The 57,671-nt window shown below is 61.3% G+C and carries 49 protein-coding genes, 2 tRNA genes and 1 pseudogene (2 of these 52 only partly in view); 40 read left to right on the forward strand and 12 right to left on the reverse strand.

Annotated features, from left to right (window positions below):
- The 14 genes from tkt to B6S08_RS01640 all read left to right on the forward strand — a co-directional run.
- Positions 1–1,646, forward strand: partial view of a transketolase gene (gene tkt / locus B6S08_RS01575; RefSeq protein ID WP_094199035.1) — the 3' portion only. Its footprint begins 352 nt before the window's first position; only the last 1,646 of its 1,998 coding nucleotides appear in the window; the start codon falls outside the window, past its left edge; its stop codon occupies positions 1,644–1,646.
- Positions 1,647–1,945: 299 nt separating this feature from the next.
- A complete protein-coding gene (locus B6S08_RS01580) occupies positions 1,946–2,956 on the forward strand; it encodes a TRAP transporter substrate-binding protein (RefSeq protein WP_094199036.1) in 1,011 nt (336 codons plus the stop codon).
- Positions 2,953–3,510, forward strand: a complete 558-nt coding sequence (locus B6S08_RS01585) for a TRAP transporter small permease (RefSeq protein WP_094199037.1) — start codon at positions 2,953–2,955, stop codon at positions 3,508–3,510. The genes B6S08_RS01580 and B6S08_RS01585 overlap by 4 nt, the downstream gene beginning before the upstream one ends.
- Entirely contained in the window at positions 3,507–4,787 is a 1,281-nt protein-coding gene (locus B6S08_RS01590) for a TRAP transporter large permease (protein WP_094199038.1), read from the forward strand. Before B6S08_RS01585 ends, B6S08_RS01590 begins: the two co-directional genes overlap by 4 nt.
- A gap of 38 nt (positions 4,788–4,825) precedes the next feature.
- Positions 4,826–5,557, forward strand: coding sequence for a maleate cis-trans isomerase family protein (locus B6S08_RS01595; RefSeq protein ID WP_094199039.1), 732 nt, complete (start codon positions 4,826–4,828; stop codon positions 5,555–5,557).
- Positions 5,558–5,744: 187 nt separating this feature from the next.
- Positions 5,745–6,440, forward strand: a complete 696-nt coding sequence (locus tag B6S08_RS01600; protein ID WP_094199040.1) for a GntR family transcriptional regulator — start codon at positions 5,745–5,747, stop codon at positions 6,438–6,440.
- 378 nt (positions 6,441–6,818) lie between these two features.
- Complete coding sequence (gene hydA, locus B6S08_RS01605; protein WP_094199041.1) at positions 6,819–8,240, forward strand: dihydropyrimidinase; 1,422 nt, start codon at positions 6,819–6,821, stop codon at positions 8,238–8,240.
- Between the two features lie 77 nt (positions 8,241–8,317).
- Positions 8,318–9,484 (forward strand): pyridoxal-phosphate-dependent aminotransferase family protein, encoded by a 1,167-nt coding sequence (locus tag B6S08_RS01610; protein WP_094199042.1) that lies wholly within the window; start codon positions 8,318–8,320, stop codon positions 9,482–9,484.
- A gap of 74 nt (positions 9,485–9,558) precedes the next feature.
- Positions 9,559–10,593: a TRAP transporter substrate-binding protein gene (locus B6S08_RS01615; protein ID WP_094199043.1), complete on the forward strand. Its 1,035-nt coding sequence runs from the start codon at positions 9,559–9,561 to the stop codon at positions 10,591–10,593.
- A gap of 140 nt (positions 10,594–10,733) precedes the next feature.
- Complete coding sequence (locus B6S08_RS01620) at positions 10,734–11,342, forward strand: TRAP transporter small permease subunit (RefSeq protein WP_094199044.1); 609 nt, start codon at positions 10,734–10,736, stop codon at positions 11,340–11,342.
- Positions 11,342–12,631, forward strand: a complete 1,290-nt coding sequence (locus B6S08_RS01625) for a TRAP transporter large permease (RefSeq protein ID WP_094199045.1) — start codon at positions 11,342–11,344, stop codon at positions 12,629–12,631. Before B6S08_RS01620 ends, B6S08_RS01625 begins: the two co-directional genes overlap by 1 nt.
- Positions 12,610–14,025, forward strand: coding sequence for an amidase (locus tag B6S08_RS01630; RefSeq protein ID WP_094199046.1), 1,416 nt, complete (start codon positions 12,610–12,612; stop codon positions 14,023–14,025). Before B6S08_RS01625 ends, B6S08_RS01630 begins: the two co-directional genes overlap by 22 nt.
- Positions 14,026–14,038: 13 nt before the next feature.
- A complete protein-coding gene (locus B6S08_RS01635; RefSeq protein ID WP_169716354.1) occupies positions 14,039–14,812 on the forward strand; it encodes a 2-keto-4-pentenoate hydratase in 774 nt (257 codons plus the stop codon).
- Between the two features lie 18 nt (positions 14,813–14,830).
- Positions 14,831–15,787: a bile acid:sodium symporter gene (locus B6S08_RS01640; RefSeq protein ID WP_245849789.1), complete on the forward strand. Its 957-nt coding sequence runs from the start codon at positions 14,831–14,833 to the stop codon at positions 15,785–15,787.
- On the opposite strand, the gene B6S08_RS01645 is transcribed toward B6S08_RS01640, so the two are convergent.
- Positions 15,784–17,115: a sensor histidine kinase gene (locus B6S08_RS01645; RefSeq protein WP_094199048.1), complete on the reverse strand. Its 1,332-nt coding sequence runs from the start codon at positions 17,113–17,115 to the stop codon at positions 15,784–15,786. The genes B6S08_RS01640 and B6S08_RS01645 overlap by 4 nt on opposite strands.
- Complete coding sequence (locus B6S08_RS01650; RefSeq protein WP_240919735.1) at positions 17,096–17,830, reverse strand: response regulator transcription factor; 735 nt, start codon at positions 17,828–17,830, stop codon at positions 17,096–17,098. Before B6S08_RS01650 ends, B6S08_RS01645 begins: the two co-directional genes overlap by 20 nt.
- 86 nt (positions 17,831–17,916) lie before the next feature.
- Between B6S08_RS01650 and B6S08_RS01655 the strand changes: the two genes are divergently transcribed.
- Positions 17,917–18,387: a GlcG/HbpS family heme-binding protein gene (locus tag B6S08_RS01655; RefSeq protein WP_094199050.1), complete on the forward strand. Its 471-nt coding sequence runs from the start codon at positions 17,917–17,919 to the stop codon at positions 18,385–18,387.
- A gap of 15 nt (positions 18,388–18,402) precedes the next feature.
- Here B6S08_RS01655 and B6S08_RS01660 read toward each other — a convergent pair whose 3' ends face one another.
- Positions 18,403–21,414 (reverse strand): putative bifunctional diguanylate cyclase/phosphodiesterase, encoded by a 3,012-nt coding sequence (locus B6S08_RS01660; protein WP_245849790.1) that lies wholly within the window; start codon positions 21,412–21,414, stop codon positions 18,403–18,405.
- Positions 21,415–21,511: 97 nt separating this feature from the next.
- On the opposite strand from B6S08_RS01660, the pseudogene B6S08_RS01665 reads away from it, so the two are divergent.
- Positions 21,512–21,925, forward strand: a pseudogene (locus tag B6S08_RS01665) (YeeE/YedE family protein).
- Between the two features lie 2 nt (positions 21,926–21,927).
- Positions 21,928–22,344 (forward strand): DUF6691 family protein, encoded by a 417-nt coding sequence (locus B6S08_RS01670; protein WP_094199051.1) that lies wholly within the window; start codon positions 21,928–21,930, stop codon positions 22,342–22,344.
- Between the two features lie 196 nt (positions 22,345–22,540).
- Here B6S08_RS01670 and bcp read toward each other — a convergent pair whose 3' ends face one another.
- Complete coding sequence (gene bcp / locus B6S08_RS01675) at positions 22,541–23,008, reverse strand: thioredoxin-dependent thiol peroxidase (RefSeq protein WP_094199052.1); 468 nt, start codon at positions 23,006–23,008, stop codon at positions 22,541–22,543.
- On the reverse strand, positions 23,005–23,553 hold the full coding sequence (locus tag B6S08_RS01680; protein ID WP_094199053.1) for a glycine cleavage system transcriptional repressor: 549 nt from the start codon (positions 23,551–23,553) through the stop codon (positions 23,005–23,007). Before B6S08_RS01680 ends, bcp begins: the two co-directional genes overlap by 4 nt.
- Positions 23,554–23,685: 132 nt before the next feature.
- On the opposite strand from B6S08_RS01680, the gene dapA reads away from it, so the two are divergent.
- The 3 genes from dapA to B6S08_RS01695 all read left to right on the forward strand — a co-directional run bounded on the left by dapA (position 23,686) and on the right by B6S08_RS01695 (position 27,970).
- On the forward strand, positions 23,686–24,579 hold the full coding sequence (dapA, locus tag B6S08_RS01685; RefSeq protein WP_094199054.1) for a 4-hydroxy-tetrahydrodipicolinate synthase: 894 nt from the start codon (positions 23,686–23,688) through the stop codon (positions 24,577–24,579).
- Positions 24,576–25,562, forward strand: coding sequence for an outer membrane protein assembly factor BamC (gene bamC / locus B6S08_RS01690; RefSeq protein ID WP_245849791.1), 987 nt, complete (start codon positions 24,576–24,578; stop codon positions 25,560–25,562). The genes dapA and bamC overlap by 4 nt, the downstream gene beginning before the upstream one ends.
- A gap of 65 nt (positions 25,563–25,627) precedes the next feature.
- The gene (locus tag B6S08_RS01695) at positions 25,628–27,970 is read left to right on the forward strand and encodes a DNA polymerase II (RefSeq protein ID WP_094199055.1); all 2,343 of its coding nucleotides are present in this window, start codon (positions 25,628–25,630) and stop codon (positions 27,968–27,970) included.
- Between the two features lie 89 nt (positions 27,971–28,059).
- Here B6S08_RS01695 and B6S08_RS01700 read toward each other — a convergent pair whose 3' ends face one another.
- Genes B6S08_RS01700 through B6S08_RS01715 form a run of 4 tightly spaced genes read right to left on the reverse strand, consistent with a single transcriptional unit; the run spans position 28,060 to position 30,450 of the window.
- Positions 28,060–28,284, reverse strand: a complete 225-nt coding sequence (locus B6S08_RS01700) for a hypothetical protein (protein ID WP_094199056.1) — start codon at positions 28,282–28,284, stop codon at positions 28,060–28,062.
- Between the two features lie 10 nt (positions 28,285–28,294).
- Entirely contained in the window at positions 28,295–28,954 is a 660-nt protein-coding gene (locus B6S08_RS01705) for a M15 family metallopeptidase (protein WP_094199057.1), read from the reverse strand.
- On the reverse strand, positions 28,951–30,084 hold the full coding sequence (dapE, locus tag B6S08_RS01710) for a succinyl-diaminopimelate desuccinylase (RefSeq protein WP_094199058.1): 1,134 nt from the start codon (positions 30,082–30,084) through the stop codon (positions 28,951–28,953). Before dapE ends, B6S08_RS01705 begins: the two co-directional genes overlap by 4 nt.
- A 15-nt stretch (positions 30,085–30,099) precedes the next feature.
- Complete coding sequence (locus tag B6S08_RS01715) at positions 30,100–30,450, reverse strand: ArsC family reductase (RefSeq protein ID WP_094199059.1); 351 nt, start codon at positions 30,448–30,450, stop codon at positions 30,100–30,102.
- 225 nt (positions 30,451–30,675) lie between these two features.
- Here B6S08_RS01715 and B6S08_RS01720 point away from each other — a divergent pair, with 225 nt between their 5' ends.
- The 18 genes from B6S08_RS01720 (at position 30,676) to B6S08_RS01805 (ending at position 51,505) form a co-directional block, all read left to right on the forward strand.
- A complete protein-coding gene (locus B6S08_RS01720; RefSeq protein WP_094199060.1) occupies positions 30,676–31,758 on the forward strand; it encodes a GGDEF domain-containing protein in 1,083 nt (360 codons plus the stop codon).
- Positions 31,759–31,878: 120 nt separating this feature from the next.
- The gene (locus B6S08_RS01725; RefSeq protein ID WP_094199061.1) at positions 31,879–33,576 is read left to right on the forward strand and encodes an NAD-dependent malic enzyme; all 1,698 of its coding nucleotides are present in this window, start codon (positions 31,879–31,881) and stop codon (positions 33,574–33,576) included.
- A 214-nt stretch (positions 33,577–33,790) separates the two neighbouring features.
- Positions 33,791–35,401: an ABC transporter substrate-binding protein gene (locus tag B6S08_RS01730; protein ID WP_094200507.1), complete on the forward strand. Its 1,611-nt coding sequence runs from the start codon at positions 33,791–33,793 to the stop codon at positions 35,399–35,401.
- A 100-nt stretch (positions 35,402–35,501) separates the two neighbouring features.
- Positions 35,502–36,422, forward strand: a complete 921-nt coding sequence (oppB, locus tag B6S08_RS01735) for an oligopeptide ABC transporter permease OppB (protein WP_094199062.1) — start codon at positions 35,502–35,504, stop codon at positions 36,420–36,422.
- Between the two features lie 7 nt (positions 36,423–36,429).
- Positions 36,430–37,338, forward strand: coding sequence for an oligopeptide ABC transporter permease OppC (gene oppC, locus B6S08_RS01740; RefSeq protein ID WP_094199063.1), 909 nt, complete (start codon positions 36,430–36,432; stop codon positions 37,336–37,338).
- Between the two features lie 11 nt (positions 37,339–37,349).
- A complete protein-coding gene (locus B6S08_RS01745) occupies positions 37,350–38,315 on the forward strand; it encodes an oligopeptide/dipeptide ABC transporter ATP-binding protein (protein ID WP_094199064.1) in 966 nt (321 codons plus the stop codon).
- Positions 38,308–39,288 carry a murein tripeptide/oligopeptide ABC transporter ATP binding protein OppF gene (gene oppF / locus B6S08_RS01750; protein WP_094199065.1) on the forward strand — a complete coding sequence of 327 codons (981 nt, stop codon included), beginning with the start codon at positions 38,308–38,310 and terminating at the stop codon, positions 39,286–39,288. The genes B6S08_RS01745 and oppF overlap by 8 nt, the downstream gene beginning before the upstream one ends.
- A 220-nt stretch (positions 39,289–39,508) precedes the next feature.
- Positions 39,509–40,819, forward strand: coding sequence for a trigger factor (tig, locus tag B6S08_RS01755; RefSeq protein ID WP_094199066.1), 1,311 nt, complete (start codon positions 39,509–39,511; stop codon positions 40,817–40,819).
- A gap of 88 nt (positions 40,820–40,907) precedes the next feature.
- A complete protein-coding gene (gene clpP, locus B6S08_RS01760; RefSeq protein ID WP_094199067.1) occupies positions 40,908–41,531 on the forward strand; it encodes an ATP-dependent Clp endopeptidase proteolytic subunit ClpP in 624 nt (207 codons plus the stop codon).
- Between the two features lie 82 nt (positions 41,532–41,613).
- Entirely contained in the window at positions 41,614–42,894 is a 1,281-nt protein-coding gene (clpX, locus tag B6S08_RS01765) for an ATP-dependent protease ATP-binding subunit ClpX (protein WP_094199068.1), read from the forward strand.
- Positions 42,895–43,032: 138 nt separating this feature from the next.
- A complete protein-coding gene (gene lon / locus B6S08_RS01770; RefSeq protein ID WP_094199069.1) occupies positions 43,033–45,384 on the forward strand; it encodes an endopeptidase La in 2,352 nt (783 codons plus the stop codon).
- Between the two features lie 175 nt (positions 45,385–45,559).
- Positions 45,560–45,850, forward strand: a complete 291-nt coding sequence (locus B6S08_RS01775) for an HU family DNA-binding protein (RefSeq protein WP_165662602.1) — start codon at positions 45,560–45,562, stop codon at positions 45,848–45,850.
- 118 nt (positions 45,851–45,968) lie between these two features.
- Positions 45,969–47,867, forward strand: a complete 1,899-nt coding sequence (locus tag B6S08_RS01780) for a SurA N-terminal domain-containing protein (protein ID WP_094199070.1) — start codon at positions 45,969–45,971, stop codon at positions 47,865–47,867.
- A gap of 244 nt (positions 47,868–48,111) precedes the next feature.
- On the forward strand, positions 48,112–48,753 hold the full coding sequence (gene uvrY, locus B6S08_RS01785) for a UvrY/SirA/GacA family response regulator transcription factor (protein ID WP_094199071.1): 642 nt from the start codon (positions 48,112–48,114) through the stop codon (positions 48,751–48,753).
- A 20-nt stretch (positions 48,754–48,773) separates the two neighbouring features.
- Positions 48,774–50,603, forward strand: a complete 1,830-nt coding sequence (uvrC, locus tag B6S08_RS01790; RefSeq protein ID WP_094199072.1) for an excinuclease ABC subunit UvrC — start codon at positions 48,774–48,776, stop codon at positions 50,601–50,603.
- Between the two features lie 48 nt (positions 50,604–50,651).
- A complete protein-coding gene (gene pgsA, locus B6S08_RS01795; protein ID WP_094199073.1) occupies positions 50,652–51,206 on the forward strand; it encodes a CDP-diacylglycerol--glycerol-3-phosphate 3-phosphatidyltransferase in 555 nt (184 codons plus the stop codon).
- A 116-nt stretch (positions 51,207–51,322) separates the two neighbouring features.
- Positions 51,323–51,396, forward strand: a tRNA-Cys gene (locus B6S08_RS01800).
- 22 nt (positions 51,397–51,418) lie between these two features.
- Positions 51,419–51,505, forward strand: a tRNA-Leu gene (locus B6S08_RS01805).
- 639 nt (positions 51,506–52,144) lie between these two features.
- Here B6S08_RS01805 and B6S08_RS01815 read toward each other — a convergent pair.
- Complete coding sequence (locus tag B6S08_RS01815; RefSeq protein ID WP_094199074.1) at positions 52,145–52,672, reverse strand: DNA methyltransferase; 528 nt, start codon at positions 52,670–52,672, stop codon at positions 52,145–52,147.
- Positions 52,673–52,832: 160 nt separating this feature from the next.
- On the reverse strand, positions 52,833–53,417 hold the full coding sequence (locus tag B6S08_RS01820) for a hypothetical protein (protein WP_094199075.1): 585 nt from the start codon (positions 53,415–53,417) through the stop codon (positions 52,833–52,835).
- Positions 53,418–53,642: 225 nt separating this feature from the next.
- On the opposite strand from B6S08_RS01820, the gene B6S08_RS01825 reads away from it, so the two are divergent.
- Positions 53,643–54,293, forward strand: coding sequence for a L,D-transpeptidase family protein (locus B6S08_RS01825; RefSeq protein ID WP_094199076.1), 651 nt, complete (start codon positions 53,643–53,645; stop codon positions 54,291–54,293).
- Between the two features lie 18 nt (positions 54,294–54,311).
- On the opposite strand, the gene B6S08_RS01830 is transcribed toward B6S08_RS01825, so the two are convergent.
- Positions 54,312–56,006, reverse strand: a complete 1,695-nt coding sequence (locus B6S08_RS01830; protein WP_094200510.1) for a sigma-54-dependent Fis family transcriptional regulator — start codon at positions 56,004–56,006, stop codon at positions 54,312–54,314.
- Between the two features lie 221 nt (positions 56,007–56,227).
- Between B6S08_RS01830 and B6S08_RS01835 the strand changes: the two genes are divergently transcribed.
- Positions 56,228–57,671: the 5' portion of an aldehyde dehydrogenase family protein gene (locus B6S08_RS01835; RefSeq protein WP_094199077.1), read on the forward strand. The gene runs 74 nt beyond the window's last position; 1,444 of the gene's 1,518 nt are visible here — the first part of the coding sequence; the start codon lies at positions 56,228–56,230; its stop codon lies off the right edge, out of view.

The raw sequence follows: 57,671 nt of genomic DNA on the forward strand, positions 1-57,671 counted from the left end.
AGGGCATCACCAATGCCGTGGGCATGGCCATTGCCGAAAAGGCGCTGGCCGCCCAGTTCAACAAGCCCGGCCACGAGGTGGTGGATCACTTCACCTACACCTTCCTGGGTGACGGCTGCCTGATGGAAGGCATCTCCCACGAGGCCTGCTCCCTGGCCGGCACGCTGGGCCTGGGCAAGCTGATTGCCTTCTGGGATGACAACGGCATCTCCATCGATGGTCATGTTGAAGGCTGGTTCAGCGACGACACCCCCAAGCGCTTTGAAGCCTACGGCTGGCACGTGATCCCCGCCGTGGACGGTCATGACAGCGCCGCCGTGGCCGCCGCCATCGACGCCGCCCGTGCTGAGACCGGTCGCCCGACCCTGATCTGCTGCAAAACCGTGATCGGTTTTGGCTCCCCCAACAAGGGCGGCAGCCACGATTGCCACGGCGCCCCCCTGGGCGAGGCGGAAATTGCCGCCACCCGCGAGCAACTGGGCTGGAGCCATGCTCCGTTCGACATTCCCGCCGACGTGTACGGCGAGTGGGATGCCAAGGCCAAGGGTGCCGAGCAGGAAGCGGGCTGGAACGCCAAATTCGACGCCTACGCCGCCGAATATCCGGCACTGGCCGCCGAGCTCAAGCGTCGCCTGAACGGCGAGCTGCCCACCGACTGGGAACAGCAGAGCGCCGACTTTATCAAGGGCCTGCAGGCCGCCCCGGCCAAGATTGCTACCCGCAAAGCCTCTCAGAACGCCCTTGACGCCTTTGGTAACCTGCTGCCCGAGCTGCTGGGCGGCAGTGCCGATCTGGCCCCTTCCAACCTGACCATGCACAAGGGTTCCAAGGCCATCAGCGCCGAGGATGCCGCCGGCAACTACCTGCACTACGGTGTGCGTGAGTTCGGCATGAGCGCCATCATGAACGGCATCGCCCTGCACGGTGGTTTCGTGCCCTACGGTGGCACCTTCCTGATGTTTGTGGAATACGCCCGTAACGCCGTGCGTATGGCCGCCCTGATGAAGCAGCGCTCCATCTTTGTATACACTCACGACTCCATTGGTCTGGGTGAAGACGGCCCCACCCACCAGCCGGTGGAGCAGATTGCTTCCCTGCGCCTGACCCCCAACATGAGCACTTGGCGCCCCTGTGACCAGGTAGAGTCCGCCGTGGCCTGGAAACACGCCATTGAGCGCAAGGACGGCCCCACCTCACTGATCTTCTCCCGCCAGAATCTGGGACAGATGGAGCGCACCGAGGCCCAGCTGGCCGACGTGGCCAAGGGTGGCTATGTGCTGCGTGACTGCGCCGGTACCCCTGAGCTGATCCTCATTGCCACCGGCTCCGAGGTAGAGCTGGCTGTGGCCGCGGCCGAGCAGCTGACTGCCAAGGGCCGCGCCGTGCGCGTGGTGTCCATGCCGTCCACCGACGTGTTTGACGCCCAGTCTGCCTCCTACCGTGAAAGCGTGCTGCCCGCCGCCGTGACCAAGCGGGTGGCGGTGGAAGCCGGTATTCGCGACTTCTGGTTTAAGTATGTGGGCTTTGGTGGCGACATCATCGGTATGAGCAGCTTTGGCGAGTCGGCCCCGGCCGGTGAGCTGTTCAAGCTGTTCGGCTTCACCACCGAAAACGTGGTGGAGAAGGCCGAGGCCCTGCTGGCCTGAGCCTGAGCACTGACTGAATAAAAAAACCGGCGTTAGCCGGTTTTTTTGTGCCCGTCATCCAGGCAGGCCATGAAACTGTGGTGCCCTCAGGATGCGTGAATGATCCTGATCACAATTTTTTAACCGGCGAAAATTTGTTCTTAAAGGAAAAGTTGTTTCTACTCAATGTGTTGGGCTTATTTTCGAACATGGGGTCAGGCTTTTCCGCCGTGATTGGCATTGTCCGAGCTGTTAATGGAATATATATATAATTATGAATTCATAATGACGCAGACGACGTCCTAACCAAGGAGAAGGTAATGGGAAACAATCTACACGCTTTCGGCGGTTTCTTTAAAAAGAGTTTGTTAACAATTTCGCTGGGGGCCACCCTGGCCACCGCCCAGGTGAATGCCGAGACCCTGCGGGTGGCCGGCAACTTTGCCGTGGACCACTCCAGCACCCTGGCCATGGAAGTGTTTAAAAAGGAAGTCGAGACGGCCACCGACGGCGATATTGAAGTCAATCTGTTCCCGGCCATGCAGCTGGGCGGTGCCTCCGAGAACGTGGATCAGGTGCGTTCCGGTGTGCTCAACATGACCTGGATTGGTGCCTCTTTTCTGTCGCGCACCGTGCCCGAGCTGGAAGCGGTGAGCCTGCCGTTTCTGTTCAAGGACCGGGACACCGCCTTTAAGGTCATCGACGGCCGGGTAGGGGACCTGCTTAACGAAAAACTGGCTGACAAGGGCTTTGTGGCCCTGGGCTTTATGGAGCTGGGTCCGCGTCACATCACCAACAGTGTGCGTCCTATCGAGTCCATTGATGACTTTGACGGCCTCAAGATTCGGCTGCAGCCCAACGAAACCCACCTCAAAACCTTCCGCGCCCTGGGTGCCAGCCCAACCTCCATGGGCATCAACGAGGTGTATTCCGCCCTGCAGCAGAAGGTGATCGACGGTCAGGAAAACCCCTTCAGCATCATTCGCAAAAACAACTACCAGGAAGTGCAGCAGTACCTGACCGATACCGGCCATTTCTTTGACTTTATTGTGGTGGTGGCCAACAAACGTCGCTTCGACAAGCTGTCCGATGCCGAGCAGCAGGCGGTGCGCCAGGCCATGGCCAAGGCGGTGGAGTGGCAGCGTGAAAAGGCCGCCGAGGAAGATTTGGAGTCCCGTGATCAGCTGGTGGCTGCCGGCATGAAATTCAACAGCGTCAGCCCCGAACTGCACCAGCGAATGCAGGAGAAGACCGCGGGCATTATCGACGAGCTGAAAGAGCGCCTCGGTGATGAACTGGTGAACGCCGTACTGGAGGACGCCAAGTCATGACAACCGGTCATTCCGAGCAGCCGCACATGCTGAACGGAGCCGGGCCTCTGCCTACACCGGCGGCGCTTGTCCGCCGGTACCTGCTGAGGCTGGATGCAGCCTCCCGCTATACCATCTGCGTCTGTATGGCGGTGATGGTATTGCTGGTCTCGGCTCAGGTGTTCTGTCGTTATCTGCTGGCCGAATCCATCGACTGGGCCGACGAAATGTCGCGTCTGGCCTTTGTCTGGGCGGTGTTTCTGGCCATTCCCCATGGCCTCAAGCATGGCGTTCATGTGGGCATCGATGTGCTGACCAACAAGCTGTCTCCCCGTCTGCAGGAAGGCCTTAGCCGGCTGATGATGCTGGTTAGCGGACTCTTGATGGTGGTGGTGTGTTACCAGGCGGTACTGGTGGCCATCGACGGTTGGGGTGAGCTGATGCCCACCATTCCGGTCAGTGCCTCGGTGTTCTACATCCCGGTGATGCTGAGCTGTGGCCATGGCCTGCTGCATCTGTTGTTCATGGCCTGGCAAGGCGCCCATGTCTGGGCTGACAAGGAGGAAGCCGCATGACCACACTGGCGATTATCCTGTTCCTGGTGCTGGCCCTGCTGGGCATGCCCCTGGCCTTTTCTCTGGGCCTGGCGGCCCTGGGGGGACTGGCCTGGAGCGGCATTGAACTGTCGGTGCTGCCCCAGCGCATGATGCACGCGGTCAACTCCTTTCCGCTGATGGCGATTCCGCTGTTCATGCTGGCGGGTGAGCTGATGGTGGGCGGTCAGGTGATGCAACGCACCATCGACTTTGCCAATGCTTTCGTCGGCCGGGTCAAGGGCGGTCTGGCCCACGTCACCCTGCTGTCCGGTCTGGGCCTGGCCTCGGTTACCGGTGCTGCCGTGGCGGGCGCCAGTGCCCTGGGCACCACCATGATGCCGGCGATGAAAAAGCACTACGACGCGGGCTTTGGCTCGGCGGTGGTGGCCTCGGCGTCCAACCTGGGACCCATCATTCCGCCCAGCGCGGCCATGATTGTCTACGCCCTGATGGCCGGCTCCTCGGTCTCCGTGGGTGGCCTGTTCATGGCGGGTGTGGTGCCCGGTGTGCTGCTGGTGGTGGGCATGATGGTGCTGTCGACCTGGATTGCGCACCGCAAGGGCTATCCGCCCACGGGTGAACCCTTCAGCCTGAAGAACCTGCTGGTGCAGACCAAACGGGCCGGGGCCATCATGCTGATGCCGGTGATCGTTATCGGCGGCATTGTTGGTGGTGTGTTTACCGCCACCGAAGGGGCGGCCATCGCCGTGGTTTACGCCTTTGTCATCGGCAAGTGGATTACCCGCAAGCTGGAATGGGTGGACTTGCCCGGCTGCATGTTCCGTGCCGCCCTGACCTCGGCGGTGGTGGGAGCGCTGATCGCCTTTGCGACGCCGCTGACCTTCCTGTTCACCATCGATCTCATTCCGATGCGCCTGTCGGAGCTCATTCAGAGCATCACCGACAACCCACAGGTGTTCCTGGCGTTGGTGATGGCGATGTTGCTGGTGGTGGGCATGTTCCTGGAATCAAACGCGGCCTACATCATGCTGGTGCCGCTGTTTGCGCCCATCGCGCTGGCCTACGGTATCGACCCGCTGTATTTCGGCTTTCTGTTCGTGTTCAACCTGGTGATCGGCATGATGACGCCGCCGGTCGGGGTGTTGCTGTTCGTGATATGCGGCATCGCCAAAATACCCATGTCTCAACTATTGCGTTACGTCTGGCCCTTTATTGCCCTGCAATACCTGGTGCTGGCGCTGTGCTGGATTTTCCCCGAGGTAGTGACGGCCCTGCCGCACGCCCTGGGTTACTGATAACTGAATGAAACATAATGACAAGCAAGGAGCTAACCATGACCAATCGTACTCTGCTGGGCGTACTGACCCCTTCTTCTAACACCACTCTGGAGCCGGTAACCGGCGATATTCTGCATGGCGTTAACGGTGTCAGCGCCCACTTTGGCCGCCTCAAGGTGACCGAGATCTCCCTGACCGACCAGGCCCTGAGCCAGTTCGACAACGAGCCTTTCCTGCAGGCATCCCGGCTGCTGGCCGATGCCAAGGTGCAGTCCATCACCTGGAGTGGCACCTCTTCCGGCTGGCGTGGCTTTCAGGATGACGAGATCCTGTGTAAGGCCATTACCGACGCCACCGGCATTCCGGCCACCACCTCGGTGCTGGCGCTGAACGAGCTGTTTGCACTGACCGGTGTCAAGCGCTTTGGCCTGGTGACCCCTTATCTGCACGAGGTGCAGAAAAAGGTGGTGGCCACCTATGCCGATGCCGGCTTTGGCTGTGTCGCCGAGCGTCACCTCAATGACAAGGGCAACTTTTCCTTCTCCGAGGTGAGCGAGGACACCATCGAGCAAATGGTGCGCGAAGTGGCGGCCGAAGGCCAGTGTGACGCCATCACCATTTTCTGTACCAACCTGCGCGGTGCCCGCGTGGCGGCGCGGCTGGAACAGGAACTGGGACTGCCCATCTACGACACCGTCTCTACCGGGGTGTGGAAGGGCATGCTGCTGGCCGATGCAGATCCGAGCCAGATCCAGGGCTGGGGTTCTTTATTTTCGGTTAAACCGTAATTATATATTATATAATTCATAAATAAGGCGGCCCGCCCGGATTGGGTAACACCTCTTAGCGGGCTGCCACAGTGATTTCTTATTCATAATTCGATCGGGATCACCCTTGTCCGCCTCGGTCATACCGTTTTAGCCGGCAAGGGATTAAGGTACTCGATCACTAACATTCATATAACAGGAGCACGATATGGCAAGCAGTGGTAACACTCTGGGCCAAAGTTCCCTGCGGCGACGCTCATTGCATGAGGAAGTGGCCGACTGCGTGCGCACCATGATCATCGAAGGTGAGCTGAAGGAAGGGGAGCGCATCAACGAGCCGGCGCTGTGCAAGCAGCTGGATATCTCCCGAACCCCGTTGCGGGAAGCCCTCAAGGTATTGAACTCCGAAGGTATTGTGACCATTGAGCCCAACCGGGGCGCCCGGGTGGCGGTGATCACGCCGGAGGAAATTCGTGAACACTTTGAAATTATCTGCTCCCTGGAGCGTCGTGCCGCCGAGCTCACCGCCGAGCGTGCCACGGCCGCCGATCTGGAACAGCTGACCCGGCTGCAGCAGCAGCTGGAAGGCTACCATCAGGCTCAGGACAAGCAGCATTACTTTGAAATCAATCAGCATATTCATCGCCTGATCATCGAGCTGGCCGGCAACGACACCCTGATCCAGCTGCATCACCAGTTGATGAACAAGGTTAGCCGCGGCCGCTATCTGGCCATCGACTTTCATCATCGCTGGGACGAGTCCGTGGCCGAGCACCAGGCACTGCTGGAAGCCCTCAAGGCCGGTGACGGCGATCGGGCCGGCCGCATTCTGGCCGAGCACGTGATGCACACCGGCAACTTGCTGGTGCAGGAACTGGAGCAAAAACAACAAAAAGCGGGCTAAGCCGCTGGCCAGGGCGGCGCCAGGCCCCGCTCTTGTTTTTTTGATGGTTTCTTCGTTTTTCTTTTTCTCTCTTTAACCTTCCTTTCTTCCTTTCTGCCAGCCGGTGCTCCGGCTGTTGCCTGACCGTCTTGGCTTTCCTCCCAACTGCCGGTCACGACATCGTGCTTCCGCGATAGCCAGTGGTTTCTCAGTTGGTCTTCATATGAGGCGTGCCAGCTTTTTGCACAAAACTCGTTTGTTAACGATTTGTTTTATTTGTGCGACCCCGTTCACATTCCCGTTACTGCCGGTTTGAAAGCCTCAATAAGCAATGATTAATTACATATACATAATTATGAATGCAATCTAGTGGATTAGAACAACATCAAGGAGTGACCCATGTCTGAGTTTGATCTGGTGATTCGAAACGGCCGCATTGCCACCGCCGCCGACGTGACCGACTGTGATATCGGTATCAAGGACGGCCGCATCGTGGCCCTGGGCCTGAACCTGGGCGAGGGCCAGGAAGAGATTGATGCCAGCGGCAAGCTGGTGCTGCCGGGCGGCGTGGACGCCCACTGTCACCTGGATCAACCGATGCCGGACGGCCTGCGCATGGCCGACGATTTCTATACCGGCACCCGCTCCGCCGCCTGTGGCGGCACCACCACCGTCATGCCCTTCGCGGCCCAGGAAAAGGGCCAGTCGCTGAAAGCGGCGGTAGAGGATTATCATCGTCGCGCCGAGGGCAAGGCGGTGGTGGACTACGCCTTTCACCTGATCGTGAGTGACCCGACCGAAAAAGTGCTCAAGGAAGAGCTGCCGGAGCTGATTCGCCAGGGCTGTACTTCGTTCAAGATTTACATGACCTACGACGACCTCAAGCTCAATGACGGTCAGATCCTCGACGTACTGGCGCTGGCCCGGGACGAGGGCGCCATGGCCATGATCCACGCCGAGAACGCCGACTGCATCGGCTGGCTGACCAAGCGGCTGATCGACGCCGGTCATACCGCCCCCAAATACCACGCCGCCGCCCGCCCCATGCTGGTGGAGCGGGAAGCGACCCACAGGGCCATTGCCCTGTCCGAGCTGGTGGACGTGCCCATTCTGATCGTGCACGTGTCCGGTGAGGAAGCGGTGGAGCAAATTCGCTGGGCTCGCAGTAAGGGCATCAGCATCTATGCTGAGACCTGCCCCCAGTATCTGTTCCTCACCGCCGAAGATCTGGGCATTGACGGCTACGAAGGCGCCAAGTGCGTGTGCAGCCCGCCGCCCCGGGACGAGGCCAACCAGCAGGTGATCTGGGACGGCCTGGAAGACGGCCTGTTTACCATCTTCTCCTCCGATCATGCGCCGTTCCGCTACGAGGACCCTCAGGGCAAGAAGCCGAACGGCGAAGAGGTGGACTTCCCCTACATTCCCAACGGTATTCCTGGCCTGGAAACCCGCTTGCCGCTGCTGTTCTCCGAAGGTGTCAACAAGGGCCGCATTACCCTTAACCGCTTTGTCGAGCTGACCGCCACCAACCCGGCCAAGCTCTACGGCCTGTATCCACAAAAGGGCAGCATTGCCGTGGGCGCCGATGCCGACATTGCCATCTGGGACCCCAAGCGTGAGGTGGTCATTCAGAACGAGTTGCTGCACCACGACGTGGATTACACCCCCTACGAGGGCCAGGCGGTGACCGGCTGGCCGGTACTGACCTTGAGCCGGGGCCGGGTGGTGTGGCGCGATGGTGAGGTGCTGGGCCAGGCCGGTGACGGCCGCTTTTTGCCCTGCGGCAAGCCGGACATGGCCAAGCCCAAGGTACGCCGCTGAGCGTCAGGGAACGATTTCGGGCAGGGTGAACCGGGACGGTTCACTCGCCCATCAACTGAGCAGTTCAAGGAGTGAATATGTCATACAAAAGCGGGCGTCATTTTCTGCAGATCCCGGGCCCTTCACCGGTGCCGGAGCGTCTGGTTCGCGCCATGTCACAAGCGGTGATCGATCACCGCGGGCCGGAGTTCGGAGAGCTGGGCCGTGACGTGCTGGCCGGCATCAAGCGCATTTTCCAGACCGACAGCCCGGTGGTGATTTATCCCGCCTCCGGCACCGGTGCCTGGGAAGCGGCTCTGGTCAATACCCTGAGTCCGGGCGACCGAGTGCTGATGTGTGAAACCGGCCAGTTCGCCACCCTCTGGCATGAGCTGGCCACTCGTCTGGGCGTGGAAGTGGAGTTCCTGCCCGGCGACTGGCGCCACGGGGCCGATCCGGTTGCCATTGCCGAGCGCCTGAGCCGGGACACCGAGCATCACATTCAGGCGGTGTGCGTAGTGCACAACGAAACCTCCACCGGCGTGACCAGCCGCATTGCCGATATTCGCCAGGCCATTAACGGCACCGGCCATCCGGCGCTGTTTATGGTCGACACCATCTCCGGTCTGGCCTCGGCCGAATACAAGCACGATGAATGGGGCGTGGATGTGACCGTGTCCGGCTCCCAGAAGGGCCTGATGCTGCCGCCGGGCATCAGCTTCAACGCCCTGAGCGACAAGGCCCTGGCTCGCAGCAAGCAGTCCGCTTTGCCTAAGTCCTACTGGGACTGGGCGTCCATGCTGGCGGGCAACGCCACCGGCTATTTCCCCTACACGCCCGCCACCAACCTGCTCTATGGCCTGAAGGAAGCCATCGCCATGCTGGAAGAGGAAGGCCTGGATAACATCTTTGCCCGTCACCAGCGTCACGCCGAGGCCACTCGCCGGGCGGTGCAGGCCTGGGGTCTGGAAGTGCTGTGCCTCAATCCCGAGGAATACAGCCCGGTGCTGACCACGGTACTGCTGCCGGAAGGCCAGGATGCCGACGCCCTGCGCAAGGTCATTCTGGAGCGCTTCGATATGTCGCTGGGAGCGGGCCTTGGCAAGCTCAAGGGCCGGGTGTTCCGCATCGGTCATCTGGGCGACATCAACGATCTGACCCTGCTCGGCACCCTGGCCGGCGTCGAGATGGGCCTGGTGGCGGCGGGCGTGCCCCACAGCCCGGGTGGCGTTCAGGCCGCCATGCGTTTTCTTGCCGACCACTAAGTGATTGCGGTGGCCCGCATGAGCGGGCCACTTACTCATGCCATTGGGCATATTCAAGGAAGGAGAGTCTCATCATGAGAAAACTGATCACCGCCACCCTGCTGGGCAGTGTCCTGGCATCCACACCGGCCCTGGCCGAGACCATCAACCTCAAGGTCATCGGGCAACCGCTGGCCACCGGCCTTATTCAGAAAAACAAGGAGCAGCCATTTTTTGAAAACCTGGCCGAAAACACCGGTCTGCCGATCAAGGTCAACTACAAGCCCCTGGACACGACCGGCATCAAGGACGTGGAGCAGCTCAGGGTACTGAAGTCCGGCCTGTTCGATCTTATTTCATTGCGTATGTCCCAGGTATCCCGGGACGAGCCCACCATTCTGGGTCTGGATCTGGTCGGCCTGAACCCTAACTTCGAGCAGGGCCGCAAGGTGGTGGCCGCCTACAAGGACACGGTGGATCAGCGTCTGCAGGAGCGCTTCAACACCAAACTGCTGGGGGTCTGGCCCTTTGGCCCTCAGGTGCTGTTCTGTAACCACCCCATCAACAGCCTGGAAGACGTCAAGGGCCTGAAGGTGCGGGTGTATGACCAGAACCTGGCCCAGTTTGTGGAGTCCGTGGGCGGCGTGCCGGTGCCGGTGGCCTTTGGCGACGTACACCAGAGTCTGGCGCTGGGCATGATTGAGTGTGCCATTACCGGTCCCAGCTCGGCCAATTCCGCCGGCTGGCCGGAAGTGACCACCCACATGCTGCCCCTGGGCTTCCAGCTGGCGCTGAACGGCTATGGCATCAACCTCAAGGCCTGGAACAAGCTGGACGAACAGCAGCAGCAGACCCTGCAGGCCGCCTTTGACGAGCTGAACGAGGAAATCTGGCGCTACTCCGAAGAACTGTTCCTGGATGCCAGCCGCTGTAACGTGGGTGAGCAGCCCTGTGACACCGGCAAGTCCTTCAACCTGGTGGAAGTACCGGTGAACGAGGCCGACCTGGCCACCGTGGCCAATACCGTGACTCAGGTGTCTTACCCGACCTGGGCCGAGCAGTGCGACAAGTCCAATGCGCAATGTTCCGCCAACTGGAAACGGGACCTGGCGGATATCGTGGGCCTGTAACCCTTAACAACGCCGGCCTGTGCCGGCGTTGTTGTCTGATGAGATTTCAAGTGGATCGGTTGGCGATATGGGCCTCGCCGGTCCCACGTCCGGCAACAGGGTGATGGCTGCCCTGGCGCCGGTGACAAGGAGACGTTGACATGAAGCGCATAGAGCAAATGGCCAGCATGGCCTTTGGCGGCATGTTTCTGCTGTTGTCGCTGATGATTGCGGTAGAGACCCTGCTGCGCAAGTTTTTCAAGATATCCCTGCAGGGGGTCGATGAGCTGAGCGGTTACGCCCTGGCGGTAGGCGCCACCCTGGCGTTCACCATCGCCCTGTTCGGACGGGCGCACATGCGCATCGACATTTTTCACGAGCGGCTGCCCAAAGGTCTGCAGAGCGTGCTGAATTGGCTTTCCGCCCTGTTCATGTGCGGCCTGGGCCTGTTTATGGTGTGGGTGTGCGTGAATGTGGTGCTGGAAACCCTGGACTACGGCAGCACCTCCCAGACGCCCTGGGCGACCCCGCTGATTTATCCGCAGAGCGTGTGGATGGCGGGCCTGGCGGTATTTGCCCTGGTGGCCCTGGGCTATGGCCTGCGCGCCAGCTGGCTGTTGGCTTCTGGCCGGCACCAGACACTGAACAATGAATTCAACCCCAAGGGGGTGAGTGAAGAGCTGAAGGAAGAGCTGGAAGATTTTGCCCAGCGCCAGCAGCAACAGGATCAAGCGACCGCGGCACAGAAGCTGGCCGGGGAGGGTGCGTAATGACTGTAACCACAGTTTTTATCGGCTTTTTCGCCATGCTCGGCATGTTGTTGCTGGGCGTTCCCATCGCCGTGGCCATGGCCCTGATTGGGGTGATTGGTGGCATCATGGTGTTCGATTGGACTTTTATGGACTCTATCGGTGCCGTCGTCTGGAGCGTGCACAACGAGGCGCTGCTGACCGCCATTCCGCTGTTCATTCTGCTGGGCGAGCTGCTGCTGCGCAGTGGAATTGCCGACAAGATGTTTCTGTCCATGGCGGCCTGGTTGGGCCGGTTGCCAGGTGGTCTGCTGCACACCAACATCGGCTCCTGTGCGCTGTTTGCCGCCACCTCCGGCTCCTCGGTGGCCACCGCCGCCACCATCGGCACGGTAGCGCTGCCGTCGCTGCAGGAGCGCAAGTACTGCATGCGCCAGTCCCTGGGCAGTCTGGCCGCCGGCGGCACCCTGGGGATCCTTATTCCGCCCAGCGTCAACATGCTGATCTACGGCTCGCTCACCAACAACTCCATCGGCAAGCTGTTTATGGCGGGTCTTATTCCCGGTGTCATGCTGAGTCTACTGTTCATGGTGTATATCGCCTTTGCCAACCGGGGTCAGGGCAGTGTGCGGGAAGAAAAGCTGAGCCTGTCCGAAAAGCTGCGCCTGTCCCGCCATCTGATCCCGCCGGCGGTGGTGTTCGGCATCGTCATGGGCAGCATCTACAGCGGCCTGGCCACCGCCACCGAGTCGGCCGCCCTGGGGGTGATGACCGCACTCTGGTTTGCCTGGCGCTCCGGCAAGCTGTCGCTGACCTTCCTGCAGGAATGTTTTGTACAGACCGCGCGCATTACCGGCATGATTTTGCTTATCATCACCGCCGCCTTCGTACTTAACCTGACCATCAGCCTGACCGGGGTGGTGGATGAACTGACCGCCTGGGTGACTTCCTTTGGTCTCAGTGTGACCGGTTTGCTGCTCATTCTCATTCTGTTCTACCTGGCCCTGGGCATGTTTATGGACGTGCTGTCCATGCAGGTGCTGACCATTCCCATCACCTATCCCATCGTGACCGCTCTGGGTGTGGATCCCATCTGGTACGGCGTGTTTGTGGTACTGATGTGCGAGCTGGCGCTGATCACGCCGCCGGTGGGCATGAACCTGTTCGTGGTGCAGAGTGTGCGCAAGGACGGCGGCAATATCAGCGATGTGATGTGGGGCGTGGTGCCGTTCATCCTGATCATGATGCTGTTCACCTTCAGTCTGATGATGTTCCCGGAGATTGCCCTGTGGCTGCCCAACCTGATGTAACCCAAAGCTGGCGCCTCGGCGCCCTTGAGCTGGCGGCGGCTTATGCCGCCGGCACCCTGACCCCGCTGGCGGTGGTCGAGGCGCTGGGCGAGCGTATCGCCCGGCTCAACCCTGAGCTTAATGCATTTATCACTTTTAACCCGGCGGCCGCTGAGGAAGCGGCCGCCGCCACCGCGCGCTGGGCCGAGGGCCGGCCCCTGAGCCCGTTGGATGGCGTGCCGCTGACGGTCAAGGATCACCTCAACACGCAAGGGCTGGCCACTACCTGGGGTAACCGGGCCCTGGCCGGCAATATCGCTAGCGAAGACGAGCTGGCGGTGTCCCGCTGCCGGGCCGCCGGGCTGGTGATCCTGGGCAAGACTAACGTGCCCGAGTTCACCCTGGAAGGCTATACCGACAACCCCCTGTTCGGCGTGACCCGTAACCCCTGGAACCCGGCGCTGACCCCCGGCGGCTCCAGCGGCGGCGCGGTGGCGGCCCTGGCCGCCGGCCTGGGGCCACTGGCGCTGGGCACCGACGGCGGCGGCTCCATTCGCCGGCCGGCGTCTCATACCGGCCTGGTGGGGCTCAAGCCTTCCATCGGTGCCGTGGCCCGGGTCGGCAGCCTGCCTCAGGTGATGCTCGACTTTGAAGTAGTGGGGCCGCTGGCCCGCAGTGCCGCTGATGCCGAAGCCCTGTATCGCATTATCAGTGGCCCCGATGTGCGGGACCCGGCGTCCTGGCGCACTCGTCCCGAGGCACCGGCCGGCAAGCTTCGCATTCACTATGTGCCCCGTTTTGGTGACCAGCCCTTGCATGCCGAGATTGCCGGGAACGTGGAGCAGGCGCTGGCGGTGTTTGCGCGCCAGGGCCATCAAGTTACCCGGGGTGAGCTGCCGTTTTCCCTTGAGCCGGTGGACAAGTTCTGGCCCATGCTGGGTGCTGCGGCGGTGGCGGCCATTTTCCGTGCCTTTCCCGAAACCGAGCCCGAGGCCGCCGGGCGTTTTCGCGATATGGCCGGGCAGGGCAGGCAACTGTCGGCCTCCGATTATCTGTGTGGCCTGGACGGCATTCGCCGCTTTCGCCGTACCGTGGCCGAGGCCTTTGTTGATATCGACATCATCGTCACGCCCTCGGCGGCGGCCCTGCCCTGGCCGGCGGAGCAACCTTATCCGGGCGAGATTGACGGCCGGCCGGTGGGCCCCCGGGGTCACGCCATTTATACCGGCTGGGTCAATGCCTGCGGCCATCCGGCCATCAATTTGCCGGCGGCGCCCTCGGCGGCTGGCCTGCCTATCGGCTTTCAGCTGGTGGCCGGAATGAGCCAGGATGAGCTGCTGCTGCGGCTGGCGGCGGACTATGAACGGGAAAGTGGACGGGGCTGGCAATGGCCGGCGCTGGCAGAAACCAAATAACAGGATGAGCACCATGGAACAACAAGTACAACAGCAACAACAGATTCAGCAGGCGGTGGCCCGGGTGCTGGCCGCTTACGAGAGCGGGACCCAGTTCGAGGCCGGTGAGGGGCCGAAAACCGTGCAGCAGGCCTACGCCATTCAGGATGGCGTGGCCCGCCACCTGTGGCCGGCCGAGCGCACGCACTGCTGGAAGGTGGGGTCCCCCAACCGGGATACCGAACCCTACAGTGCGCCCATTCCGCCCCAGAAGGTGTATGACAGCGGTGAGAGCCTTAATGGCGCCGATTTTCACATGATTGGTATCGAGGCGGAGCTGGCCTTTCGAGTCACCCAGGCCCTGCCGGTGCGTGCCCAGGCCTACAACGGGCAGGAAGTGCGCGCGGCGCTGGGCGAGCTGTGCGTGACCCTGGAGCTGGTGGATACCCGGCTGCGAGAATGGCAGCAAACCAGTGCCCTGTGGCGACTGGCCGACAACCAGATCAGCGGCGGCCTGGTGGTGGGCAGCGGCATTGAAGACTGGCAGGACCGGGATCTGGCGCTGCAGCCGGTGCAGCTGACCGTGAACGGCGAGGTGCTGGCGGACAAAAGCGGCGGTCATCCCCTGGGCGACCCCACCATGCTGCTGACCTGGGCGGTCAATCATCTGGTGGCGCGCAACCAGGGGCTTCAGCCTGGCGATCTGATCACCACCGGCAGCTGGACCGGCATGAAGTTTATCGAGCCCTGCGCCGATATTCGGGCGGTGTTCCCCGGCATTGGCGGGGTAGCCCTGTCTATCGCATAAGGTGAATTAAAAGGCGCCGTGCTGCCCGATAAGGAGGATATTATCGCCTGGTTACTGCCCGGCGGCCTGTGTGCCGCCATCATGCTGGCCCTGCTGCTGCCGGGCCCCGGTGTCTGGCTGGCCCAGTGGCAGCCGCTGCCCTGGCTGGTGGCGGTGATCTTTCTGGTCAATGGCCTGCAGACTCGAGTGCATGAACTCAGGCCCGAAGCGGGCTTTGGCCGAGTATTCGGCCTTGCACTGGTTATCAGCCTGCTGCTGTCCCCCCTGTTGGGGGCACTGCTGTATCACTTCAGCGGGTTGGCGCCGGGCCTGGCGCTCGGCCTGCTGGTGGTGTCTGTGGTGCCGCCGACCCTGTCGTCCTGCGTGGTGCTGACCCGGCTCAGCGGCGGCAATGCCCAGTGGTCGCTGTTTATGACCCTGGGGCTGAATCTGCTGGGTATTATCACCATTCCGTTGATGCTGAGCCTGCTGATCGGCAGCAGTGGTGTGCTGTCACCCTGGCCCTTGCTGCACAAGCTGTCGCTGATGGTACTGCTGCCCTTTGTGCTGGGTATGGTACTGCGGCGGCTGCTGGGGGCCAGGGTGGTGCGGCGCTGGATGACGGTGGTGCCGACCCTGAGTGTGGTCACCACTGCCTGGATCACCCTGTCTACCAGCCGGCCGGCCCTGCTGGCGTTGGAAGGGGTGGACTTACTGGCGCTGGCGGCCTGGTCGCTGCTGTTGCACGGTATTCTGCTGGCGCTGTGCCGGCTGGCGGGCAGGGGACTGGCCCGACCGGCACGGCTGGCGCTGCTGTTTACCGCCGCCCAGAAAACCACGCCGGTGGCGGTCAGCGTGCTGGTGGCCATGAGTGCCGCACAGGGCCTGGCGGTAGTGGCCTGCCTGGTGTTTCACTTTCTGCACATGCTGGCCGACGCCCTGCTGGCGTCGCGCATTGCGGCACGCACGGCGGCCATGGTTCGCGCCGAGGCTTAATGTTCGGCGCTGAAGGTACAGTAAAACCGGGTCGCCTCCCGACCCGAGGTCACTTCAACGGGCGCCTGGTGACCGTCAAGAATGGCCTTGACCAGGGCCAGCCCCAGGCCATGGCCCGGGCTGTGGCGGCTGCGATCGGCCCGGTACAGCCGTTCAAAAATATGGGGCAGATCGGCCTCGCTGATGCCCATGCCAGTGTCTTCCACGATCACTTCGATGGCGCTGCCCTGGCGCCGGGCCAGCAGTTTGACCTCACCTCCCGCCGGCGTGTACTTGATGGCGTTGTCGAGCAGGTTGGCAAAGGCCTGGCTCAGGGCCTGGGGATCACCGTGGATCACCAGCTCCGGTGCCAGCTCGGTGGTCAGGGTGATCTCCTTGTCTTCGGCGGCGAGTTCGTACAGCTCGGCCACTTCTTCCAGCAGCCGGCTCAGGTCGCAGGGCTCGAGCCGGGCCGGGTCCAGCCCCTGCTCGGCAGCGGTGATCGCCAGCAGGTAACCGAGCTGGGCCTCCATGCGCTGGTTTTCTTCGGCGCAGTCGAGCAGGCTGTCGTACCAGTGTTGCGGCGCCTTGCTGGCCAGCGCCTGCTCCAGGCTCAGGCGCTGACGGGTAAGGGGGGTGCGCAGATCGTGTGCGGCACTGTCCAGGGCGTGGCGCAGCCCGCTGACCAGGCGGTGGATTCGGGCCATCTGCTGGTTGAACAGCAGGATCAGCTGGCCGAGTTCGGTGTGTGTTGAGGCGGTTTGTGGCACCGGGCGGTCGAGGCCGTCCCGTTGCAGGCTGCCGATGCGGTGAATCAGGGCGCGAATGGGACGCAGGGTGCGTCGGGTGAGCCAGGCAACCAGCCCCAGGCTGATCAGCAGCATGGGCAGCAGCAGTTGCAGCATGGTCTGACGGTAGCGGGCCAGATCCTGCTGCCGAGGCTGGGCCGACAGCGCCACCTGCAGCCGGTAACCGTCAAGCTGGCGGCCCTGGTGCCAGCTGCCGTCGGCGAGTTGGCCGTCGACCTCGGCCGGCAGGGCGGGGCCGGCGCTGAACAGCAATTGTTGCGCTCGATCGCTGAAGCGCACCCGGTAGTGGCTCAGCAGCAAAAACTCCCGATCCCGCTCCAGCACGTGCAGCAGCTTGTCGGGGCCGGCGTCGGAGCTTACCCGCTGGTAGTTGTCGAGCAGGGTGGTCACCAGCTGGCGATCCTTGTCGAGCAGGCGTTTACCCAGCAGGTGATCGCCGGCCAGCAGCAGGCCGCCGGTCACCAGGGTCATCAGCACCAGGTACCAGAGGGTGAGGGTCAAGCCGGTGGTAAAGCGGGGATTAATCGGCGCGCAGGACATAGCCAATGCCTCTCAGGGTATGCAGCAGTTTTTGGGTCTGGCCCTTGTCGATTTTATTGCGCAGCCGGCATACCAGCACGTCCACCACGTTGGTCTGGGGATCAAAGCGATAATCCCAGACCCGCTCGAGAATCTGGGTGCGGGATACCACCCGGCCCTGGTGACGCAGCAGCAGCTCCAGCAGCACCAGCTCCCGGGGTTGCAGTGCCAGCCGCTGGTCGCCGCGCCAGGCCAGCTTGCGCGCTGGATCCAGACGCATATCCGCCAGTCGCAGCAGGTCCAGAGCCGGTGTCGGCTGGCACCGGCGCAGCAGCACTTCAATGCGTGCCAGCAGCTCGCTGAAGGCAAAGGGCTTGGTCAGGTAGTCGTCGCCGCCGAGGCGCAGTCCCTGCACCCGGTCGTCCACCGAACGGCGTGCGCTCAGCAGCAAAATAGGGAAGTCGGCCCCCTGGCCTCGCCATTCCTGCACCAGCTCAAGGCCATCCTGGCCTGGCAGCATGATATCGACAATGGCAAGGGCGGGAGCCTGTTCCAGGGCCTGCCAGGCGGCTTCTTCGGCCCGGCTGCAGTGCTGCACCCGGTAGCCCTGCTCGGTGAGGCCGCGGGTAAGAAAGGCGGCAATTTTGGCGTCATCTTCAACCAGCAACAGCTCCATGGCCTGGGTCTCCGTGGTGTGTATCGCGGTTATTGTACCGCCATCGGGCGAAGCGGCCATGAACCTTTCCATTCTGTAATGCAGCGGCAAGGTGAGGGCAAGGCAGGTTGGTTAAAGTCATCGGGACATCAACAAGGAGATGTATCATGAAAAAAGTTCTCGCCGTACTGGCCCTGGCCAGCCTGGGTGTTCAGGCCCAGACCATTGCTACCCCGGTACTGACCACCGATACCGCTCTCAAACTGGTGAGCGAAGGTATCGGCCAGTGTGCCAAAGACGGCTATAACGTCACCGTGGCCGTGGTGGATCGCAGCGGTGCCCTCAAGGCGCTGGCACGCAATGAAAACGCCGGCCCGCACACCCTGGAAAGCGCTCGTAAAAAGGCCTTTACCTCGGCCTCCATGGGGGTGGTCACCGCTGATCTGGCCAACAACATCGCCGACAAGCCGGCCCTGTTCGGGCTGCGGGAAATGCACCCCGACATGCTGATCCTGGGCGGCGGCCTGCCGATCCGAATCAATGATCAATTGGTGGGTGGCATCGGCATCGGCGGCGCCCCGGGCGGCCACCTGGATCAGGCCTGTGCCGATGCCGCCCTCAAGGCGGTGCTTAAGTGAAGTCGGCAGGGCGATCTATGCCTGACCGCTCAGCCAGTTCATCAGGGCGTCTTCCGGCATGGGACGGGCGCGTAAAAAACCCTGATAGGCGGGGCAACCCAGCAGCCTGAGCTGGCTGCGTTGGGGCTCGGTCTCCACCCCTTCCGCCACCACCGCGAGTTGCAGCTGGCGTGCCAGCTGCAAAATGCAGGCAATAATGGCCCTGTCCCTGGGATGGGTGTCGATATGGCGAATAAAGGCGCGATCCAGCTTGAGCTCGTCTACCGGCAGTTCCCTCAGGTAGGCAAAGGAAGAATAACCGGTGCCGAAGTCGTCAATGGACAGCAGGCAGCCCAGCTCCTTGAGCCGGGCCATGCGCTGGCGGCTTTCGTCCAGGTTTTCCAGAATGACCCCTTCGGTCACTTCCAGGATCAGACGGTGACGGCAGCCGGGAAAGCGTTGCAGCAGGGTTTCCATACGGCTGACAAAGTCCGGGCTGTGAAAGTGGCGGGCACTGATATTGACCGACAGTCGCACCGGGCCGCTGTTGTGCTCGCGCCAGTGTTGCAGCCGCGCGCAGGCCCGCTGCAGCACCCAGTCACCGATCTCGCAGATCAGCGAGGTTTCTTCGGCCACCGGAATAAAGAGTCCGGGCGGTATCGGGGCCTGCCCCGGTGGCTGCCAGCGCAGCAGGGCTTCCGCCCCCAGCACCCTGTCCTGCTCAAGGCTGAGCTGGGGCTGAAAGTGCAGTTCCAGCTCTTCATTTCTCAGCGCCTGCTGCAGGGCGTTGGACAGCTGCAGCCGTTCCTGAATTTCTTCGGCCATCTCCCGGTTGAAAAACACATGGCTGCCGGGGGCGATGCGTTTGGCCATATGGCTGGCGGTGTCGGCCTGACGCAGATATTCCTCATGGCCGGCATCGCTGAGCGGGAACAGGCTGATGCCGGCGCTGGCGCTGACGTGCAGGCGCAGGCCACTGATTTCAAAAGGCAGCGCAAAGAGTTCCCGAAGCCCCTTGGCAATCTGTTCGGCACGGGTCTTGGCGGTGGTGTAACCGTGGCCCAGGTTGGGGCACAGCAGCACGAATTCGTCGCTGGCAATGCGTGCCAGGCTGACCCCGTCCAGGCCTACACAAAAGCGGGTCAGCCGCTCAGCCACCTGCACCAGCAGTGCGTCGCCCACCGCATAACCGAGGGAGTTGTTGATGTTCTTGAAGTCGTCGAGATCCAGCAGCAACAGGGCCCCACGGCTGGCACCCTGGCCGGCCAGGGTCACGATATCGCGAATGTGCTCCACCATGAAGCGACGGTTGTGCAGGCCGGTCAGTTCGTCGCCATACGCCATTTTTTCAATGCGGTGCCGGTTGGCCTGCTGCTCGGAAATGTCTTCGACATGATAGACGTAGTGGGTAATGCCCAGTCCGTCACGAATTTTGCTGACCCGTACATTGACCGGCAGGGGCTGGCCGTCGGTACGCAGCAGTTGCTGTTCGCCCTGCCACCAGCCGGTACGCTCCAGGGCCTGTATGATGTTGTCCACTTCATAGACGCCGGGCATGTCGGCCCGCAAGGCCAGCAGTGACATGTCGGTCAGCTCGGCGGTGGTCAGGCCGCACAGGCGGGCAAAGGCCTGGTTGGCCTGCTGAATGCGCATCTGGCTGTCCGCAATAAAAATCCCTTCCCGGGCTTCAAAGGCGGTGGCAGTAACCATCAGCCCTTCCTGCATGCGACGCTGACGCAGTTCGGCGCCGACCCTGGGCTCCAGCCCTTGCAGCAGGGCCTGCAGTGACGCCGGTTGCGTCAGTGGCCGGTCAAACAACAGCGCCAGGGTGCCGAGGGGACTGCCGTCTTCATGGCGCAGCGCCAGGCCGGCATAGCCCTGAATGTGGGCTTCGGTTAGCCGCTTGTCATCGGGAAACTGGGTCGCCACATCGGTGGTAAACAGGCGCACCGGCTCGCCGGTTTCCAAGGTCATGGCGCAGGGCGTGTGGGCCAGGTGATAGCTGAAGGGCGGACACAACTGCCCCTGACGGCTGCAGGCCAGCACGCGAATCGTGTCTGCCTGGCGGGGCTTGAGGCCGACCAGGGCGGTGTGGGCCCCGGTCAGCCCGACCAGTTGCAGCATCAACTGGTTAAAAAAGTCCTGGCCGGTGTGGCGGCACAAGAGTGGCGTCAGCCGGGTCATGAGCTCGCCGTCGGGAACTGGCCCCGCGGGCAGGGTGGCGGTCAGCTCCGGGGCCCTGGCGAGGTGGGTGGCCAGGGCCGCTACAAACTGCATGTCGCTGGCGCTCATGGCCGGGTGGGGACGGGCATATTCCAGGCTGAGCAGGCCGGCGGTGCCAGGCGTAAAGGGCAGGGGCACGTCGAGCCGATGGTGAATGCTGTCGGCGCTCAGGTAGTCAAAGGCCGCGAGCAGGGGCTGGCCGGCACAGTGACTGTAGCTGAGACCACCCCGTTGATGCAGGGTGCGCAGGTAGCGCCGGTCGGCCCGCACCGGACGCAGGGCAAACGGCAACCCCTGGCTGTAGATCGGACGCAGCAGTTCGTCTGCCTCGTAATGGCGCCAGATAATGATGCGATCCGGCCGCAACCGGCTGAACAACAGATCGGCCAGCTCCGCCAGCCGGGCGTCCCGCTCTGTGCCCAGGGCGCGGTGCAAGCGCCATTCCAGCAGGCCCAGCTCGTCCAGGTGTTCGTTCTGGGAGACATCGGCGCTCAGCAGCCAGTTGTCGTGTTCAACCGGGGCCAGGTGACACTGCCAGCGGCGGCCATTCACCGTCAGCCCCAGTTGCGTGGCCTGCCTGGCGTGGCAGGCCTGCTCCAGCCGTTGCCGATCGTGTTCATTCAGTCGTTCCAGCAGGGACTGCTCTGCATTTGGCATCGTCAGGCCGGCGGGCAGGGCGGTCAACGGGTAAAGATGGAACTGGGGATCCAGCCTGAAAAAGCACAGGGTGTGCTGGGCCTGGGGCAACGCAGGCAACGACATGATGATGACATCCTTGTTCTTGTTATGGTCATGGCGCGTCATGATGACGGGGGCTGGTTTCATTGTAAACCAGGTGGCCGCCACTCATTTAATTTAGTTGTTTCTAAATTAGATTTATCTTTTAATGATGACTGATGTGTTGTCACACAGGAGACCGAGAATGAGTGGCATTGAATATGGAAGCGCCCTGGGAGGGGGTATCTTGATTGGCCTCGCCGCCTTGCTGTTGCTGCTGGTCGGTGGGCGTGTCGCCGGCATCAGCGGCATCGTGGCGGGTCTGGGGGGCGCCTCCGATAAAGGCTGGCGCCTGGCCTTTGTGACGGGGTTGATCACGGTGCCGCTGGCGGCCTTTGGTTTCAACCTGGCCGAGGCGGCACCGCTGCAGCATTATTCCCCCTGACGGCTGGTCCTAGCCGGTCTGTTGGTGGGGCTGGGAGCCCGGTTGGGCAATGGCTGCACCAGCGGCCACGGCATTTGTGGCCTGGGCCGGCGGTCACCCCGCTCGGTGGTGGCGGCTCTGGTGTTTATGGCGGCGGGCATGGCAACCGTGGCCCTGAGTGGACCGGGAGGCTGATCATGCTGATATTCATCGCCTTGTTGTCCGGCGCCCTGTTCGGACTCGGGTTACTGCTGTCGGGCATGATGAACCCGGAAAAAATACTGGGTTTTCTTGACCTGTTCGGGCAGTGGGATCCCACCCTGGCGCTGGTCATGGCCGGGGCCCTGGGCGTGTTTGCCCCCGGTTATTGGTGGTTTCGCCGGCAAGGTCGAGGACACTGCGTGCTGGGCGACTCGCTGCCCGAGGTGCCGGCCGCCCGTTTTGATCGCAAATTGTGGTTCGGTGCCCTGCTGTTTGGCATTGGCTGGGGACTGGCGGGCATCTGCCCCGGGCCGGCCCTGGGACTGCTGGCCAGTCTGCAATGGCAGGCCGGCCTGTTTGTGGCCGCCATGATCGCCGGCTTCTGGCTGGTGGGGCGGCTGCAAAAAAACTGAAGCCAGTTCCCATCGTTTGTAGCACCGTATTCTCTCGTCGGCCAAAGCGTACTGCTTCGCCGGCACGCCGTGAATACTTCCCTGTAGGCCCCACTGCGCCATTCATGGCATGTGACGAGCGTTACAGGGAGGTACTTGAAGCGTGTCGGCGGAGCGCAACCGCGCTGTTGCTTCGCATTGCGCTCTCTTCACTGTTTTACTGCTGTTTCAGATAATCCAGCACCACCTCGTGGTGATCCTTGGTCTTGAACTTGTTGAATACCTTGGTGACGATGCCGTTTTCGTCCACCAGAAAGCTGATGCGGTGAATGCCGTCGTATTCCTTGCCCATAAACTTCTTCGGGCCCCATACGCCAAAGGCGTCGGCCACGGCGTGATCTTCATCGGACAACAGGGTGAAGTTAAGTCCGTCCTTTTCTTCAAATTTTTTCAGCCGCGCCACCGGATCGGGGCTGATGCCCAGCACCACCACCCCCAGTGCTTCAAGTTCGGCACGGCTGTCACGCAGGCCGCAGGCCTGTACCTTGCAGCCGGGAGTCATGGCCTTGGGATAGAAATACACCAGCACCTTTTTACCGCCGAAATCGCTCAGGCTCACGTCCTGGCCGTTCTGATCACAAAGGGTAAAGGCCGGGGCCTGGCTGCCTTCCTGCAGATAGCTCATTTGTTGTTTCCTGTGGTTGGTTTGCGTTTGAGACGAAAACTGTGGTGTTCGCAGTCCAGCTCTTCACACAGCCGGGCAAACACGGCCTGTGCCTCGTCATCGGTGAGGGCTTCCGGCAGGTTAAGCTGAAAATGGGCCTGGAACTTGCCGCAGTGCTCACCGGTGAGGGTCTGGTTCTGCATGGCCTGAATGTCCCAGCCGGCATCGCTGAAAAACTGGGTGCAGCGATTAACGATACCTGGCCTGTCGGTCAGCACGATGTCGGCGTCGGCGTTCAGCACATAGCTGGGTTGAGTGAACACCTGCGTGCGTTTCATCATGGTGATCAGTTGCTGGCTCTGGCCAAACAGTGGCAGGGTGGTTTCCAGCCGGGTGATCTGGTTCCAACTGCCCGACAGCAGCAGAATAAAGGTGAACTCGTTGCCGAAGATGCCCAGCCGGCTGTCGACGATATTGCAGCCGCAATCGGAAACATGGCGGGCCACTTCGTTTACGATGCCGGCTCTGTTTTCGCCTATGGCGGTCACCACGAGATGATGGGTCATCGGCCGTCCGAATAAAGCTGTGGAAGGGAGCGTCATGGTAGCATAAAAGCCGCTTGGCTCCAGTGCCTCTCTTGTATTCCGGTTAACCGGCCACTACCATAGCGCTTCTTTCCCAGATAACGGAGCCGGCCCATGTTCAGTGGCAGCATAGTGGCGCTCATTACTCCCATGACCCCGTCGGGTGAAGTGGACTTTGTCAGCCTGCGCCGGCTGGTGGATTACCACATGGCGGCGGGCACCCATGCCATCGCCCCCATGGGCACCACCGGCGAGTCACCGACTTTGAGCACCGCCGAGCATCTGGATGTGGTGCGCGCCGTGGTGGAGCAGGCCGATGGCCGCCTTCCGGTGATCGGCGGCTGCGGCTCCAACAATACCCGTCAGGCCATTCGCCTGAGCCGCGCTATGGAAGACATGGGTGTGGCGGCCGGCCTGTCGGTCACCCCCTATTACAACCGGCCGTCTCAGGCCGCCCTGCTGGCCCACTACACCGCCATTACCGAAGCCAGCGGCCTGCCGCAAATCCTGTATAACGTGCCCGGACGCACCGGTTGTGACCTGTTGCCGGACACCGTTGGCCGACTGGCGGAACTTGCCGGAGTGATCGGTATCAAAGAAGCCAGCGGGCGTCTCGAACGAGTCAGTCAGCTGCGCGCCTGCTGCGGTGCTGACTTTCTGCTGTTCGGCGGCGACGACGAGCTGGCGCTGGATGTGATGCGGCTGGGCGGGCAGGGGGTGATTTCGGTCACCGCCAACGTCGCCGCCGCCGAGATGAGCGCCTTGATGAACGCAGCCCTGGCGGGCGACTGGGAGCAGGCCGAGGCGATTAACCGGCGGCTGCTGCCGCTGCATCGCGGGCTGTTTTGTGATACCAATCCTGTACCGGTGAAATGGGCCTGCGCCGAGCGCGGCCTGATTGACTCAGCGGTACCGCGTTTGCCCTTGATCTCCCTGAACCATTCGGGGCAGGAACGAGTAAGGGGCGCGTTGACAGAAGCCAACTTGAGGGCATGGATCCAAGCGTGAAAGCAACAACAATGATGACAGGCCTGCTGGCCGTGAGTGTACTGGCCGGCTGCAGCAACCCGGAAACCCGCAGCCAGGCAAACCGGGGATTTGACTATGAAACCGAATCGCTGCGCACCGCGCCGCTGCTGATCCCCGAGGGGCTGGAAGCACCGCGTTTCAACACCGAATACGTGATCCCCACCGATACGGTGCGCGGCGCCGTCGGCAAGGCACTCGACGTTCGTCCGCCCACTCAGGTGCTGCCGCTGGTGCGGGGCACCGAAGCCATGGATGAAGGCACCGGCCTGTGGTTTTACCAGCAGCGGCTGGATCAGCCCCTGGAGCGTGAGCTGACCCAGGCCCTGAGTGCCTTTTTTGAGCAGAGCGACGCCGAGCACAACACCGTCGCGGGCGGCTTTGAAAGCGACGGCGAGGCCATCGGTGCGCCCAAGCAACAGTTTCGCTGGCAGCTGACCCCGGATCCGGTGCGCCGGGCCGTAGGCATACAGGTGCAGGCCACCGAGGGGGCCGACCGCCTGGCCCAGGATCGGCTGCGGGCCGAGGCCTCCATGCTCAACGCCTTTTCACTGTCCTACCAGCAGGCGCTGAGCCGTCAGCAGGAACTGCTGGACCAGGGCCCGATTGCCCTGCGGCTGGACAGCGAACAGGCCCGGCTGTTGGCCGAACAGGGCTATGACCGCACCTGGAAGCGGCTGATCACCCTGCTGCCGAAGCTGGGCTTTGACATCAGCAATCGCCAGCAGGCGCTGGGTTATGTGGACGTGGAGTTTGACGGCCTGAGCAAGGGCGACTGGCGCGATCTCAAGCTGCCGGCACTGAGCATTCCCGAGCAGGAATACCGCATTCAGCTGGGAGATCAGGGTGAACTTACCAGCCTCACCCTGAGCGACAAGAACCGCGAGCCGGTGTCGGCCGAGGTGCTGAATGAGCTGGCCAACACCCTTGGCCCGGCCTTTGAGCGCAGCGATCTGGTGCGCTGAATGTTATGTAGGCCCGGCTGAAGCCGGGCCTACACGTTCCCAACCCTGAATCCCCATTCCCTGAAATGACCTCCATTCAGCCGGGCTTTGTGCTGACCCGCCACAGCCGGGATCGCCACGGCCACATCGACATTCACTACTGGTTGTGCACGCCCCGAGGGCCGGTGCGGCTGACCGTGCGCGGCGAGCGCGCCCTGTTGATGGTGCCGGTGGCCGATAGGGCACGGGTGGAGAGGGTGCTGGCGGGGCTGGCGTGTGACTGGACCGAGCCCGGCCTGCACAGCTTTGCCCACCAGCCCCTGGCGGTGCTCTATTTCGCCACCATGGCGGAACAGCTGCAGGCGCTGCAGCGCCTGCAGGCCGAGGGCGTGGAAGTGCTGGAGCACGACTTTCGGCCCCACGAGCGTTATCTCATCAGCCGCTTTATTCGCGGCAGCGTCGAATTTACCGGCATGGCGCGACCCCAAGCCGGCTTCATGCAGGTGGACGATGCCCGACTGCGCCGCGGCCAGTGGCAGCCGCAGTTTCGCGTGCTATCGCTGGACATTGAATGCTCGGGCCAGGGGGAGCTGTATTCCATCGGCCTGTTTGGTTCGAAGCTCGCCCGTGTGATCATGATAGGGTCGCCCGAACCCGCCGCCACCGACATACGCTGGGTGAAGGATGAGCCGGCGCTGCTGCACGCCCTTGAAGACGAGCTGGCGCGCTATGATCCCGACATTTTGATCGGCTGGAATCTGGTGGCCTTTGATCTGCGGCTGATCCTGAAGCGGGCGGCGCTGCACGGCATCAGGTTGCGGCTGGGCCGGGGCGGCGAGGGGGCCTTTTTGCGTGAACGGGCCCACACCGAGCAGGTGTTTGTGACCCTGCCGGGCAGAGTGGCCATCGACGGCATCGATGCCCTCAAGACCGCCTGCTACCAGTTCGACAGTTTCAGCCTGGAGTCGGTGGCTCAGGCCTTGCTGGGGCGGGGCAAACAGACGGAAGACGTGGCCAACCGGCTGGCCACCATCATGCGTGACTTTCGCCACAACAAGCCGAAGCTGGCCGCCTACAACCTGGAAGACTGCCGGCTGGTGTGGGACATTTTCGCCCACACTCAAGTGCTCGACTTTCTGCGCCTGCGCAGCCAGCTTACCGGGCTGGAGCTGGATCGCATCGGTGGCTCGGTGGCGGCCTTTGTGCAGGTGTATCTGCCGCACCTGCACCGGGCGGGTTTTGCCGCTCCCAACCTGCCTCCCGGCGGGGGGCTGGCCAGTCCCGGCGGCTATGTGATGAACTCCCGGCCGGGGCTCTACCGCCACGTGCTGGTGCTGGACTTCAAGAGCCTGTATCCGTCGATTATTCGTACTTTTCGCATCGATCCCCTGGGGCTGGTGCTCGGGCTGAAGGAAAACGATGCCATTCCCGGCTTTCGGGGCGCGCGTTTCTCCCGTACCCATCACTTTCTGCCCGATATCATTGCTGGACTCTGGCGCGAGCGGGATCAGGCCAAGCGGGAGCAGGACGAACCGCGCTCCCAGGCCATCAAGATCCTGATGAACTCCTTTTACGGCGTGCTCGGCTCCGGCGGCTGCCGCTTTTACGACACGCGGCTGGCGTCTTCCATTACCCTGCGCGGTCACGACATCATGCAACAAAGCGCCCGGCGCATTGAAGCCGAAGGCCACGAGGTGATTTACGGCGACACCGACTCGGTGTTCGTGCTGCTGAACGGCGAGCACGACGAGGCCTCGGGCAGCCGGGAAGGGCAGCGGCTGGCGGCCTTGATCAACGATCACTGGCGTGAGCATTTACAGGCCGAGCTGGCGTTGGAGAGCTTTCTTGAGCTGCAATTTGAGAGCTATTTTGCCCGTTTTCTGATGCCCACCATACGCGGCCGGGAAGAGGGCTCCAAAAAGCGCTATGCCGGGCTGAAGCTGCAACAGGGGGAGGCACAGTTGGTGTTCAAGGGGCTGGAAACCGTGCGCTCCGACTGGACACCCCTGGCGCGGGCCTTTCAGACCGAGCTGTACCGGCTGGTGTTTGATGATAAAGACCCGAGTGACTTTGTGCTGACCACCCTGGCACAAACCCTTGGTGGCGAGCGGGACGCGGAGCTGGTGTACCGCAAGCGGCTGCGCCGGCCCCTGGCCCAGTATGTGAAATCCCAGCCGCCCCAGGTGCGGGCGGCGCGACTGGCGGACGAGCACAACGCCCGCCTGGGTCGGCCGCTGCGTTACCAGCGTCGGGGCGTCATTGACTATGTGATCACGGTAAACGGGCCGGAGCCGGTGGAATACCGCCAGTCGGCCATGGATTATCAGCATTACGTAGACAAGCAGCTCAGGCCGGTGGCGGATGCCATTTTGCCCTTTGTGGGTCTGTCCTTTGAGGGGATCACCAGCCAGCAACTGGGATTGTTTTAAAGAGGAATGGAAGTGGCGGCGCCGGTTGTTACTCCCGCGAAGGCGGGAGTCCAGCGCACACGCATTTCACTTGGCGGACATGACGATGCTTAGTGCCGATGTGTGTCGTCGGATTTAGTGTCGTCCTTGTCTTCGGGCTTGTATTGGCCCGGGGGCACGCCCCAGTCGTCCTTGCCGTCATCCCAGCGACGCAGCTTCATCTTGTCGCGATTTTTCTGCACGTTCTTTTCTATGTGCTTGGTGTCCTTGAGGGCGCTGACGAACAGGCCAACCAGAAACAGCAGGGGCAGGGCAATCCAGAGCCAGGCGCTCATGGTGTTTTCCTCATCGGTGAATATAGCGGGCGAAAATGTCGTCCATCATGTTAAGGATATGCGTTTTTCCGGCCACCGGCCGGGCGGCAATGGCGTCGGCCACCAGGGCTGGGGTCAGTTGTCGTTCGCACTCCTGAGAGAGCGGCCGGTAGCTCAGGTGCCAGGGCTCGGCCCCCACACCGGCGGCCACCGCATAGGGCAGGTAAAAGCCAAAACGCTCCATGTTGGCCGCCAGCCATTGGCTTAACGGGTAAAAATACCCGCCCTGCTCATATTCCCAGGGCTCAAGCTGCAGCTTGCCACCGGTGGGCAAAAGCCTGGGATCATAGATATCGAGATCCGTGCCCCAGTGGTGACGGCTGGTGCCGGGCAGGGCACTCCAGCGCAAAATGGCGTGAATGCGTTCGGGCTCGCTCAGGGCGAGCGCGTCCAGCGGCTGGCTGTGGGCATCCAGCAACGGCCGGCTGCCCTCGAACTTGCCGTTCCAGATCGCCAACTGGCGATCAAAGCCACGAAAACTGGACGCCGGTGCCAGCATAAAGCCGGCACCGGCGGCCGCCGCCTGCAGGGCCACGAAAGCGTCTCTGGCCTCGGCCTGCAGCCGGTGGCCCGGCTCGGCAAGTTGCACAAGATGCCCTTCATTCAGGCCCAGCAGGCAGTCGACTCTCATGCCAGCAGTCGCTCCAGAATGCCTTCGTACATGTCGGTGAGCTGCTCCAGATCGGCCATTTTCACGCATTCGTTCAGCTTGTGAATGGTGGCATTGACCGGACCCAGCTCAATCACCTGGGCGCCGGTCTGGGCGATAAAGCGGCCATCGGAGGTACCGCCGGTGGTCAGCAACGCCGGCTCCTGATGGCGTACCGCCTGCACTGCACCCACGGTGGCGGTGAGCAGATCGCCGGTGTCGGTGAGGAAGGGCTTGCCGTTCAGCAGCCAGTCGATGTGGTAGTCCAGACCGTGGGCGTCGAGAATGCTGTGCACGCGGGCCTTGATCTTGTCCTCGTCGAGCTCGGTGCTGAAGCGGAAGTTGAACTGCACCTTCATTTCGCCCGGAATCACGTTGGAAGCGCCGGTGCCGGCGTGAATGTTGGCAATCTGAAAGCTGGTGGGCGGAAAATAATCGTTGCCCTTGTCCCACTCGATGGCGGCCAGCTCGGCCAGGGCCGGAGACGCCTTGTGCACCGGGTTGTCGGCCAGGTGCGGATAAGCCACATGGCCCTGCACGCCCTTGACGGTGAGATCGCCGGTGAGGGAGCCGCGACGGCCGTTCTTGACCACGTCGCCCACCTCATGGGTGGAGGAGGGTTCGCCCACCAGGCACCAGGTGATCTTTTCGTTACGGGCTTCCAGGGTGTCCACCACGCGGGTGGTGCCGTTGATGAAAGGGCCTTCCTCGTCGCTGGTGATCAGAAAGGCGATGGAGCCCTTGTGATCGGGAAAGCGGGCCACGAAGCGCTCGGTGGCCACCACCATGGCGGCGAGCGAACCTTTCATGTCGGCGGCGCCGCGACCGTGCAGATAGCCTTCAATTTCGGTGGCTTCAAAGGGCGGCGTGTGCCACTGATCCAGCGGGCCGGGGGGCACCACATCGGTGTGGCCGGCAAAGCAGAACAGCGGGCCCTCGGTGCCGCGGCGGGCCCAGAGATTGGTGGTGTCTTCAAACACCATGGTTTCCAGATTGAAACCCAGTGCGGCCAGCCGCTCCCCCATCAGCTCCTGGCAGCCTTCGTCTTCGGGAGTGACCGAAGGGCGGTTAATCAGCTCACGGGTGAGCGCCAGCACGGCAGAGTCAGTCATGTGTTTCCTTAACATTTATTGATTGAACAGGCGGGCATAGTGCTCCGGCTTGAAGCCCAGATGCAGTTCGCCGTCGAGGTCCAGCAACGGCCGCTTGATCATGGCCGGGTGGGCCTGCAGCAGGGCGGCGGCGCTCTCCGGCCCCAGGGCGGCCTTGTCGGCATCACTGAGGGCGCGGTAGGTGGTGCCCCGCTTGTTGAGCAGCTGTTCCCAGCCCAGCAGCTCCAGCCAGTGGGCCAGTTGCTCGGGGTCGAGGCCGTCGGCGCGGTGATCCACAAAGCGGTAGTCAACGCCCGCCTGCTCCAGCCACTTGCGGGCCTTTTTGATGGTGTCGCAGTTTTTGATGCCGTAAAGGGTAACGGTCATTGTGCAGCTCGTTAAAGAGGGTGGCCGGAATTTTGTCATTTAACCTTCGGGGCTGCAACCGGCCGTGCCGGCGGGGTAAAATAGGCTGGCGCATTAGGGCGGCTTTGGGTAGTGTTAGCCCTTTGAATTCCCGTCGTGGCCGCATTTGGCGCTGTTTTAAGCAGCCCACCTTCAGGCGGCCTTTTATCTGGTTGGCCCTCAACGAAAGAGAAAAAGGGGAAAGGCTTGGAACTCAAGGAATACTGGAGCGACAGCTATCACTCCAGCGATTTTAAATTGACCCGCATCGGCCTGGTGGCCATTCGTTTTCGCTGGCTGGTGGCCTTGCTGATCATCGGTATTGCCGGCTGGATTGCCGTGGACTGGTGGGTGCTGGACCCGGCCCATTTCAAGCTTATCTGGAAAATGCGCCTGATCACCGGCGCCATGCTCACCCCGCTGTTGCCCCTCAGTTACCTGTGCAAGCTCAACCGGCGCTGGATGATAGCCTCCCTGTATTTTCTGATCGGGGTATTGCTTACCTTTAACCTGGTGGGGTTGTGGAGCTTTCGCGACGGCACGCCCATTCCCATCGGCTATATCGCCTTTCCCTATTTTCTGCTGGCGTTGCTAAGCGTGTTGCCGCTGCCGGTAAAATCCGGGCTTCGCGTGGCCGTGGTGATCACCCTGTGTGTGCTGGGTACCGACTACTGGCTGAATCCCGACAGCCTGCACGGCGGCGCCCTGCTGGACCGACTGTGGCTGCTCATCTGTTTTTCCCTGGCCATGCTCTGGGTTCAGGCCGGGCAGTTGCGCATGCTGCTGGATCTGTACCGGGAGTCTACCCGGGATCCGCTTACCCGGCTGATGAACCGCCGCTTGTTTATGCGTCAGCTTGAGCTGCAGCGCAGCGAAGGCGGCCAGCGGCCCTTTACCCTGATCCTGTTCGATCTGGACAGGTTCAAGCGCATCAATGACGAGCACGGCCACCTGATGGGGGACGAGGTATTGGTGCGGGTGGCCAATACCCTGGGCGATATTTTCGGCCCCGACGCCATCGTGGCCCGCTACGGCGGAGAGGAATTCATCGTGTTGCTGCCCGCGACCTCCCTGGAGCAGGGCCTGCGCCAGGCCGAGACCCTGCGCCTGGCGGTGGAATCCCAGCCGGTGGAAAACCCGCTAGGGGAAGGCGAAATCACCGTGACCCTGAGCGCCGGTGTGGTGGAAGGGAGTCATGACAGTGACCTGCACAGCCTGCTCAACCAGGCCGATGAGGCGCTGTATGACGCCAAGCGCAATGGCCGCAACTGCGTCCAGGCGGCGGCCTGAGCAATAAGCCGCCGCGACGGTGGTTTGTGACCGGGGCTTGGCTTATACTGCTCGCCAAGCCCCCGAATACCAACTTCACATCATGACTTTCCTGCGGAAAAATAACTAAGCGAGATGTCTATGCCCCAAGACCATCAGGACAAACGTGCCCTATACATTCCCTATGCCGGCCCCGCGCTGCTTGAAACGCCCTTGCTGAACAAGGGCAGCGCGTTTAACAAGGAAGAACGGCTTGCATTTAACCTGGACGGTCTACTGCCCCACAACATTGAAACCATTGAAGAGCAGGTCGAGCGGGCCTACAAGCAGTACTGCGGGTTTCAGAACAATCTCGACAAGCATATCTACCTGCGCAACATTCAGGACACCAACGAAACCCTGTTCTACCGCCTGGTGGAAGATCACCTCACCGAGATGATGCCCATCATCTATACCCCCACCGTGGGCCAGGCCTGTGAGGAGTTCTCCAACATCTACCGCCGCGCCCGGGGCCTGTTTATCTCTTATGCCGATAAAGACCATATCGACGATATTCTGCAAAACGCCACCAAGCGTAACGTCAAGGTGATCGTGGTCACCGACGGCGAGCGTATTCTGGGTCTGGGTGACCAGGGTATCGGCGGCATGGGCATTCCCATCGGTAAGTTGTCACTGTATGTGGCCTGTGGCGGTATCTCTCCGGCCTATACCCTGCCGGTGGTGCTGGATCCGGGTACCAACAACCCGCAGTTGCTGAAGGATCCCATGTACATGGGCTGGCGCAACCCGCGGGTCACCGGCGAGGAATACGAAGAGTTCGTGGACGCCTTTATTCAGGCGGTGAAGCGCCGCTGGCCCAATGTGCTGCTGCAGTTTGAAGACTTTGCCCAGAAGAACGCCATGCCGGTGCTGAACCGCTACAAGGACGAACTGTGCTGCTTCAACGATGACATTCAGGGCACCGCCGCCGTTACCCTGGGTTCGCTGATCGCCGCCTGTCAGGCCAGCGGTAGCAAGCTGTCCGAGAAAAAGGTGGCCTTCCTCGGTGCCGGCTCTGCCGGCTGCGGCATTGCCGAGCAAATCGTGGCGCAGATGAAGGCCGAAGGCCTGAGCGACGCCAAGGCTCGGGAGCGGGTATTCATGGTGGACCGCTTTGGCCTGCTCACCGACAACATGCCCAACCTGGTGGACTTTCAGCGCCCCCTGGCCCAGTCCCTGGAAAACCTGCAGGACTGGGACGTGGCCGGTGACAACATCTCCCTGCTGGAGGTGATGCAAAACGCCAAGCCCGACATTCTGATCGGCGTGTCCGGCCAGCCGGGTCTGTTCACCAAGGAAGTGATCCAGACCATGCACGCCCACTGCGAGCGGCCCATCGTGTTCCCGCTGTCCAACCCCACTTCCCGGGTGGAAGCCACGCCGGAAGACATCATCAACTGGACCGACGGCAAGGCGCTGGTCGCTACCGGCAGTCCCTTTGCGCCGGTGGAGTACAAGGGCACCCTGTATGAAATTGCCCAGTGCAACAACTCCTACATTTTCCCTGGCATCGGCCTGGGTGTGCTGGCCTGTGGCGCCAAGCGCGTCACCGACGCCATGCTGATGGCATCCAGCCGCGCCCTGGCGGCCTGTTCTCCGCTGGCCAAGGATGGGGAAGGGGCGCTGTTGCCGCCGCTGTCTGAAATTCAGCAAGTCAGCCGTCATATCGCCAAAATGGTGGCCAAGACCGCTCAGCTGCAGGGCCAGGCGCTGCAGACCTCGGATGCGGTGCTGGACAAGGCCATTGATGACAACTACTGGACACCGGAATACCGCAAGTATCGTCGCGTGTCATTCTAAGCACTGGTAACGGTTTCCAAAGGCATGCTTCGGCATGCCTTTTTTGTTTGGTTGGCTATCGCCTTGGGCGCGAGGTGAATGCCACGTTTTCTCTCTATACTGGGGATTAGCCCGGTAATCTAAATCAACCGACTGTTTTCGTTTGGAATTTTTCCATGGCACCACCGGCCTGGTGAGTGCCGCCGGGCGCCGCCAGGTGTTCAAGGAGGAATGCATGACCATTATTCACCCCCTGCTCGTGTTGTTGCTGGCTGCCCTGTGCGGGCCTGCCCATGCCGCCGATGTGCCCATCGGCGTGACCCTGGCCGACACCCAGCGGCTGGTGCGGGGCAACGGCACCGAGCCGGCGTCCCTGGACCCGCACAAGGTGGAAGGGGTGCCCGAAGGCAATGTGCTGCGGGATCTGTTTGAAGGCCTGGTGAACTCGGGCCCTCAGGGGGAAGTGGTGCCGGGGGTGGCCGAGCGCTGGGAAACCAAAGACAACCTGGTGTATGTGTTTCATCTGCGCAAGGATGCCAGGTGGTCCAATGGTGATTTGGTCACCGCCGCCGACTTTGTGTACGCCTTTCGGCGGGCGGTGGATCCCGCCACCGCCTCGCCCTATTCCTGGTATCTGGAAAAGGCCACCATTCAACAGGCCACCGAGGTGGTCAACGGCCGGCTGCCGCCCGAGGAGCTGGGCGTCAAGGCGCTCAACGAGCACACCCTGGAAATCACCCTGGCCAGTCCGGTGCCCTATTTTGTGTCCATGCTGTCGCTGGCGCCCACCTACCCGGTGCACAGGGGCACGCTGGAGCAACACGGCGACACCTGGACCCGGGTTGGGAATATGGTTTCCAACGGCGCCTACCGACTGAGCAACTGGGTGGTCAACGAACGCATTGAGCTGAAGCGCAATCCCCATTACTGGAACGACGAGCATACGGTGCTGGATGAGGTCGCCTACTTGCCCATAGCGTCACAGAATGCCGAAATGAACCGGTTTTTGTCCGGCGAGCTGGACATGACCTACGACATTCCCCTGGAGCATTTCAAGCGGCTGCGGCAGGAGCGCCCGGACGCCATTCGCGTGGGCGGTTATGTGGGCACCTATTACTATATTTTCAACACGAGAAAGCCGCCCTTTAATGATGCCCGCATACGCAAGGCCCTGTCCTATGCCATCGACCGTGACATTATTGCCGGCAAGGTGATGGGACAGGGTGAACTTCCGGCCTATACCCTGGCGCCCAGGGTGGTGGATGGCTTTACCCCGCCGGCCCTGGACTGGGCCGGCTGGAGCCAGACGGAGCGGAATGAACGGGCCCGGTCGCTGATCGAGCAGGCCGGTTATGGCAGGGGCAACCCCCTGCGTTTTGAGCTGCTGTACAACACCAGTGAAAACCACCGCAAGGTGGCCGTGGCCATTGCGTCCATGTGGAAGAAACACCTGGGGGTGGAAGTGGAGCTGGTCAATCAGGAATGGAAAACCTACCTCGACACCAAGACGCAAGGGAACTTCGATGTGGCCCGGGCCGGCTGGATTGCCGACTATAACGAGGCCTCCAGCATGCTGGATCTGATGCAGAGCAGTCATGGCAACAACGACGGAAAATACAGCAACCCCGGCTTTGACCGGCTTATGTCCCGGTCACGGCTGGCCACCGACGTACAGGCCCGCAATGACCTCTATGCCCGGGCCGAGGAAATGCTGGCGGTGGACATGCCTCTTGCGCCCATCTACCAGTACGTCAAGGCGCGGCTGGTGCAGCCCCGGGTGGGCGGTTACCCCAATAACCCCCTCGACAATATCTATAGCAAGGACATGTACATCAAGGCCGAATAGGGCCCGTTTGAGCGGGGCAGGGGGTGGCCTGCCGGTAAATACGTCCGGCTGAAACCGGACCCTAAGGGGATAGCAAGTCATCGGCAGACATAGGGGCGCCATGTTTACATTCATAATCAAAAGACTACTGGAAGCCATTCCCACCCTGCTGGTGCTGATCACCCTGTCGTTTTTCATGATGCGCTTTGCCCCCGGCAATCCCTTCAGCACCGAGCGCGCACTGCCTCCCGAGATCATGGCCAACATCGAGGCCAAATACGGCTTTGACAAGCCGGTGCTGGAGCAGTATTTCACCTACCTCGGCAACCTGGCCCGAGGGGATCTCGGCCCCTCGTTCAAGTACCGGGATTTCACCGTGAACGAGCTGGTGGCCCAGGCGCTGCCGGTGTCGGCCCGCATCGGCCTGTTTGCCTTTACCTGGGCCGTGCTGCTGGGCGTGGCTGTGGGCATGGTGGCGGCGCTTAAACAAAACAGCCTGATGGACCATATGGTGATGTCCGGCGCCATGCTGGGGGTGGTGATTCCGTCCTTTGTACTGGCGCCGTTGCTGATCCTGGTGTTCGCCATCTGGCTGCAATGGTTGCCCGCCGGGGGCTGGCAGAACGGGGGTTGGCAATATCTGTTGCTACCGGTCACCGCCATGATGATGCACTACATCGCCACCATTGCCCGCATCATGCGCGGCGCCATGATCGAAGTGCTGAATGCCCCCTTTATTCGCACCGCCAGGGCCAAGGGGCTGCCCATGGCGCGTATTGTGTTGCGCCATGCCCTGCGTCCGGCGCTGCTGCCGGTGGTGTCTTACCTGGGACCGGCCTTTGTGGGCATCATTACCGGCTCCGTGGTCATCGAGACCATCTTTGGCCTGCCTGGCATCGGCCAGTTGTTCGTCAACGGGGCGCTGAACCGTGACTACTCCATGGTGCTGGGGCTCACCATACTGGTGGGTGCGCTCACCATTACCTTTAATGCGGTGGTCGACATTCTCTATGCCCTGATCGATCCCAAAATCCGTTATTGAGGCGCGCATGATGACAACCCGGGACAAGGCCGCGGCGGTGGCCCAGTTTGCCGGCGAACTGGAAGTGCAGGGCCGCTCGCTATGGGGCGACGCCCGGCGGCGTTTCTTTCGCAACCGGGCGGCCCTGGCCAGCATGCTGATCCTGCTGCTGATGGCCCTGCTGGTGCTGGTGGGGCCCGCGCTGTCGCGCTACAGCCTGGACGAGCCCGACTGGGGCGCCATGATGGCGGCGCCGGCGCTGGCCGGCGGCCATTATTTCGGTACCGACTCCCTGGGCCGGGATCTGTTTGTGCGCACCCTGATCGGCGGGCGTATCTCGCTGATGGTGGGGTTGCTCGGTGCCTTGGTGGCGGTGGTGATCGGCACCCTGTACGGCGCCATCGCCGGCTTTATGGGTGGACGCACCGACAGGGTGATGATGCGTATACTGGAAATCCTCTATGCCTTTCCCTTCATGTTTTTCGTGATCCTGCTGGTGACCTTCTTTGGTCGCAATATCGGCCTGATTTTCTTTGCCATCGGCGCGGTGAGCTGGCTCGACATGGCGCGCATCGTGCGCGGTCAGACCCTGAGCCTGAAGGGCAGAGAGTTTATCGAGGCGGCCGAGGTGTGCGGCGTCAGCCGGCTGCGCATTATCACTCGTCATATCGTGCCCAATGTGCTCGGCATTGTGGTGGTGTATGCCACCCTGCTGGTGCCGGGCATGATTTTGTTTGAGTCTTTTCTCAGCTTTCTCGGCCTGGGGGTACAGGAGCCCATGACCAGCTGGGGGGCGCTGCTGGACGAGGGGGCCAAATCGATGGAAGTGGCCCCCTGGCAGCTGTTGTTTCCCGCCGGCTTTATGGTGGTGACCCTGTTTTGTTTCAACTTTCTCGGGGACGGCCTGCGGGACGCCCTGGATCCGCGGGACCGCTGATGGAAACGAACATGGCGTTGTTAAAGGTCGATGGCCTCAGGGTGGCGTTCACCACTCATGAAGGACAAGTGGTGGCGGTCGACGAGCTGAGCTTTACCCTTAACGCCGGCGAGACCCTGGGGCTGGTGGGCGAGTCGGGCTCGGGCAAGAGCCAGACGGCCTTTGCCATCATGGGCCTGCTGGCCAAAAATGGCCGCGCCACGGGCAGCCTGCGCTACCGGGGCAGGGAGCTGCTGGGCCTGCCGGAGCGAAAGCTCAATTGCATTCGTGCCCAAGAGGTCGCCATGATTTTTCAGGATCCCATGACCTCCCTCAACCCTTATATGAAAGTGGGCGAGCAGCTGACGGAGGTACTGGCGCTGCACAAGGGCATGGGTCGCCAGGATGCCGTGAATGAGTCGGTGCGCATGCTTGAAGCGGTACAAATTCCCGAGGCGCGGGATCGCATGAATCGCTACCCCCACGAATTCTCCGGCGGCATGCGCCAGCGGGTGATGATCGCCATGGCGCTGCTGTGCCGGCCCAGTCTGCTGATTGCCGACGAGCCCACCACCGCCCTGGACGTGACCGTGCAGGCCCAGATCATGAGCCTGCTCAACGAGCTGAAAACCGAGTTCGGCACCGCCATCATGCTGATCACCCACGATCTGGGGGTGGTGGCCGGCAGTTGTGATCGAGTGCTGGTGATGTATGCCGGCCGCACCATGGAAACCGCCCCGGTGCGCAGCCTCTTTTACCATCCTGCCCATCCTTATACTCAGGGGTTGTTGCGGGCGGTTTCCCGGCTCGACACCGATGCCGAAAAGCTGGTCACCATTGCCGGTGATCCGCCCAGCCTGCTGCACCGACCGACGGGCTGCCCCTTTCAGCAGCGCTGCCCCCATGTGTTTGCGCGTTGCCGGGAGCAGGTGCCGCCGCTCAGGGACGTGGGCATGGGCCGGCGCAGCGCCTGCTTTCTGGATATTTCCCATGACTGAGCCGTGGCTGTGCGTCGACGACCTGCGAGTGCACTTTTCCGTGCGCCCCAGGCACGCCTGGCCCTGGCAGCCGGCAGCTGTATTGAGGGCGGTGGACGGGGTCAGCTTCACCCTGGCGCCGGGGGAAACCTTAGGGATAGTGGGGGAGTCGGGCTGCGGCAAGTCCACCCTGGCCCGGGCGATTATCGGCCTGGTGCCCGCCACCGCTGGCAGCGTGGCCTGGCGGGGCAGGGCGCTTGGCGGGCTGGCGGCCAGAGAGTGGCGCGCGCTGCGCCGGGACGTGCAGATGATTTTTCAGGATCCGCTGGCCTCGCTCAATCCACGCATGACGGTGGGTGACATTATCGCCGAACCCCTCGTTACCTTTGAACCGCATCAGGGCAGGGTCGAAGTGCGCCGGCGGGTAGCAGCCATGATGGAGCGGGTGGGCTTGTTGCCCAGCCTGGTCAACCGCTACCCCCACGAGTTTTCCGGGGGCCAGTGCCAGCGGATTGGCATTGCCCGGGCGCTGATTTTAAAGCCAAAGCTGATTATTTGTGACGAGCCGGTGTCGGCGCTGGATGTGTCGGTGCAGGCCCAGGTGATCAATCTGCTGAAAGACTTGCAGCGGGAAATGGGCCTGGCGCTAATCTTTATTGCCCACGATCTGTCGGTGGTACGCCATATCTCGAATCGAGTGCTGGTGATGTATCTGGGCCACGGGGTGGAGCTGGCCGACAAGCATGCCCTCTACCACCACCCGAAACACCCTTACACGCAAGCCTTGCTCAGTGCCGTGCCCATTCCCGACCCGGACGCGGAGCGGGGCAAGCGCGTGCAACTGCTCGAGGGTGAGCCGCCGTCTCCCCTGAGCCCGCCCTCGGGGTGCGTGTTTCGCACCCGCTGCCCGCTGGCCGATCAGGGGTGCGCGCGAGCCATGCCCGAGATGAAAGGCCCGGTTGCTCACCAAGTGGCCTGTTTCAAGGTGGAATAAGGCCACAATTTGCCGGTTAGCCTTGAAAACCGGCATTTTAGCCCCATATCCTGCCCGTCGGTACGCCATCGTCCCTCGACGCTTGGAAAGCGCGCCGTTATAATGCCGCGTCTGTATTTTAGCGAAGACATCGTCTTCACCAGGATTCAAGGAGCAGCCCGGGCTGTTTCAAACATCACAGGGTCAGCACCGCCGTGCTGAAGAAAATTGAGGTAAAAGAATGCAAGTTTCTGTAGAGACGACCCAGGGCCTGGAGCGCCGCCTGACCATCACTGTTCCCGCCGAGCAGGTTACCGGTGAAGTGAACAGCCGCCTGCGTCAGCTGGCCAAAACCCGCCGTATCGACGGCTTTCGTCCTGGCAAGGCCCCGCTGACCGTTATCAAGAAAATGTTCGGTGCGTCCGTCGAAGCCGACGTGGCCGGCGAGCTGATGCAGCGCAACTTCTTTGAAGCCGTGATGAGCGAAAAGCTCAACCCGGCCGGCATGCCCGCCATGGAGCCGACCCCCATCAAGGCCGGCGAAGACTTCACCTTTACCGCCACCTTTGAAGTATATCCGGAAGTGGAAGTGAAAGGTTTGGACGCGGTCTCCGTTGAAAAGCCGCAGGCCGAAGTCACCGACGCCGATCTGGACAACATGATCGACACCCTGCGCAAGCAGCATGCCGACTGGACTGAAGCCGACCGCGCCGCCGAAGACGGCGACCGGGTGACCATGAACTTCGTGGGCTCCGTAGACGGCGAAGAGTTCGAAGGCGGCAAGGCCGAAGACTTCGTGCTGGTACTGGGCTCCGGCCGCATGATTCCGGGCTTTGAAGACGGCCTGCTGGGCAAGAAGGCCGGTGACGAGTTCACCATCGAAGTGACCTTCCCCGAGGAATACCACGCCGAAAACCTGAAGGGCAAGCCCGCTAGCTTCGCCATCACCCTGACCAAGGTGGAAGCCCAGCAGCTGCCCGAGCTGACCGAAGAGTTCGTCAAGCGCTTCGGCATCGCCGATGGCACCGTAGACGGCCTGAAGGCCGAGGTGCGCAAGAACATGGAACGCGAGCTGGCCCAGGCCCTGAAAGCTTCCGTGAAGGAGCAGGTGATCGACGGTCTGCTGGAGCAGAACGAAATCGACGTACCCCAGTCCCTGATCGACGGCGAAGTGGACACCCTGCGCAAGCAGGCGCTGCAGCGCTTTGGCGGTATGGACGCCAAAAACGCCCCGCAACTGCCGGCCGAGCTGTTCAAGGATCAGGCCGAGCGTCGTGTACGCGTGGGCCTGCTGCTGGGTGAGCTGATCAAGACCAACGAAATCAAGGCCGACGACGCCAAGGTTCAGGAAATCATCGCTTCCATGGCTTCCGCCTACGAAGATCCGACCGAAGTGGTAGCCTACTACAACGACAACCCTCAGCTGCTGGAAAACGTGCGCAGCCTGGCCGTTGAAGATCAGGCCGTTGAGTTCGTGCTGTCTCAGGCCAAGGTGACCGACAAGCAGGTTTCTTTTGACGACGTGATGAACAAGCCGGGCGTTGGCGCTTAAGATCATTTGACTTAAGCATCAAGCTCTTGCGTATAATGGCCCCAGTGTATGTGCACTCGGGCCATTTTGTTTTAGGGACAAGAATCTTATGTCAGACAACCAGAATCCGATGATGGACGGACCCCTGGCCGCCCTGATCCCCATGGTGGTGGAGCAGACGGCCAAGGGCGAGCGTTCCTACGATATCTACTCGCGCCTGCTGAAGGAGCGGGTGATCTTCCTCACCGGCCAGGTTGAAGACCACATGGCCAACCTGATCTGCGCCCAGTTGCTGTTCCTGGAGTCGGAGAACCCGGAAAAGGACATTTACCTCTATATCAACTCGCCGGGCGGCTCGGTGACCGCGGGTATGTCCATCTATGACACCATGCAGTTCATCAAGCCGGACGTCAGTACGGTGTGCATGGGTCAGGCCTGCTCCATGGGTGCCTTCCTGCTTGCCGGCGGTGCGCCGGGCAAGCGTTTTGCCCTGCCCAACAGCCGGGTGATGATTCACCAGCCTCTGGGCGGCTTTCAGGGGCAGGCGTCGGACATTCAGATCCACGCCAAGGAAATTCTCTATATCAAGGAAAAGCTCAACCGCCTGTTGGCCGAGCACACCGGCCAGGATCTGGCGGTGGTCGAGCGCGATACCGACCGCGACAACTTCATGTCGGCGGTTCAGGCCAAAGAATACGGCCTGGTTGACGAGGTGCTTCTCAAGCGCGACTGAGCAAAGCGGGGCGGGGTGCTGTACACTGTGCAGTAGAGCCGACAGGGCTGAGCCCCGCGCTGTATCCACAAGAGGTGACTGAATGACAGACAAACGCAAGGGCGAAGGGGATGGCGGCAAACTGCTGTACTGTTCCTTTTGCGGTAAGAGCCAACACGAAGTACGCAAGCTGATCGCCGGCCCTTCCGTCTACATTTGTGACGAATGTGTTGAACTGTGCGAAGACATTATTCGTGAAGAGATCAAGGATATTTCGCCCAAGCGTGACGGCGACGCCCTGCCCACGCCCCACGAGATCCGTGCCCATCTGGATGATTATGTCATCGGTCAGGACCACGCCAAAAAGGTATTGGCGGTGGCGGTTTACAACCACTACAAGCGACTGCGCAATGCCGGCTCCACCGACGGGGTAGAACTGGGCAAGTCCAACATTCTGCTGATCGGCCCCACCGGCTCGGGTAAAACCCTGCTGGCCGAGACCCTGGCCAGGCTGCTGGATGTGCCCTTTACCATGGCGGACGCCACTACCCTGACCGAGGCCGGTTATGTGGGTGAAGACGTCGAAAACATCATTCAGAAGCTGCTGCAGAAGTGTGATTACGACGTGGAAAAGGCCCAGCGCGGTATCGTCTATATCGACGAAATCGACAAGATTTCCCGCAAGTCCGATAACCCCTCCATTACCCGGGACGTGTCGGGCGAGGGTGTACAGCAGGCGCTGCTCAAGCTGATTGAAGGCACGGTGGCCTCGGTGCCGCCTCAAGGGGGGCGCAAGCATCCCCAGCAGGAGTTTCTGCAGGTAGACACTTCCAAGATCCTGTTTATCTGTGGTGGTGCCTTTGCCGGCCTCGACAAGGTGATTGAACAGCGCATGGACCACGGCACCGGCATCGGCTTTGGCGCCGAGGTCAAGGCCAAGGATCAGAAGGCTTCCCTGAGTGACATATTCACTCGCGTGGAGCCGGAAGATCTGGTCAAGTACGGCCTGATCCCCGAGTTCATCGGTCGTCTGCCGGTGGTGGCAACCCTGACCGAGCTCGACGAAGACGCCCTGGTGCAGATTCTGTCCGAGCCCAAGAACGCCCTCACCAAGCAGTATGGTGCCCTGTTCGCGCTGGAAGACGTTGAGCTGGAGTTCCGTGACGACGCCCTGCGCTCCATCGCCCGCAAGGCCATGGAACGCAAAACCGGTGCCCGGGGCCTGCGCTCCATTGTGGAGGCTGTGTTGCTCGACACCATGTATGATCTGCCGTCCATGGACGACGTGTCCAAGGTGGTGATCGACGAAACCGTGATCAAGGGTGAATCCGACCCCATTCTCATTTATGAGAAGGGTGAGGCTCAGGCCGCTTCCGGCGACTGACCGCGGCTTTTTTGAGCTGATATAAGGGGCTTTATGCCCCTTTTTTCGTTTTTGCCGCCGTAGCGATTGAATCTTGCGATCCCGCCCCCATATACTCCCCCAAGCGCTTATAAATTGCATTCAAGCCGAGAGGACATTATGACCCTAGAGCGTTCCGAACGCATCGAAACTCCCGTCCTGCCTCTCCGTGACGTGGTGGTTTACCCCCATATGGTGATCCCGTTGTTCGTGGGCCGGGAAAAATCCATTCGCTGCCTGGAAGCGGCCATGGAGCAGGACAAGAAGGTACTGCTGATAGCTCAGAAAGATGCGTCCACCGACGATCCCGGTGTGGATGATGTCTACCAGGTCGGCACCGTGGCCAATGTGTTGCAGATGCTCAAACTGCCCGACGGCACTGTCAAGGTACTGGTGGAAGGCGCCCAGCGCGCCCGTCTGGAACAGCTGCGCGAAGAGGACGGCTACTTCGTGGCCGAGGCCCAGTACCTGGCCACTCAGGCCCTGGACGAGCGTGAGCAGGAAGTGCTGGTGCGCTCTGCCATTACCCAGTTTGAAGGCTACATCAAGCTCAACAAGAAGATTCCGCCCGAGGTGCTGACCTCGCTCACCGCCATTGAAGACGCCGCCCGCCTGGCCGACACCATGGCCGCCCACATGCCGTTGAAGCTGGAAGACAAGCAGAAGGTGCTGGAGATCGCGGACGTGGGCGAACGCCTCGAGTACCTGATGGCGATGATGGAAGCGGAAATGGATCTGCTGCAGGTGGAGCGCCGCATTCGCGCCCGGGTCAAGAAGCAGATGGAAAAGAGCCAGCGCGAGTACTACCTGAATGAGCAGATGAAGGCCATTCAGAAGGAACTTGGCGAGCTGGACGACGTGCCCGACGAATTCGAGGCGCTGCAACAGAAAATCGACGACGCCGGCATGACCGACGAAGCCAAGCAAAAGGCCGAGGCGGAGCTGGCCAAGCTCAAGATGATGTCGCCCATGTCGGCGGAGGCCACCGTGGTACGTGGCTACATCGACTGGATGGTGTCGGTGCCCTGGAAGAAAAAGTCCAAGGTGAAAAAAGACCTGGCCAAGGCCGAAGAAGTGCTCGACGCCGATCACTACGGCCTGGAAAAGGTCAAGGAACGCATTATCGAGTACCTGGCGGTGCAGAGCCGTACCAGCAAGCTCAAGGGCCCGATTTTGTGCCTGGTGGGACCGCCCGGCGTGGGCAAGACCTCCCTGGGTCAGTCCGTGGCCAAGGCCACCGGCCGCAAGTATGTGCGTATGGCCCTGGGTGGCGTGCGCGACGAAGCCGAAATTCGGGGTCATCGCCGCACTTATATCGGCTCCATGCCCGGCAAGCTGATCCAGAAGATGGCCAAGGTAGGGGTGCGCAACCCGCTGTTCCTGCTGGATGAAATCGACAAGATGTCGTCCGACATGCGCGGCGATCCGGCCTCGGCGCTGCTTGAGGTACTGGATCCGGAGCAGAACCACAGCTTTAACGATCACTACCTGGAAGTGGATTACGATCTGTCCGACGTTATGTTTGTGGCCACCTCCAACTCCATGCACATTCCCGGCCCGCTTCTGGACCGCATGGAAGTGATTCGGCTGTCGGGTTACACCGAAGACGAAAAGCTTAACATTGCCCGTCGCCACCTGCTGGCCAAACAGATCAGCCGTAATGGCCTGAAGGAAAGCGAAGTGGTGGTGGAAGACTCCGCCATTATCGGCATTATTCGCTACTACACCCGGGAAGCCGGGGTGCGCAGCCTGGAGCGGGAAATTTCCAAGCTGTGCCGTAAGGCGGTGAAGGAAATTCTGCTCAACAAGGATATCAAGCAGGTCGTTATCAATGGTGACAACCTGAAGAAGTATCTGGGCGTGGCCCGCTTTGACTACGGCAAGGCGGAAGAGAGCAACCAGATTGGTCAGGTGACCGGCTTGGCCTGGACCGAAGTGGGCGGCGATCTGCTGACCATTGAAGTGGCCAACGTACCGGGCAAGGGCAAGCTCAGCTATACCGGCTCTCTGGGCGACGTGATGCAGGAGTCCATTCAGGCGGCGATGACGGTGGTACGCTCCCGTGCCGAGAAATGGCGCATCAATGCCGACTTCTACGAAAAACGTGACATTCACGTGCACGTGCCCGAAGGCGCCACCCCCAAGGATGGCCCCAGTGCCGGTATCGCCATGTGTACCGCCCTGGTGTCCAGCCTGACCGGCAACCCGGTGCGGGCCGATGTGGCCATGACCGGCGAGATCACCCTGCGCGGCGAAGTGCTGCCCATTGGTGGCCTCAAGGAAAAACTGCTGGCGGCTCACCGGGGCGGCATCAAGCGGGTGGTGATTCCGGCGGAGAACGAGCGCGATCTGGAGGAAATTCCGGAAAACGTCAAGGGCGACCTGGAAATTCACCCGGTGCGCTGGGTGGACGATGTGCTGGAGCTGGCGCTGGAACAACCGCCTGAAGGCTTTGCGGTGGCGTCGGCCTGAGCTTTTTGACGACAGGCCGCGGTTTGAGGCTTGTCAGCGGCCAAGACTCGCAGTAGCCTTGGATTGCTTTGTGGCGGCCCTCAACACGGAATGATGCCAGCCCGCCGATGATGGGTTGTGCGCCGAGGGCGTCAATAACAACGATCAGGGTTGTGTCATCCGACCAACACCAAAAATGACAAGGGGAATGACAGTGAATAAATCTCAACTGATTGACAGAATCGCCGATGGCGCCGACATCACCAAGGCATCTGCCGGCCGCGCGCTGGACGCCTTCGTGGAAGCGGTGACCGAGACCCTGAAAGACGGTGACTCTGTCTCTCTGGTCGGCTTTGGCACCTTTGAAGTGCGTGAGCGCGCCGCCCGTACCGGCCGCAACCCGCAAACCGGCGCTGCCATTGAAATCGCCGCCGCCAAAACCCCGGCATTCAAGGCCGGCAAGGCACTGAAAGACGCCGTTAACTGAACACAGTGCGCCGGTTCCTGAAGAGCCGACGGGTCTGAATCCGAAAGGCGCATCCGGTGGTGCGCTTTTTTTCTTTCGGAAATGGCGGCGGTGCCGTCCACGGGAGCAACAACAACTTATGTTTTTCGACAAATTGAGAGAGGGTGCCCAGGGTACCACCTCCAAGATCATTCTGGGGGCCATCATACTGTCCTTCGCCCTGGCCGGGGTGGGCAGCTATGTGACGCGTCCGGTGCAGGAAGCGGCCGCCGTGGTCAACGGTGATGAAATTCCTGCCCAGACCCTGGAAAACGCCTACCGCAACGAACGGGCCCGTCTGGAAAGCCAGCTGGGTGAACAGCTCAGCCAGCTGCTGGCCGATCCTGCCTATGTGGAGCAGCTGCGCCGCTCGGTGCTGGAGCAGCTGGTGGAACAGCGACTGATCGATCAGAAAATTGCCGAGCTGGGCCTGCGCGCCAGCGATGAGCAGGTGCGCAACGCCATTCGTGCCCTGCCGGAGTTTCAGGTAGACGGCAAGTTCGACAACGACCGTTACCTGCAACTGCTGAGCCGCAACAACCTGAGCCCGGAGCAACTGCGTGACAGCATTCGCCAGGATCTGAACCGCCAGATGCTGCTGAATGCCGTGGTGGGCTCCTCGTTTTCCTTGGAAAGCGAGGCCGGCCTGCTGGATCGGCTGAGCCGTCAGCAGCGCAGTGCCGAGCTGGTGCGCCTGCCGTTGGCACAGTTTGAAGCCAACGCCGAGATCAGCGATGAAGATGCCGAGGCCTGGTATCAGGCGCACCCCGAGCAGTTCCAGCGCCCCGAGCAGGTGAAGCTTAACTATGTGCTGCTGGATGCCGGCAATGTGTCTGCCGGGGATATCGACGAGCAGGCCATTGAAGACTATTACCGTGCCAACCAGGCCAGTTACTCCCGTCCCGAACAGCGCCGGGTGGCCCATATCATGGTGGCCAAGGATGATGACGCCGAGCAGAAGATTACCGCCCTTGCCGAACGCCTGGCCGCCGGTGAGGACTTTGCCGAACTGGCCCGTACCGAGTCGGAAGACGTGTTCTCCGGCGAAAACGGTGGCGAGCTGGAGTGGATGGAAGCCGGCACCCTGGATCCCGCCTTTGACGAAGCCGCCTTTGCCCTGAACGACGAAGGCGAAGTGTCTGCTGTGGTGGAAAGCGACTTTGGCCTGCACCTGATCAAGCTGCTGGAAGTTCGACCGGCGCAAACCCGCCCGCTGGAAGACGTGCGTGACGCCATTGCCGAGCGCCTGGCCGCCGAGCAGGCCAGCGACGATTTCTATAATCGTGAGCAGCGGCTGGCGGAGCTGGCCTTTGAGTTTCCGGACTCCCTCGACATGGTCGCTCAGGAGCTGGGGCTGGAAGTGCGCTCTACCGACTTTATCTCTGCCGCCGCGGCGCCCGCCGAGCTGCAGGATCCGCGTGTGCTCACCGAGGCATTCTCAAGCCGCCTGCGGGAGCAGGGCATGAACTCGGATTTGATTGAGCTCGACGACAACACCGCCCTGGTGCTGCGGGTGCTGGATTATCAGTCCGCCGCCGTGCGTGACTTCGATGAGGTCAAAGATCAGGCTCGCGCCCTGGCGCTGAAAGACAAGGCCGCCGAACTGGCCGCCGAGGCCGCCGAGGCGCTGCAACAGCGCTGGGCCGAGGGTGACATCGACGCCTGGCTGGACGAGCAGGGGCTGGAGCGGACCGAACTGGCCGCTCTGACCCGGGAAAGCCCCCAGCCGCCAGCCCTGCTGAACGCCCTGTTCGCCATGCCGGCACCGGAGAAGGCGCCTTCGCTGACCAGCCTGACCCTGGCCGACGGCGATCAGGCGGTGCTGCGCCTGACCGAGGTGGTGACCCCCGAGCAGCCTTCCGAGCAACTGGCACAAATTCGTCAGGGCCAGGGCCGGGTACAGGGACAGCGGGATTACCAGAGCCTGATCAGCGCCCTGCGGGCCGCTGCCGACATTGAATATCGTCAGCTGCCGAGCGAAGACGACGGCGTGTTCTGAACCTTGGTGGCAGAATCAACCATGACAACGGGCGCTTCGGCGCCCGTTTTTTTGGCCTGTTGTATCGATTCCGTTCTGCTTTGCCTTGCGCTTTGCCTGCACCGAGTTGCCAAGCCGCGTTGGATTTGATACTAAGGTATGTTCGCGCGGGCGGGGCAAGGTTGCCGGCCCGCGCTTTTCCATATGATGCGAAGCGTGGGTAATTGATATATGCTAAGCAGGCCACAGCAGTCGGAGAACAACTTTGATAAACGTATTCCTGGTTGATGACCATGAGTTAGTGCGCACAGGGATCCGACGCATACTGGAAGATATTAAGGGAATGAAAGTGACGGGCGAGGCCAAGAGCGGTGAGGAAGCCGTGCAATGGTGTCGTGAACATCATCCAGATGTCATTCTGATGGACATGAACATGCCCGGCATTGGTGGACTGGAAGCCACCCGCAAAATTTTGCGTTTCAATCCCGACGTCAAGATCATCGTACTGACGGTGCATACCGAAAATCCCTTTCCTACCAAGGTGATGCAGGCGGGAGCGTCAGGCTACCTGACCAAGGGCGCCGGGCCGGAGGAAATGATCAACGCCATTCGCCTGGTGCACAGCGGTCAGCGTTACCTGTCGCCGGAAATTGCCCAGCGCATGGCCCTGAGCCAGTTTTCCAACGAGGAAAACCCGTTCAAGGAGTTGTCTGAGCGCGAGCTGCAGATCATGCTGATGATCACGCGGGGGCAGCGGGTAACCGACATTTCCGAGCAGCTTAACCTGAGTCCGAAAACCGTGAACAGCTACCGCTACCGCCTGTTCAGTAAACTGAACATTAACGGTGATGTGGAGCTGACGCACCTGGCCATTCGCTACGGCATGCTCGACGCGGAAAAGATCTGAGCCAGGGCTCAGGTAGTGCTATGAGTCAGCCGTTTGATGCCAGGGCCTTTCTCAAGGTCGTGACCGAGCAACCCGGCGTCTACATGATGTATGACGCCGGGGGCGAGGTAATCTATGTGGGCAAGGCCAAAAACCTCAGGAAACGGCTTTCCTCCTATTTTCGCGCCAGCGTCAGTGGCGAGAAGACCCGAGCCCTGGTGCGCCAGATTGCCGATGTGCAGGTGACGGTGACCCACACCGAAACCGAAGCGCTGATCCTGGAGCACAACCTGATCAAGCAGCACCTGCCCAAATACAACGTGCTGCTGCGGGACGACAAGTCCTATCCCTATATTCTTATCTCCGATCACACTCATCCACGCATCAACATTCACCGTGGCGCCCGCAAGAAACGGGGCGAGTATTTCGGCCCATATCCCAACGGTAATTCGGTGCGTGAAAGCCTGCATCTGATGCAGAAGCTGTTTCCGGTGCGTCAGTGCGAAGACAGTGTCTATGCCAATCGCAGCCGCCCCTGCCTGCTGTATCAGCTCAAGCGCTGTGCCGGCCCCTGCGTAAAGGGGCTGATCAGCGACGAAGAATATGCTCATCAGGTGCAACTGGCCCGGTTGTTTCTCCAGGGCAAGAACCAGCAGGTGCTGACCGACCTGGCCGACAGCATGGAGCTGGCCAGCCGCGAGCTGCGCTTTGAAGATGCGGCGCGCTTTCGTGATCAGCTGCAGGCCCTGCGCCGAGTGCAGGAGCAGCAGTTTGTCAGCGGCAATGTGCTCGACAACCTCGACGTGATTGGCCTGGCCGCCGAGCGCAGCCAGGCCTGTGTGCAGGTGCTGTTTATTCGCCAGGGCAAGGTGCTGGGCGGGCGCAGCTATTTTCCGCGCATGGCCCCCGACACCGATTCGGAAGAGATCCTGCAAAGCTTTGTGCTGCAGTTTTACCTCTCTGGCGTCAATGGCCGGGAAGCCCCCGCCGAGGTGCTGCTGGATCGCTCCCTGGCCGATGAGGAGCCGATCAGCGAGACCCTGAGCCAGCACTATGGCCGCCGAGTGCGGCTGCGCAGCGCCGTGCGCGGTGAGCGGGCCCGTTTTGTCAAGCTGGCCCGTACCAATGCGGAAACCGCCCTGGCCAGCCGGCTGGCTCACCGCAGCACCCAGCGGCAACGACTGGCTCAGTTACAGGAAGTGCTGGGGCTGGCCGACATCGCGCGTATGGAGTGCTTTGATATCTCCCACACCATGGGCGAGAAAACCGTGGCGTCGTGTGTGGTGTTTGATCAGGATGGCCCACGCAAGAGCGATTATCGCCGGTTCAATATCAGTGGCATCACTCCCGGGGATGACTACGCCGCCATGGAGCAGGCCCTGAGCCGACGCTTTGATGGCGCCGATCCCGATACCCTGCCAGATGTGTTGTTTATCGACGGCGGCCTGGGCCAGCTCAGCAAGGCCGAGGCGGTGGTGGGGCTGGCGCTGGCCGACAGCCCGAAACAGCCGCTGCTGGTGGGGGTGGCCAAGGGCGTGACCCGCAAGCCCGGGTTGGAAACGCTGATCATGGGCACCAGCCACGAAGAGCGGCATTTGCCTGCCGATTTGCCGGCACTGCACCTGATCCAGCATATTCGCGACGAATCGCACCGTTTTGCCATTACCGGCCATCGGGCCCAGCGGGGCAAGGCACGCACCACCAGCAGCCTGGAGTCCATTCCCGGTGTCGGTGCCAAGCGCCGGCAGGCGTTGCTGAAATACCTGGGTGGCTTGCAGGAAGTAAAGCGCGCCAGCGTGGATGAGCTGGTCAAGGTACCCGGTATCAGCCGCGCGCTGGCAGAAAAGATTCACGATGCGTTGCATCACTGAGTGTCATCATGCACCATGTAACGGCATAGTCCCATGGTTTAAACAACAATGATAAATGTCCCCAACTCCCTGACGTTTTTTCGCATTCTGCTGATCCCCGTTTTCGTGGTGCTCTTTTACCTGCCGTTTCACTGGGCCTATTTCTGGGCCGCGGCGATATTTACCCTGGCCGCGGCCACCGACTGGCTGGACGGCTTTCTCGCCCGCCAGCTGAAGCAGGGCACGCCCTTTGGCGCCTTTCTCGACCCGGTGGCCGACAAGGTGATGGTGGCCACCGCCCTGGTGCTGATTGTGGAAGACTACAGCAGCCCGCTGGTGACCATTCCCGCCATGTTCATGATCGGCCGGGAAATTGTCATCTCGGCCCTGCGGGAGTGGATGGCCGAGCTGGGCCAGCGTTCCCGGGTGGCGGTAAGCTGGATTGGTAAATGGAAAACCACCATTCAGATGCTGGCGCTGATCGGCCTTATCTGGCAGCAAAGCATTTACATGATCTGGGCCAGCTATGTGCTGCTCTATGCGGCCGCCGGCCTGACCCTGTTCTCTGCCTACGACTACCTGCGCGCCGCCTGGGGTGACCTGACCGGCGACAACAAGGCGTAAGCCGGCAAAACAGGGCGTTATAGAATAAAAAATGGGCGAACGGCGCCAATTTACCAGAATACGGTTGACTGAGCGGCCGGGCCCATTAAAATGCAGCCCATATCAACGACTTCTTTGGCGCGTTAGCAAAGTGGTTATGCAGCGGATTGCAAATCCGTTTAGTCCGGTTCGATTCCGGAACGCGCCTCCATATTCCTCTCGAATACGTCTACGCCCGGATGGTGAAATCGGTAGACACAAGGGATTTAAAATCCCTCGCTCGCAAGGGCGTGCGGGTTCAAGTCCCGCTCCGGGCACCATGTAAATCAAGCAGTTAGCAAACTCTTCGCAGTATCCCACCTCGGTTTTCGATCTTCCCCAGTACATTATTCTCTATCTGTGTTCAGCCATTGGCGCCAGAACCCCATGACTAGCCTTTGCGCATTATAGTCTGCCCGCTCGTCCCCCTTACTTGGCTCACATTCGAGGAGAAATGCAGATTAACCTACCTTGTGAACCGAAAATAAGTCAGCCTCAGGTCTTCCTAAAGAAAATTCGGCCATGAGTACGCGGACTCATGGCGTTTAAACGCATTCGCCATCGCCCTGACGGAATCAGGCCCAGGGGAAAAATAAAGTGTTATTCACACTCAGCAGGTTGCAATCGGCTGAGTCTGAGGCTTTGCATTCGATCTGCAGCCCGGACACCAGGATTGCACTATGGTACTGCCGTCTTCCATGGTTCTCATGCCAAAGGATTCGTAAGCATAAAACACATGCTTTCCTTCACTATTGGAGCACTGCGGGCAGCTTTTAAGTCTACCGGACGAATGGTTATGGATGATGATGGACTCACTAAGCGAACGTTGACGGCTCTCACAAGTACCTGGCATGTTCATGCTCCAAGCTGGTTGAGGCAAGAGCTTATCATTGAATATTAATTAAATAAGTTATGTGCGATCAATCACATATCAAGTGACTAAGACCCTTGTCTATACCGAAGCGGTTGCCTTTGTCCCAGATAAACCAGGCATATTCACAGCTATCCGAGTTGCCACCTACAAATCTTGGTCTGGGAATAATAATGGGCGATTTATCAGGAAAACCTACTTTTTTCCAGAATGGCACTCTTCGTTTGCTACCCAGAAAGTTGACCCGTTGCAGATAGGCCATGGTGCCATCAGCGCTTAGCTCGGAAAGCGATTTTTCAATAAAAGCTTCGGTCAATGAGAAGGGCGGATTGGTGATAATGATATCCATTTTTCGGGTAAAGGTGGTTTGCAGGTAATCACGGCCCATCGCTATTTCCGCCCAGTGTTTTTGTGGTGCGGGCAGCCGAATATGATCCCAGATGGCATCGGTACCCCGGCATGGTTCAAGGAAATGATCCGTTTCCCTCATCTGCAGGCGGGAGATCAGGGCGGCTACAACTGTGTGAGGGGTTGGGTAAGACTCTCGTGGCACGACTTGGCCGTTGGTACTGCTCATGGCGTTCTCCTGTTTGGCGAAGGATCCTAAAACAGGATGTGCCCCGCGGCAAACGGCGCTATCGGTCAATTTTGATCAGACTGTTGACGGAAGCAGTCGTGCAAATCAAAGAAAAGCCCCGCTCAACAGCACGGGGCACAAGAAATGGTTTTATGAACTGTCAGCTGCTGATGCGGGCGATGGAGCGGTGCATGGCGCTGTTGTCATCGTCCCGGGCGATACAGTCGTCCATCTGTTTGAACAGTCGCTCCAGGCGCTGATAAAGCTGGCGGGTTTCCTGGCCCGAGGGGGGCAGGGGAGAGTAGTCATGGCCATTCAGCCCGAGCGGATCCCGGCGTGCCGACTCAATGCGGCGAAAGCCATAGGTGGTGCCTTTCACCATGCCCATCAGGGTCAGTTCAAAGCGAATGCTGTCCTGCACCGGCAACAGGCCATAAAGTCGCGGCCGGTGCTCCACCATGCCTTCCACGTTCAGCATGTCACTGCCGGAATAGTGGATCACCGGGTTGCTCAGCTCCCGCGGCACCAGCAACTGCTCGGCGCAGCGGCCGGCGGCTTCTTCATTATAGGGGCGGGAAGAGTAAAAACTCAGGCTGGCCAGTTTGGGGGGCTGTTCTCGGGTGACGGCCACGCCCGGAGTGCTGTCGTCCACCTTTAAGCCATTGCCATTACCCAGGTTCAGTGCGGTCATTTCGGCACACCCGGCAAGCAGCAACAGGGGCCACCAGCGTAGAAAAGAGATCATCCTTAACCTCCGTGTTGTCGAGGGCCGGCTCAGGCCTCCCCCTTTGTTACCACCCTTAAAGTGTGGCCTTGAGTGGGCCAATAAACAAATGGCGGCGTATAATTTGGTTACAAGCCCATGGACATCGGGCTATCATTCCGACAGGACGTCAGCACGAGTTTATTATTTTTTATGCGCAGTTTAACCGGATTTATCGCTCCAGCCCTGGTTTTGGGTACTTTGCTTATGTCAGGCCCCGCTTTTTCCTATGCTCACGGCAGCATCGACAACGTACTCTCCGCCTATGGCGAGCTGGCAGAAATACGTATGCGGCCCCACTTTATGCGGGCCGAGGTCAGCTATCCGCCCAAAGACATCGTGTTGCTGGCCACCAAGGAGGAAAAGGCCCTGGAGCTGTGGGCCCGCAACGACAGCGGCGACTTTCGCTTTATTCGCCATTACCCGGTGCGCAAGGCCAGCGGTGGCCCGGGCCCCAAGCTGAGGGAAGGCGACAAGCAGGTGCCCGAGGGTATCTACCGCATTACTCACCTCAACCCGGACAGCCGCTTTCATCTGTCGATGCGGCTCAATTACCCCAATTCCTACGATCTGATGCGCGCGGCCAAGGAAGGGCGCTCCGATCCGGGCAGCGATATCTACATTCACGGCAAGGCCGAATCGGCGGGGTGTCTGGCCATTGGCGACATCGCCATTGAAGAGCTGTTTGTGCTGGTCAACCGCATTGGCGTCGACAACACCTCGGTGATCATCGCGCCGCACGATCCGCGCCGAGTGCCCCTCGACGGTTTTGCCGCCAACCTGCCGCGCTGGGCGGTGGAGCTCTACGCCGATATCTCCCGGGAGTTTGCCAAATACCCTCGCAACGAAGAGATCTGAGCCCGGCCGGCTTAAGGGTTAACCGCCCTTAAGCCGGGCATACAGGGTGGTGCGGCTGATGCCCAGTCGCCGCGCCGCCTCGCTTACGTTGCCGTTGCAATCGTCCAGCACCTTTCTTATCTGCCGCTCGGTGGCGGATTTCAGATCCTGCACCGCCTCCTGGGTGCGAGCCGGTGTCGGCAGTTCGGGCAAATGCCCGGCTTCAATCACGCCTCCGTCGGCGAGAATGCCGGCCACCTCCAGCACCTGCCTGAGCTGGCGAATGTTGCCTGGCCAGGAGCTGGCATGCAGGGTGTCCATCAAACCGGCGGCCAGCCGGCAGTGCTCGCCGTGCAATTCCAGCAGCAATCTTTCCACCAGTGTTTCAAACGCTGAGCGTGCATAGTCGCGCAGGGGCGGCAGGGTCAATTTGTAGCCGTTCAGGCGAAAATACAGATCTTCCCGAAATCGGCCATCCCGCACCATGGCCTCCAGGTCTTTGTGGCTGGCGGCCACCACGCAGAAGTCCACCGGCTCGGGCTCATGGCAGCCCAGGGGCACTACCGCCTTTTCCTGCAGCACTCGAAGCAGCCGGGTCTGGGCCGCCAGCGGTAGCTCGCCGATTTCATCCAGAAACAAAATGCCCTGATGGGCGGCCCGAATATAACCGGTGCGTCCGGCCTTGTGGCTGCCGGTAAAGGCGCCGGGCGCGTGGCCGAACAGCTCGGCCTCAACCAGCTCGGTGGGCAGGGCGCCGCAGTTCACCGCCACCAGTGGCCCCTGGGCGCGCCGGCTTTGCTTGTGCAGGCGGCGAACGGTGTGATCCTTGCCGGTGCCGGTTTCACCCTGCAGCAGCAGGGGCACGCCGTGGTTGAGCAGCTTGAGGCCGGCGGCTTCGGTGGCGTTTTCTGCCACCGGGCGAGAGCGTGCCGGGGCCGGCCGACGGCTCAGCAGCGCCATGCCGTCACCCCAAGGGGTGAGCTCGCCCTGACGCAGCCGGGCCAACAGGGCGGCGGGGTCCAGTTTTGGCAGCCACTGCCGGGCCCGACGGTTGGCGCCCAACAGCTGACCGTCTTCACGCAGGGCGATCAACGCCGACCAGGGTTGTTGCAGGCCGGCGGCGTCGCTGGCCAGGCTGAGCAGCCAGCAGGCATCCTGCTGTTCGCTGACCAGGGCGTTTTCCATGGACAGGGACATCAGCCGGGCGGTGAGCAGCATATCGGCGCTGTGTTCGCCGGCCTCGCTGGAGATGTTAATCACGCCCAGCAGTTCACCGGTGGGGGATAACACCGGGCTGGCGCTGCAGCTGATGGCAGCGTTGGCGTGCATATAGTGTTGTTCACCCAGCACGGAAATTTCCTGTTGCTCCAGCAGGGCGGTGCCAATGGCGTTGGTGCCCATGGTCTGTTCATGCCAGCTGGCGCCGGTGGCCAGGGCCAGGCGACGGGCTCGATCACCAAAGTGGTTGTCGCCGGTGCTCAACAAAATGGTGCCGTCGGCATCGGCAAACAGCAGCCGGCAGGGGCGACCCTGTTGCCACTGTTCAAACAGCGGCATGGCCCGTTGCAGCAGGGTTAACAGGTGGCGATGGCGCTGCTGGCGCCGGCGCAGCTCGGCCGGGCTCAGGCAGCAGGGATCGGCCTGGTGGCCGCGCTGCAGGCCAAAGGTTTGACTGCGTTGCCAGGAGCGAAGCAGCCGCTCGCCGGGCTGCGGGGTTGAGGCAGGATAGGTCATGGTCATTCTCTTCGCCTGTGCGGAATCTGAACACTTGTACTGAACACCCGTACACTCTCGCTACGGCCCGCCGGGCCAGCCAGCGGGCAACACTGCCCCAGTGTAGCCCGCAATACCCCGGTACATAAGGCTTGTAACAGGTTTTGTTGTGTAAATGTAAAACTGGCCCCGCCCTTGCACTGTTTGACAGGTCACTGAACACACAGAGCAAGGAGAGCAAGATGATTTATCAGCAACCCGGTCAGCCCGGTGCCGTTGTCAGCTTCAAGGCACAATATCAGAACTACATTGGCGGTGAGTGGATCGCTCCGGTCGGCGGTCGTTATATAGAGAATACCTCGCCGGTGAATGGCGCGGTGTTTTGTGAAGTGCCCCGCTCCGACGCCGCCGATGTGGATCTGGCGGTGCAGGCCGCGACCCGGGCCTTTGCCACCTGGGGCAGCACCTCGGTGACCGAGCGCGCCAACCTGATGCTGCGCATCGCCGATCGCATTGAGCAAAATAAAGAGATGCTGGCGGTGGCGGAAACCTGGGATAACGGCAAGGCCGTGCGTGAAACCCTGGCCGCCGACATTCCCCTGGTGGTGGATCATTTCCGTTACTTTGCCGGCGCCATTCGCGCCCAGGAAGGCAGCGCCGCCGAGCTGGACTGCAGCACCGCCGTGTACCACTTCCGGGAGCCAGTGGGCGTGGTGGGGCAGATCATTCCCTGGAACTTTCCACTGCTGATGGCCGCCTGGAAGGTGGCACCGGTACTGGCTTCTGGCTGCTGCACCGTGCTCAAGCCCGCCGAGCAGACCCCGGCTTCCATTCTGGTGCTGATGGAGCTGATTGGCGATCTGCTGCCCCCCGGGGTGATCAATGTGGTCAACGGCCTGGGTCCGGAAGCGGGTGAAGCCATTCTGCGCCACCCCGGCATCGCCAAGCTGGCCTTTACCGGCTCCACCCCGGTGGGGCAGCACGTGCTCAAGGCCGCCGCCGATCGCCTGATCCCGTCCACCGTGGAGCTGGGTGGCAAGTCGCCCAATATCTTCTTTGAAGACGTGCTGCGCTTTGAGCCCGAGTTCGTGGACAAGTGCATTGAAGGCATGCTGCTTACCTTCTTCAACCAGGGTGAGGTGTGCACCTGTCCGTCCCGGGCGCTGGTGCAGGAAAGCATTTATGACGACTTTATGGCCCGGGTGCTGGCGCGGGGCCGGGAGATCAAGCAGGGCAACCCCCTCGACACCGACACCCAGGTGGGGGCGCAGGCGTCCCGGGAGCAGTTCGACAAAATTCTCGGTTACATGGAAATTGGCCGTGCCGAAGGCGCGCAAATGCTGCTGGGTGGCCAGGCCAACTCCATCAGCGGGCTGGAAAACGGTTTTTACATTCAGCCCACCATTTTCCAGGGCCGCAACAACATGCGGGTATTCCAGGAGGAGATCTTCGGCCCGGCGGTGGGGGTAACCACTTTCAAGGATGAAGCCGAGGCCCTGGCCATTGCCAACGACACCGAATTCGGCCTGGGCGCCGGGGTCTGGACCCGGGATGTGAACCGTGCCTACCGCATGGCCCGGGGCATTCAGGCCGGCCGGGTGTGGATGAACTGCTACCACGCCTATCCCGCCCATGCCGCCTTTGGAGGCTACAAGAAGTCGGGCATCGGCCGGGAAACCCACAAGA

Origin of the sequence: Oceanimonas doudoroffii, from assembly GCF_002242685.1 — a bacterium.
GTDB lineage: Bacteria > Pseudomonadota > Gammaproteobacteria > Enterobacterales > Aeromonadaceae > Oceanimonas > Oceanimonas doudoroffii.

Excerpts from the sequence above, each read along its gene's own strand:
- B6S08_RS01695 (WP_094199055.1), top strand. The coding sequence starts at position 25,628 with ATGACCTCCATTCAGCCGGGCTTTGTGCTGACCCGCCACAGCCGGGAT.
- B6S08_RS01725 (WP_094199061.1), top strand. The coding sequence starts at position 31,879 with ATGCCCCAAGACCATCAGGACAAACGTGCCCTATACATTCCCTATGCC.
- B6S08_RS01745 (WP_094199064.1), top strand. The coding sequence starts at position 37,350 with ATGGCGTTGTTAAAGGTCGATGGCCTCAGGGTGGCGTTCACCACTCAT.
- B6S08_RS01670 (WP_094199051.1), top strand. The coding sequence starts at position 21,928 with ATGCTGATATTCATCGCCTTGTTGTCCGGCGCCCTGTTCGGACTCGGG.
- lon (WP_094199069.1), top strand. The coding sequence starts at position 43,033 with ATGACCCTAGAGCGTTCCGAACGCATCGAAACTCCCGTCCTGCCTCTC.
- B6S08_RS01730 (WP_094200507.1), top strand. The coding sequence starts at position 33,791 with ATGACCATTATTCACCCCCTGCTCGTGTTGTTGCTGGCTGCCCTGTGC.
- oppB (WP_094199062.1), top strand. The coding sequence starts at position 35,502 with ATGTTTACATTCATAATCAAAAGACTACTGGAAGCCATTCCCACCCTG.
- tig (WP_094199066.1), top strand. The coding sequence starts at position 39,509 with ATGCAAGTTTCTGTAGAGACGACCCAGGGCCTGGAGCGCCGCCTGACC.
- B6S08_RS01655 (WP_094199050.1), top strand. The coding sequence starts at position 17,917 with ATGAAAAAAGTTCTCGCCGTACTGGCCCTGGCCAGCCTGGGTGTTCAG.
- B6S08_RS01700 (WP_094199056.1), bottom strand. The coding sequence starts at position 28,284 with ATGAGCGCCTGGCTCTGGATTGCCCTGCCCCTGCTGTTTCTGGTTGGC.
- bcp (WP_094199052.1), bottom strand. The coding sequence starts at position 23,008 with ATGAGCTATCTGCAGGAAGGCAGCCAGGCCCCGGCCTTTACCCTTTGT.
- oppF (WP_094199065.1), top strand. The coding sequence starts at position 38,308 with ATGACTGAGCCGTGGCTGTGCGTCGACGACCTGCGAGTGCACTTTTCC.
- B6S08_RS01780 (WP_094199070.1), top strand. The coding sequence starts at position 45,969 with ATGTTTTTCGACAAATTGAGAGAGGGTGCCCAGGGTACCACCTCCAAG.
- B6S08_RS01820 (WP_094199075.1), bottom strand. The coding sequence starts at position 53,417 with ATGATCTCTTTTCTACGCTGGTGGCCCCTGTTGCTGCTTGCCGGGTGT.
- B6S08_RS01625 (WP_094199045.1), top strand. The coding sequence starts at position 11,342 with ATGACTGTAACCACAGTTTTTATCGGCTTTTTCGCCATGCTCGGCATG.
- B6S08_RS01825 (WP_094199076.1), top strand. The coding sequence starts at position 53,643 with ATGTCAGGCCCCGCTTTTTCCTATGCTCACGGCAGCATCGACAACGTA.
- B6S08_RS01645 (WP_094199048.1), bottom strand. The coding sequence starts at position 17,115 with ATGTCCTGCGCGCCGATTAATCCCCGCTTTACCACCGGCTTGACCCTC.
- B6S08_RS01610 (WP_094199042.1), top strand. The coding sequence starts at position 8,318 with ATGTCATACAAAAGCGGGCGTCATTTTCTGCAGATCCCGGGCCCTTCA.
- B6S08_RS01830 (WP_094200510.1), bottom strand. The coding sequence starts at position 56,006 with ATGACCTATCCTGCCTCAACCCCGCAGCCCGGCGAGCGGCTGCTTCGC.
- B6S08_RS01635 (WP_169716354.1), top strand. The coding sequence starts at position 14,039 with ATGGAACAACAAGTACAACAGCAACAACAGATTCAGCAGGCGGTGGCC.
- B6S08_RS01705 (WP_094199057.1), bottom strand. The coding sequence starts at position 28,954 with ATGAGAGTCGACTGCCTGCTGGGCCTGAATGAAGGGCATCTTGTGCAA.
- clpP (WP_094199067.1), top strand. The coding sequence starts at position 40,908 with ATGTCAGACAACCAGAATCCGATGATGGACGGACCCCTGGCCGCCCTG.
- B6S08_RS01600 (WP_094199040.1), top strand. The coding sequence starts at position 5,745 with ATGGCAAGCAGTGGTAACACTCTGGGCCAAAGTTCCCTGCGGCGACGC.
- B6S08_RS01650 (WP_240919735.1), bottom strand. The coding sequence starts at position 17,830 with ATGGCCGCTTCGCCCGATGGCGGTACAATAACCGCGATACACACCACG.
- dapE (WP_094199058.1), bottom strand. The coding sequence starts at position 30,084 with ATGACTGACTCTGCCGTGCTGGCGCTCACCCGTGAGCTGATTAACCGC.
- B6S08_RS01715 (WP_094199059.1), bottom strand. The coding sequence starts at position 30,450 with ATGACCGTTACCCTTTACGGCATCAAAAACTGCGACACCATCAAAAAG.
- dapA (WP_094199054.1), top strand. The coding sequence starts at position 23,686 with ATGTTCAGTGGCAGCATAGTGGCGCTCATTACTCCCATGACCCCGTCG.
- B6S08_RS01585 (WP_094199037.1), top strand. The coding sequence starts at position 2,953 with ATGACAACCGGTCATTCCGAGCAGCCGCACATGCTGAACGGAGCCGGG.
- B6S08_RS01660 (WP_245849790.1), bottom strand. The coding sequence starts at position 21,414 with ATGAAACCAGCCCCCGTCATCATGACGCGCCATGACCATAACAAGAAC.
- clpX (WP_094199068.1), top strand. The coding sequence starts at position 41,614 with ATGACAGACAAACGCAAGGGCGAAGGGGATGGCGGCAAACTGCTGTAC.
- B6S08_RS01620 (WP_094199044.1), top strand. The coding sequence starts at position 10,734 with ATGAAGCGCATAGAGCAAATGGCCAGCATGGCCTTTGGCGGCATGTTT.
- B6S08_RS01595 (WP_094199039.1), top strand. The coding sequence starts at position 4,826 with ATGACCAATCGTACTCTGCTGGGCGTACTGACCCCTTCTTCTAACACC.
- oppC (WP_094199063.1), top strand. The coding sequence starts at position 36,430 with ATGATGACAACCCGGGACAAGGCCGCGGCGGTGGCCCAGTTTGCCGGC.
- B6S08_RS01590 (WP_094199038.1), top strand. The coding sequence starts at position 3,507 with ATGACCACACTGGCGATTATCCTGTTCCTGGTGCTGGCCCTGCTGGGC.
- hydA (WP_094199041.1), top strand. The coding sequence starts at position 6,819 with ATGTCTGAGTTTGATCTGGTGATTCGAAACGGCCGCATTGCCACCGCC.
- B6S08_RS01680 (WP_094199053.1), bottom strand. The coding sequence starts at position 23,553 with ATGACCCATCATCTCGTGGTGACCGCCATAGGCGAAAACAGAGCCGGC.
- pgsA (WP_094199073.1), top strand. The coding sequence starts at position 50,652 with ATGATAAATGTCCCCAACTCCCTGACGTTTTTTCGCATTCTGCTGATC.
- uvrC (WP_094199072.1), top strand. The coding sequence starts at position 48,774 with ATGAGTCAGCCGTTTGATGCCAGGGCCTTTCTCAAGGTCGTGACCGAG.
- B6S08_RS01615 (WP_094199043.1), top strand. The coding sequence starts at position 9,559 with ATGAGAAAACTGATCACCGCCACCCTGCTGGGCAGTGTCCTGGCATCC.
- B6S08_RS01815 (WP_094199074.1), bottom strand. The coding sequence starts at position 52,672 with ATGAGCAGTACCAACGGCCAAGTCGTGCCACGAGAGTCTTACCCAACC.
- B6S08_RS01580 (WP_094199036.1), top strand. The coding sequence starts at position 1,946 with ATGGGAAACAATCTACACGCTTTCGGCGGTTTCTTTAAAAAGAGTTTG.
- B6S08_RS01775 (WP_165662602.1), top strand. The coding sequence starts at position 45,560 with ATGACAAGGGGAATGACAGTGAATAAATCTCAACTGATTGACAGAATC.